The sequence below is a fragment of the Variovorax sp. AC103 genome, from assembly GCF_979254005.1.
Genome location: NZ_CEEDFC010000022.1, coordinates 1 through 54,447, shown reverse-complemented (window position 1 = coordinate 54,447; position 54,447 = coordinate 1). Strand labels below are relative to the sequence as shown.

Below are 54,447 nucleotides of genomic sequence, written 5' to 3'. Positions count from 1 at the left end.
CGCTCGCCCCCACTGAGCTGTGCCACGGGCCGGCACACCGCGGCCGCACCGAGCCCCAGCAGCGCCAGCCGGGTGCGCAGCTCGGCTTCGGGCAAAAGCGAATGCAGGGCCTGCAGCTGCTGCAAGACAGAGCGGCCCGAAGACAGCGCGTCGTCCGCGCCATGGCCCTGGTCGAGCCATGCGGACCGCAGCGGTGCCTCACACCTGCCGGCGCGTGGCTCGTCGCGGCCCGCGAGCATCCGCAGGAGGCTGGTCTTGCCGCAGCCGTTGGCGCCTGTGACGCCGATGCGCACAGGGCCGTGCAGGCACAGGCTCGACGGCTGCGCATCGGCCGGCCACGCAGGCACTGCGTCTTCGAGCCACAGCACGCGGCGTCCCGCGGGAACAGACGAGGCCGGCAGCGCGAGCGCCACGGCGGGCGCGCCCGTCACATGGGCTGCGGCCTCGCGCACCGCGCTGTCGAGCGCGTCGCGGCTCTCGCGCTTGCGCTCGCTCTCTCGGCCTGCATGCGCCTGTGCGTTGTCCTTGAGGCGTCCCAGGTGCAGCCCGCCCAGGTTCGCTTCTCGCGCCCAGTTCGTGCCGCGTGCGGCACGGCGCTGCTGCGCATCGTGCTGCTTGTGCAGTTCGCGCAAGGCGCTCGCGCGCTCGGTGCGCGCATGGTCCAGCCGGGCTTGCGCGGCGGCTGCTTCGCGGTCGCGCCACGCGCTGTACGCGGTCCAGCCGCCGGTGCAACCGCGCAGGCGGCCGTGGGGCGTGATCTCGACGATGCGGTCCATGCCCTCGAGCAGTTCCCGGTCGTGGCTTGCGATGACGGCCACGCCCCTCCACGCGGCGAGCTGCTCGCTCAACCAGCGGCGCGCATCGGCGTCGAGGTGGTTGGTGGGCTCGTCGAGCAGCAAGCCGTCGGCGCCCGACAGGAAGGCCCCGACCAGCGCCACGCGCGTGCGTTCGCCGCCGCTCAGACCGTCGGCCGGCCGCAGCGGTGCGAGCGCGAGTCCGGCGACTTGCAGCGCTGCGGTGAAGCGGGCCGGCAGATCCCATTGCCCCTCGGCGATATCGAAGTCCGACGGCGCACCGACGCCCGCCTCGATGCGCGCCAGCGCCGCCAGCGGCGGCCCGAGCCCGGCCAGGTCGGCCACGCTGGCGTCCGGCGCCGGCGCGAGGTTCTGAGGCACATGCGCGATGCGCGCCGGCCGCAGCACCACGCCCGCACTCGGCATCTCGTGGCCTGCCAGCAGTTCGATGAGCCGCGTCTTGCCGGCGCCGTTGCGGCCCACGAGGCCGATGCGGCCGGACTGGAAAGTCTCGTCGATGTCGTCGAACAGCAGCCGCCCGTCGGGCAGCACAAGGCGCACATGGCGCAGTGCGAAAGAGAAAGCAGAAGAAGCGCCCAGGCCTGCGGCTGGACGCGGAGCGTGTGTGCGATGAGCCATGCGCGGCCCTCCGATGAGTTCGTTGCAAGGCGATGCAAAGGCTTTGCATCGCGGCGAATCAGGGGAGGCTCAAAGGCGCATTTCGGGGGGACGCTCCGGATGGGGAAAAAGGCCCGCGAAGGCGACGGGTCCTGCGCTTGGAAGGCACGCGGCCGGGAAGGTTCCCGGCCTGCCGCTCAGCCGCGCTGCAACAGCGCCGGCACCGCCGACGCCAGCATCGCCGCGCCGGACGCGGTCAGCAGACTCAGCACCAGCTTGCGAAACATGGCCTCGCTGATGCCGATGTACAGCCGCGCGCCCAGCAGCACCGGCACCGCGACCGCCACGGCAACGAGCGCCAGCAGCGGCACGGTGGCGCGCGAGATGCTGCCGCTGGCCAGGTGGATCGCGAACGCCACCGCCAGCATCGACAGGTTGAAGTTCTGGATGACGGCGCGCTGCGTATCGCGCTGGAAGCCGCGCAGCGTGCACCAGAGCGTGGGAATGGTCCCCGAGAACCCGCCGATGCCCGCCATCGCACCGCCGATGGCGCCGGCCACCCCGTCGGCCACGCGCCCGCCGAACGCCACCTTCGGCAGGTGTTGCGACATCAGCATGGCCGGGCACCACAGCACCAGCAGCACGCCGAGGCACAACTTGAAGACCACGAGGTCGAGGTGCGGCAGCAGCCAGACACCGAAGGGCACGCCGACCAGGCCGCCGAGCACGAAGGGCCACAGAATGCTTTTGTCGAAAGCCCGGCGCACGGTGACCGCGGCGATCACCTGCCCGGTCAGTGCCCCGAACAGCGCGAGCAAGGCGGCCAGTTGCGGCTCCAGCGTCCAGGCCCAGACCGACATGGCGACCAACCCGAACGCAAAGCCCGACAGGCCCTGCACGAACCCCGCCAGCACCGCGCCGGCGATCACATGGACATACAAGGCTTGCATGCGGCCGATGATATCGGCGGCACTTCGGCTGACAGCGGCGTCAGGCCGAGGCAGGTACGAACGCCGTGCGGCGCACGCGGCGCACGTTGAAGGCGCTCGCAATCAGCACGCCCTGTACCAGCGCCAGGCCGACGATCACGCTGGTGTACTGGCCGCTGTCCATCAGCCGGCCGAACACCAGTGGCGCCACGGCCTGGCCGATGTCGAGCCCCGCATACACCACGCCGTACACGCGGCCGGTGGCATTGGGCGGTGTCGATTTCTTCACCAGCAGGTCGCGCGAAGGCCCCGCGATGCCCGAGACGAAACCCATGGCGCCGAACAGCACGGGCACCACGACCGGCGGAAAGTCCGCGAAGGCCAACACCAGCGCCAGCGTGGCTGCAATGCCGAAACCCGCGCCCACGATGCGTTCGCAACGCGAAGGGTCCGAGGCCAGGAAGCCGCCGAACACCATGCCGACCGCGCTGGCCACCATGTAGACCGTGAGGCACATCGCCACCAGCGCCACCGGCACCGCATGCAGGTGGCCCGCGGCGACCGGTGCAAAGGTCTGCACCACGCTGATCACCGCGGCATAGAAGAAGAAGAAACCGAAGCACATCCACACGGCCGGAATGCGCAGGAAGTCGAACTCGCCGCCGGCCGGTGCGGCCGCGCCCTGCCCCGTGGCCTTGTGCACGGCGGCCGCGTCGAGCGACAGCACGCTGCGGTACACCCACAGCACCAGCAGCACCACCAGGGCCACGGCGCCTGCGGAGGCCAGCGCCACGCGCCACGAGTAGGCAATGGCGATCGGCACCACGAAGGCCGGGGCCAGCGCCCAGCCCAGGCTGCCGGTGATGCCGTGCACGCTGTAGGCATGGCCCAGCCGCGTGGGTGCGACCTTGCGGTTGAACAGCGTGTAGTCCACCGGGTGGAACACGCCATTGCCGATGCCGCCGACCACCGCGCTCAGCAGCAGCATCCAGTAGCTCTGCGCCGCCGCGTAGCCGAAGGCCGCCAGGCCCAGCGCGCCCAGGCCCACGAACAGCACCGGGCGCGGGCCCAGCTTGTCGACGATGAAACCGGACGCAGCCTGCACGATGCACGAGACCACGAAGAACACCGTGAGCACCGCGCCCAGCTCGACGTAGCTCACGTTGAACGCGTCCTTCAGCCAGGGAAACAGCGGCGCCAGGATGAGCTGGCTGAAGTGGCTGACCGCGTGGGCCAGGCCGACCAGGCCGATCAGCTTGGCGTCGGTGCGCAAGGTGGTGGGCGGGACGGCGGTCGAGGAGGTCGAAGAGGACATGGATTGCTACAAAAAACCGGGGCGGGCACCGATGCTATGCGGAGGTGGCGCGGCAGAATGGCGATACAGCGACAACATTTGTCGAAACCATGCCAAGCGACGCCCCCCCCTCCCTCGCGACCGCCAGAACCGCCCAAACCTCGGACACCGCCGCACCGCCCCCCGCCCGGAGTGCGCGCGGCACGGTGGCCGCGCCCGCGCACAGCGTCGGGCCGCTCACGCCCCACCTCTACGCCCCCGACGCGGTGCGCCCGCTGCGCGCCAAGGAGCACTTCCTCACGGCCGACACGCGGGTCGAGCTGCACGAGCACCCGTGGCCGCAGCTCACCTTCTCCACCCGCGGCGTGATCCGCCTGAGCACGCAGGACGGCAGCTACATCGTGCCTCCCTCCCGCGCGCTGTGGGTGCCGGCCAACATGCCGCACAGCATCACGCTGATCGAAGACGCGGAGCTGCGCACCGTCTACCTGCACGCCTGGATCGCGCCGACCTGGGAGAAATGCGAGGTGCTCGAAATCAGCCCGCTGCTGCGCGCGCTGATGCTGGCGCTGGACACCACGCCCGACGGCCTGCCGCCGGCCGACCCGCATGCGCCGCAGCGCGAACGCATGATCGCGCCGCTGCTGGTCGACGAGCTGGAACGCGCCACGCAGATCCGCATCGACGTGCCGCTGCCCACCGACAAGCGCCTGCGCCAACTGTGCGAGGCGCTGCTGCGCAACCCGGCCGACCGCGCCACGCTGGCCGAGCGCGCGGCCGGCATCGGCGCCAGCGAGCGCACCGTGGCGCGGCTGTTCCGCGACCAGCTCGGCATGAGCTGGCAGCAATGGCGCCAGCAGGCCGTGATGGCGCATGCGTTGCCGCTGCTGGCGCGCGGCATGGCCGTGAGCCAGGTGGCGGCCGCCAGCGGCTATGCCACCGACAGCGCCTTCTGCGCGATGTTCAAGGCAGCCACGGGCCGCTCGCCGACGTCGTTCCAGCATCGCAAGCGCCCTGCCGCCGCCTGAACCGGCGGGGCTTCGGGGGCGAGCCATGGCGGGCCGCCGCGCTCTGGCAAGATCGGCCACCGACACCATGCACTCACAGATCCCCCTGCACATGGCGCCCGACGCCGGACCACACGCGTGGACTGCCGACATCTGGCTGCGAATGCGCCGCCACTTTCTGCTGAAGGCGGTCGGTACCACGGTCTTCACGTGGCTTTTCTTCATCGGCTACTTCCACTTGCTGCGCAACCCGGCCTTTCCGGTCACGGTGATGCCGCTCACGGCGCTGGACCACCTGATTGCGTTCCAGCCCTACACGCTGGGCGCCTACCTGTCGCTCTGGCTGTACGTGGGCGTCGCGCCCGGCTTGCAGCTGACTTTCAGGGAGCTGCTGGTCTACGGGCTGTGGATCAGCGGCCTGTGCCTCACGGGGCTGGGCATCTTCTACCTGTGGCCCACACAGATCCCGCCGCTGCCCATCGATGCGTCGGGCTATCCCGGCTTCGCGATGCTGCAGGGTGTAGACGCGGCCGGCAACGCCTGTCCGTCGATGCACGTCGCGGTGGCGATCTTCACTGCCGTGCGCGTGCACGACGTGCTGCGCCGGGCCCGTACGCCTGCATTCCTGTACTGGATCAACTGGTTCTGGTTTGCCGCCATTGCCTACTCGACGCTGGCGGTCAAGCAGCACGTGGTGCTCGACGTGCTGGCCGGTGCGCTGCTGGGCATGGCGTTCGCCATTCCCTCGCTGCGCTGGCGGCCGGGAAGGCACGCGGACAAGCAGGCGACAAAGCGACAGCAAGGGGGATGTCCCTAGGGTGCGAGCGGATATCATCGGCAATCATTGATCACACTCACCACTGGCCGAACGAGGAAGGGATCGATTCAATGGCACGCCCTCCAGGGGCGGCAATCGATTCGGCGGCACATGACGACAGGCATCGCACGATGAGTTCGCTGAAGGAATTGCAGGACCTGATCCACGAGAAGTACGGCATCGATCCGTCGAAGCTCGACCCGCATGCATCGATGCGGGAAACCGGCGGACTCGATTCGCTGGCGCTCGCAGAATTTCTCTTCGCCATCGAAGACCACTTCGGCATCACCATGCCCGACGAAGACGCGAGCATCGACACCCTGGCCGAACTCGCGCAGCTGGTCGACAAGGTCCGGGCCGCGAAGACAGCGTGAACCACGCCGTCGCGGTCACCGGTCTGGGCGTCGTGGCGCCGCATGGCGACGAGCCCGTCGCGCTGTTCCAGGCGCTGCTGCAGGGCCGCTCGGCCATCCAACCCGTCTTTCCCGAACTGCCCAAGCCGGCCGCGGCCGCCACGGCGGCCTTCGACGAATCCCGCTGGTTCACCAAGCTGCAGCTGGCAGGCGTCGACCGCGTGAGCCAGCTGGCCGTGGCCGCCGCCGACCTGGCCATGCGCGACGCGGGCCTGGCGGCAGGCGATGCCGACCCCGAACGCATCGGCGTCTTCTCCGGCTGCGGCATGGGCGGCGCGGCGGCGCTCGAAGCGGCCTACCGCGGCAACGGCCGTGTGTCGCCGCTGACCATTCCGGCCTTCATGCCCAACGCGCCGGCCGCCCACGTGGCCATGCGCCAGGGCGCGCAAGGGCCGGTGCTCACCTATTCCGTGGCCTGCGCCTCGTCGTCCGCCGCCATCGCCGAAGCGGCCAAGGCCGTGCAGCGCGGCGAGGTCGACATCGCCATTGCCGGCGGCAGCGAAGCGCTGATCGTGCCCGGCGTGGTCGTGGCCTGGCAGGCCATGCAGACGCTGGCCACCTTCCAGCCCGGCGAAGCAGCCGGCGCGGTGCGCCCGTTCGCCACCGACCGCAGCGGCTTCGCCCTGGGCGAAGGCGCGGCCTTCCTGATTCTCGAATCGGCCGAGCGCGCCCGTGCGCGCGGCGCCCGCAGCTACGCCACGCTGGCCGGCTGGGGCCTGAGCAGCGACGCCACCCACCTCACCAAGCCCGACGCCCCGGGCCAGGCACGCGCCCTGCGCGCGGCCCTGCGCCAGGCCGGCCTGCAGCCGCGCGACGTGGGCTACTGCAACGCGCACGGCACGGCCACGCGCATCGGCGACGTGGTCGAGCGAAATGCGCTGGCGGACGTGTGGGGCGACGACCTCGACGCGCTGCGCGTGAGCTCGACCAAGGCCTTGCACGGCCACCTGCTGGGCGCGGCCGGCGCCATCGAGGCGGTCATCACCGTGCTGGCGCTGCACCAGCGGCAATTGCCGCCGAACGCCCACTGCACCGAGATCGATTCGGCGTGCCAGATGAACCTGGTGGCGCCCGGCAACACCGCGGCACCGTCGCTCGAGGCCGCCATCAGCAACTCATTCGCCTTCGGCGGCACGAACTCCGTGCTGCTGTTCCGCCGGCCGGACTAAGCCGGTTGCGCTTGCGGCTCGGCCGCCGTCGCCCGAAGCCACGCCACGAAGGCGCCGATCAACGGATCGTCGGTGCGGCTCGGCGCCACGAACACGCTGTAGCCCCGGCTCGACGGCGCCCGGTGCGGGCAGGCCAGCACCAGTTCGCCGGAGCGCAGTTCGCGCTCGACAAAATACGCGGGCACCAGCCCCACGCCCAGGTCGGCGCGCACCGCGGCAATCAGCGTGGAAAACAGGTCGAAGCGGTGCCCCGCCACCAGGCTGTACGGCGCCTGCGCGTGCGCCGTCTGGGCAAACCACTCTTCCCAGGCGCCCATGCGGGTGCGCAGTTGCAGCAGCGGCGCGGCACGGAAGTCGCCCCGCGCCATGGACGGGCGCCCCTTCGCCTGCGGCGAGCACACCGCCACGCATGACTCGCCCATCAAGGGCAGCGCGTTCGCACCGGGCCACACCGCGTCGTCGTACTGGACGCCCACGTCGAACGGCATGGCTTCCATGTAGAGGTGTGTCGGAAACACCTGCAGGTGCAGGCTGCAGCCCGGGTGCTGCGCGATGAATGCCGGCAGCCGCGGCATGAGCCAGCCCTCGGCCAGCACCGGCACCGCGCCCACCAGCAGTCGCAGGCCGTCGGTGCGCTGTGCCATGGCCTCGAGCGTGTGGTTCTGCAGGCGCAGCAGGTCGCCCGACACCTGCCCGTGGTAGCGCCGCCCCGCCTCGGTGAGCTCGGTGCCGCGCGCTGTGCGCTGCACCAGCCGCACGCCGATCTGGCTCTCCAGCAGCCGCAACTGCTGGCTCACCGCGCTGTGCGTGAGGCACAGCTCCTCCGCGGCCTTGCCCACGCCATGATGACGGGCGACTGCGTCGAAGATCAACAGCGCGCGGGTGCTGGGAATGTGGCGGCGCATGGTGGCCATGAAGATCGGCTCGTTAGAAAAACTGACAACGCCGAAGATTAAACCAGAGCAGGCACGTAGCACAGCCGCAAGAATTGCTGACGACACCGCGTCGTCGGCGCGCTCCTTTCCGTCGCACTCTCAAGGAATCTTGCTCACCATGTCCCGCCCTGCGTCTCTTCGCCTCGCTCCGATCGTCCTCGCCTTGGCATCCGCCGCTGCCGGCCTCGCCCATGCCCAGACAGGCTCCGTCGCGGCCACGCCCACGCAGGTGCGCCCCGACGTCGACAAGGCCTACACGCAGCTGATGGCGTCTCCCGCCATCCTGAAACTGCTGGACGCGGTGAAGGCCGACCACGAGCGCTCGGTCGAAGACCTGAAGATGCTCACCGAGATCGAAGCCCCGCCCTTCAAGGAACAGAAGCGCGCCGAGGCCTTCCTCGCGCGCATGAAGGCGCTCGGCCTCGCCGACGCGAAGATCGACGCCGAAGGCAACGTGGTCGGCCTGCGCAAGGGCACGGGCAACGGGCCCAAGCTGCTCATTTCGGCCCACCTCGACACCGTGTTCCCCGCCGGCACCGACGTGAAGGTGAAGGAGCGCGACGGCAAGCTCTACGCGCCGGGCATCTCCGACGACACGCGCGGCCTGTCGGTGCTGCTGTCGTGGCTCAAAGTGCTGAACGACAACAAGGTGCAGACCGTGGGCGACCTGCTGTTCGTGGGCAACGTGGGCGAGGAAGAGCTGGGCAACCTGCGCGGCATCAAGGCGATTTTTCGCGACAACCTGGACATCGACGGCATGGTCGGCCTGGAGCCCGCGCCCGAAGGCACGGTGCTGATGCTGGGCACGGGCAGCCACCGCTACGAAGTGACCTTCAAGGGCCCGGGCGGCCACAGCTTCGGCGCCTTCGGCCAGGTGCCCAGCGCCATCCACGGCATGGGCCGCGCCATCGCCAAGATCGCCGACGTGCGCACGCCGACGTTTCCCAAGACCACCTTCACCGTGGGCACGGTCGGCGGCGGCACCTCGGTGAACACCATCGCGCCCGATGCCCGCATGGCGGTGGACATCCGCTCCGACGAAATGGCGCCGCTGCTGGAAACCGAGAAGAAGATCCTGGCCGCCATCGACGAAGCGGTGGTGGAAGAAAACAAGCGCTGGAACGTGAACACGCTCAGCGTGAGCACCAAGCTCATCGGCGACCGCCCGGGCGGCCGCACGCAGTCGGACACGGTGATCGTCGAGGCCGCCACGCGCTCGAACGCGGCCTTCGGCCACAAGACGCTGCTGACGGGCGCCAGCACCGACGCCAACGTGCCGATGTCGCTGGGCATCCCGGCCATCATCATCGGCGGCGGCGGCAAGACCGGCGGCTTCCACGCGCTCTCGGAGTGGATCGACGTGACCGACGGCTGGAAGGGTGCGCAGAACTCGCTGGTGACGGTGCTGGGGCTGGTCGGCGTGCAGGGCACGAGCACGCCGCTGCTCGAAAAGCGCCCGCCGCGCACGAAGTAATCGGCGTGCCGCGGGGGCCAGAGTCCCTGGCACTCTCCGTTATGCTGGTGGCCGCTTCCAAAGGAGACCCACCATGCATGCTCGCTCCACCGTCATCGCCCTGGCCCTGCTCGCGGCAGGCGCCTCGGCGCAGGCCAACAACCTGCTCGACCAGCTGAAGGAAAAGGCCGGCGAGGCTGCCAGCGCCAATTCGCAAGGCGGCTCCGCTGGCGGTTCATCGCTCGGCAACCTTGGCTTCAAGATGCCGGCCATCGGCTCCAGCACCATGGGCAATGCGGCCGGCGTGCTGCAGTACTGCGTGAAGAACAACTACCTGGGTGGCGACGCGGCCTCGGTCAAGGACAAGCTGCTGGCCAAGATCACCGGACAGAAGCCGCAGGAGACAGGCTTCGCCAGCGGCGCCAAAGGCCTGTTGAAAGGCGGCGACGGCCAGACGCTGAACTTCAAGATCCTGTCGTCGAAGGTCAAGACCAAGGCCTGCGACTACGTGCTGAAGAACGCAACCTCGCTGATCTGATTTCGCCCCTGCCTTCCGCATCGCTCCCGCGCGGCGCACCGCGCATGTGCCTGTGTGTTGTTTCTTCTTCGTGCGCCCGCAAACGTTCATGACCCCGGCTGCCCCCTCCTCTTCCCTTCGCCAGCGCCTCGCGCGCTGGGTTCCCTGTCTCGCCTGGCCGCGCCCTTCCGCCGCGCTGCTGCGCAACGAGGCCATGGCCGGCATCACCGTGGCGCTGATGGTCATTCCGCAAGGCGTGGCCTACGCCGCGCTGGCCGGCATGCCGCTGGTGACGGGGGTGTACGCGGCGCTGTTCCCGGCGCTCATCGCGGTGATGTTCAGCTCGTCGCAGCGCCTGTCGGTCGGGCCCACGGCGCTCACCAGCCTGCTGGTCGGCGCCTCGCTCGCACCGCTGGCGGTGGCGGGCAGCGCCGAATGGGTGGCGATGGCGGTGTGGCTCACGCTGATGTCCGGCACCATCCAGATCGTGCTGGGCGCGGGGCGCTTCGGCTGGCTGCTGCGGCTGGTCAACTCGCCGGTGCTCATCGGCTTCACGCAGGGTGCGGCGGTGCTCATCGCCGTCTCGCAACTGCCCGCGCTGCTGGGCTTCACGGGGCGCACCATCCCGCAGGTGCTGCAGGGCGGCCCGCTGCCCGACCTGGTGGCCATCGCGTTCGGCCTGGGCAGCGTTGCGGTGCTGTGGCTGGGCAAGCGCCTGCTGCCGCGCTTTCCGACCACCATGGCGCTGGTCGCCGGTGCGGCCGCGATCAGCTGGGCGGTCGACTACGCCCTGCGCGGTGGCGCGGTGGTGGGCAGCCTGCCTTCGGGCCTGCCTTCGCTGTACTGGCCCGGCCTGCTGCCGCTGGGCACCTTCAGCGCGCTGGTGCTGCCGGCATTGATGATCACGCTGGTGAGCTTTCTGGAAACCGCGTCCAGCGCCAAGGTCGACAACGCGCGCGCCGGCACGCTGTGGAACGAAAACCAGGACCTGATCGGCCAGGGCCTGGCCAAGCTGGCCTCGGGCTTCACGGGCGCCTTTCCCACCAGTTCGTCGTTCTCGCGTTCGGCCATCACGCTCTATGCGGGCGCGCAGACCGGCTGGGCCACGCTCTTCAGCGTGGTGGTGGTGGCCGGTGCGCTGCTGTGGCTGATGCCGCTGCTGTACCACGTGCCGCAGGCGGTGCTGGCGGCGGTGGTGGTCACGGCCATCCTGGGGCTGGTGAAGCCAGCGAGCTTCAAGGCGCTGTGGCGCGTGTCGCGCATCGAGGCGGGCATTGCCTTCGGCACTTTCGTGCTGACCATCGCCACCGCGCCGAGCATCTACTGGGGCGTGCTGGGCGGCCTGCTGGCCAGCATGGCGCACTACATGTACCGCCACCTGCACCCGCGCATCATCGAAGTGGGCCTGCACCCCGACGGCAGCCTGCGCGACCGCCACCTGTGGAAACTGCCGCCGCTGGCGCCGCACCTGTATGCGCTGCGCATGGACGCCGAACTCGACTTCGCCTCGGCCTCCACGCTGGAACGCGCGCTCACCGTGGCACTGGCCGAGCGTCCGGAGCTCACCGACGTGTGCCTGTTCGCGCAACCCATCAACCGCATCGACATCACCGGCGCCGAGGTGTTCGGCTCGATCCGCCGGATGATGGAGTCCAAAGGCGTGCGCCTGCACCTGAGCGGCCTGAAGCTGCCCGCCATGCAGGTGCTGGAACGCGCCGGCCTCCTCGCACCGGGGCCCATGCTCTTCAGCTACCGCACCGACGGCGAGGCGCTCGCGGCGCTGATGCCCCGCATCGACGTGCCGGCGGCACAAGCCGCGCCCTGAACCACACCGGACCGCGTGCGCCCATGAAGACCACCATCGAAGAACTGGTTGCCTTCCGCACGGTGGTGGACGCGGGCTCGATCACGGCCGCGGCCGACCAGCTCGCGCAGACTGTCTCGGGCATCAGCCGCGCGCTGAGCCGGCTCGAACAGAAGCTGGACACCACGCTGCTGCGCCGCACCACGCGCCGGCTCGAGCTCACCGAGGAAGGTGCGGCCTTCCTGCAGCGCACGCGCGCCATCCTCGATGCCATCGACGACGCCGAAGAGCAGATGGCCGCGCGCCGCCAGCAACCCGCGGGGCGGCTGCGCGTGAACGCGGCCTCGCCCTTCATGCTGCACGCCATCGTGCCGCTGGTGCCGGAGTTTCGAAGGCTCTACCCGCAGATCAGCCTGGAACTGGACACCGACGACCTGCCCATCGACCTGCTGGAGCGGCGCACCGACATTGCCATTCGCATCGGGCCGCTGCGCGACTCCACGCTGCATGCGCGCCCGCTCGGCACGCACCGTCTGCGCGTGCTCGCGAGCCCCGCCTACCTGGAGGCGCACGGCAAGCCGCGCAAGGTGGCCGAACTGGCCGGGCATGCGTTGCTGGGCTTCACCCAGCCCGAGTCGCTCAACCGCTGGCCGCTGCGCGGCGTGCACGGCGACGAGTGGAACATCACGCCCACGGTGGCCGCGTCGAGCGGCGAAACGCTGCGCCAGCTGGCGCTGGCCGGCGTGGGCATCGCGTGCCTGTCGGACTTCATGACGGGCGCAGACCGTGCGAGCGGCGCGCTGGTGCAGGTGCTGGCCAAGGACACGGCGGACGTGCGCCAGGCCGTCAACGCGGTGTACTACCGCAACACGCAGCTGTCGGCGCGCATCACGTCGTTCCTTGATTTTTTGTCGCAGCGCATGACCTGAGGGGTGCACCCCACGGGCCTGCCCCTTGCACTGCTGCTGCCACTGCGGCTACTGCGGCTGCTTCGGCGTGAAGCGCTCGACCGCGGCCGACGCGATCTCGTAGCCGCTCACGCCCATGTCCGCCGACGCGTAGCGCGCCGCCTTCAGCGTACCGCTTACGTACACCGTGTCCATGGCGTGCAGCCCCTTGACGGGCGCGGGCGCGATCACATGCACGATCTGGTTGGCGGGCGGCGGCGGCGTATGGATGCAGGCGCCGAAGTACGGCACGAGCAGAAATTCGCGAATCCCGTCCTGCGAGGCGTCCAGCGGCACCACGAAGCCCGAGAGCCTGGCGGCCCTGCCGTCGAGCGCCACGTTGACCGGCGCGTTGTCCCAGACGGCACGCATTTCGTCGAGCAGCTGGATCGCGCGCGGGTCGTTGTCGCGCAGCGCCTCGAGGCTGATGTTGCGGTAGCGCTTGGTGGGGTCCCAGCTCTTGGGAACCAGCTCTTCCCACTTGAGCTCGGCGGCGGTGCCGGTGGCAACGTTGCTTGCGCCCTGCGCCGACCCCGGGCCGCAGCCGGCCAGCAGCGCCGCGGCCGGTGAAAGAAGAAGCGCGGACAGCACCACGGGAGGAAAAAACCTTCTCATGACTGCGATTGTGCTTGCGCGGCGTGTCAGTCCCGTAAAGCAGGGTCTTGGCACTCATTTCCTACAAGATCACACAAATTCGTTGCAAACGCCAAAATTCCGCATCACGACACGAGGAGATCCGCATGGCACCCACTGGATGGCTGGGACTCACGTCCCTCGGCACGGTTCACACGGCGATCAGTCTGGTCGCCGTCGTCGCAGGGCTCTGGTCCCTGTTCCGCTACAGGGAGATCACGTTGCGCACCGGCCTGGGACAGGTCTTCGTGTGGACCACCGTGCTCACCTGCCTCACCGGCTTCGGCATCTTCCAGCACGGGGGCTTCGGCAAGCCGCATGCGCTGGGCATCCTGACGCTGGTGGCGCTGGCGGTTGGCGCCATGGCAGGGCGCGGCATGCTCTTCGGGCGCCGTGCGCGCCAGGTCGAGGCCGCGGCCTACTCGGCCAGCTTTCTCTTCCACTGGATCCCGGCGTTCACCGAGACGCTGACGCGCCTGCCGCTGGGCGCGCCGCTGCTCTCGAGCCCCGAGGCCCCCGAGCTGAAGGCCATCACCGGCGTGCTGTTCCTGCTGTATCTGGCCGGCGTCTGGCTGCAGATCCGGCGGCTGCGCGGTGGCGCCGCCGGGCTCAGTCCTGCACCCGCCCGCGCAGGTTCTTGATCTGCGAGCGCTGGCTCTTGCCTTCGAGCCGGCGCTGCTTCGAACCATAGGTCGGCTTGGTGGCGCGCCGCACGCGCGGCGGCGTGGCCACGGTGTCGACCACCGCCTGAAGGCGCGCGAGCGCGTCGGCACGGTTCATTTCCTGGGTGCGATGCTGCTGGGCCTTGAGCACCAGCACGCCCTCCTGCGTGATGCGGCTGTCGCGCAGGGCGAGCAGCCTTTCCTTGACGTCAGGGGGCAGCGAGCTGGCGGGGATGTCGTAGCGCAGGTGCACCGCGCTCGACACCTTGTTCACGTTCTGCCCGCCCGCCCCCTGCGCCCGGATGGCGCTGATCTCGACTTCGTCGGGATCGATCAGCAGAGGTGGGCGCAGCATGCCGGCAAGTGTGCCCTGAACGCGCTCAGACGCGCTCGAAGACGGCGGCAATGCCCTGGCCGCCGCCGATGCACATGGTGACCAGCGCGTAGCGCCCACCGGTGCGGTGCAGCTCCGCAATGGCCTTCGTCGTGATGATCGCGCCCGTCGCGCCCACCGGATGGCCCAGCGAAATGCCCGAGCCGTTGGGGTTCACCTTGGCCGGGTCGAAGCCCAGCTCCTTGATGACCGCGCAGGCCTGCGCCGCGAAGGCCTCGTTCGACTCGATCACGTCGAAGTCGCTCACCTTCAGGCCGGTGCGCTCCAGCACCTTGCGCGTGGCCGGCACCGGCCCGATGCCCATGTAGGCCGGTTCGACGCCGGCGTGTGCGTAGCCCACCAGGCGCGCCAGCGGCTTCAGGCCCAGCGCCTTCACGCGGCCGCCTTCGGCCAGCACCACGGCGGCGGCGCCGTCGTTGATGCCCGAGGCATTGCCGGCCGTCACGAGGCCGTCCTTCTTGAACGCGGGCTTCATCTTGGCGAGCGTGTCGACGGTGGTGTCGGCGCGCACGTGCTCGTCGGTGTCGAACAGCACCACGCCCTTGCGCGTCTTCACTTCGACCGGAACGATCTGTTCCTTGAAGCGGCCCGCCGCAATGGCGGCTGCGGCGCGCTGCTGGCTGGTGGCGGCCAGTTCGTCCATCTGCTCGCGCGAAATGCCGTAGCGCGCGGCCACGTTTTCGGCCGTGATGCCCATGTGGATCTTCTCCCACGGGTCGTGCAGGATGCCCAGCATGTAGTCGACCAGCACCGCGTCGCCCATGCGCGCGCCGTAGCGGGCCGAGGTGTCGAAATACGGGCCGCGGCTCATCGATTCCGAACCACCGCCGATGGCGATGTCGCAGTCGCCCAGCGCAATGGCCTGCGCCGCCGACACGATGGCCTGCAAACCCGAGCCGCACAGGCGGTTCACGTTGAAGGCCGGCGTCTCGATGGGGCAGCCCGCGTCGATGGCAGCCACGCGGCTCAGGTAGGCGTCCTTCACGTCGGTGGGAATCACGTTGCCCATGACCACGTGGCCGATGGCGTCCGCCGCCACGCCGCTGCGCTCGATGGCGGCCTTCACGGCGGTGGTGGCCAGCTGGGTGTTGGGCACGTCCTTCAGCGCGCCGCCGAAGGTGCCGATGGCGGTGCGGGCGGTGCCGACCACGAAGATGTCGCGTGGGGTCATGTCAGGATCTCCTGGGTTTGGGTGAACACGGATTCAGCGGCCGGTGAACACGGCCGGCTTCTTGTCGAAAAAGGCGTTCAGGCCGATGCGGAAGTCGTCGGTGGCGGCGCAGACCTGGAAGGCGGCCGATTCGGCGTCGAGCTGGCCCGCCAGGTCGCGCCCGAGCGAGCCGCGCATCAGGCGGCGCAGGTGGCCCAGCGCCACGGTCGGCCCCTGGGCCAGCCGGTGCGCCAGCGCCAGGGCTTCGGCCTCGAGCTCGGCGGCGGGCACCACGCGGTTGACGAGGCCCATGCGCTCGGCGGCGGCGGCGTCGTAGGTGTCGCCGAGCATCGCGATCTCCAGCGCGCGGCGCATGCCCACCAGCCGCGGCAGCGCCCACGAGGCGCCCACGTCGCAGCTGGTGCCGAGGTTCACGTACGCGAGGTTGAAGCGCGTGCCCTCGGCCGCGAGCACGAAGTCGACCTGCAGCATCAGGCTCAGGCCCGCGCCGGCCGCCACGCCGTGCACCTGCGCGACCAGCGGTGCGTCCATCGCGTCGAGCACGGTCAACGCCTCGTGCAGCGGGCCGATCAGGTCGGCGGCGCCCTGCTGCGGGTCGGCGCTCAGCACGGCCAGGTCGCCGCCTGCCATGAAGCCCTTGCCCGCCCCGCTCATGAGCACGGCGCGCACGCCCTTGTCGGTGGCCAGATCGCGCACGGCGGCGAGAAAGGCGTTGGCCATCGGCACGTCGATCGCATTGAGCGCGCCCGGCCGGTTGAAGCGAATGGTGGCCACCGCGCCGTCGCGGCCCAGCAGCAGAGGTGCATCTGTCGTCATGCGGTGTTTCCTTTTTTCGTGGCGGGCTGGCGCGGCGCGCGAGCGGTGGCGGGGGCAGCGGGAACAGGGCGCTGCAGCACGCCGTTGAGCAGCAGTTCGATGCCCTGGTCCGCGATCTGGTCGGGCGTGAGGTCGCCGTCGGGGCGGTACCAGCGGCCGATCCAGCTCAGCGCGCCGGCCAGCATGAAGGCCGCCATCTTCGGGTCGCACGGCGCGAGCGAGCCTTCTGCCACGCCGTCCTCGATGAGCCGGCGGAACTGGCTGTCGATGCCGGCCTTGAGATGGCGCAGCTCCTTCTTCAGCGGCGCGGGCAACGGGTCTTCGCCGATGCGGATCACGCACATGCCGAAGTCCTGCATGACCACGCCCGAGTAGATGCGCATGCAGGCCTTGAGCTGCTCGATGGCGCTGCCACCCGCGGCGCGCACCTCGCCGATGCCGGCATGCATGAGGTCGAGCGCGGTCTTCACGCACTCCAGCAGGATCTGGTCCTTGCTTTCGACGTAGTAGTAGAGCGTGGGCTTGCTGACGTTCAGCCGCTCGGCAATGTCGTCGAGCGAGGTGGCGTGGAAGCCGCGCTCGTTGAAGAGTTGGGCCGCGGTCTGCAGCACGGCCTGGCGCTTGACCTCGCGCTGGCGCGCGCGCTTGCCCGCGGGCTCCCAGGGAGAAGGAGACGGCGGAACTGGAGCGGACGGAGGGGAAACGGAACGGGCCATCGGTGCGAAACGACATGGCCAGAGATCCGACACCGCACAGCGCGGCGAGAAGGAAATTTACTGGCCAGTAGAAATTCTACGAGCCAGTAGACATCCGGGGGGCGAAAGCTGCAACGACGCTCAGTCGCCGCGCACGGGGCGGGCCCGCACGTCGGTCACGTCATTGGCGGGGCCGATGGCGATGGGGCTGCGCACCGACTCGCCGCGCGCCCGTGCGTTGACCACGTCGGCCGCCTGGGGCTCGGCAGGCTGTGCCGCATGGCGAAACCGGTCGAAGCCGGAACGCGGGTTGAAGCGTCCGCCCATCGAAGCGACCCAGGGGGTCACGGGCTTGCCCGTGAGACGCCCCCAGGCGTAGCGCACACCCCACACGGCCGCCAGCAGCGTGACCGCCACGGCCAGGCTGGCCGCAAAAACCAGCCCCAGGAGCAGAAGAATGACCCGAAAAATGAAGTTCATCATTCCAGCTTAGGCCGAAGCAGCCGCCGTTGGTTCCCCGGCCTTGGAGAACGAGAACTGTCCGGGCGACTGGATCGGGTCGGTGTTGACCTCGATCGTGTCCTTCGGCCCGAAGCTGCCGTCCAGCAGCAGCTTCGAGAGCGGGTTCTCGATGCGCTGCTGAATGGCGCGCTTCAACGGACGCGCACCGAACACCGGGTCGAAGCCGACCTTGGCAATCTCGGCCAGCGCCGCAGGCGAGACCTGCAGGCCCAGGTCCATTTTCGCGAGCCGCGCGGTCAGCACCTTCAGCTGGATCCCGGCGATCGATTCGATGTTCTTCGCGTCCAGCGCATGGAACACCACCGTCTCGTCGATGCGGTTCAGGAACTCGGGGCGGAAGTAGTTCTTCAGCTCGTCCCACACAGCTTCCTTGATCTCCTCCGAAGGCTGGCCCACCATGGCCTGGATGATGGGCGAGCCGATGTTGCTCGTCATCACGATCACCGTGTTCTTGAAGTCCACGGTGCGGCCCTGGCCGTCGGTCAGGCGCCCGTCGTCCAGCACCTGCAGCAGCACGTTGAACACGTCGGGATGGGCCTTCTCGACCTCGTCGAGCAGCACCACGCTGTAGGGCTTGCGGCGCACGGCTTCCGTCAGGTAGCCGCCCTCCTCGTAGCCCACGTAGCCCGGCGGCGCGCCGATCAGGCGGGCGACCGAATGCTTCTCCATGAACTCGCTCATGTCGATGCGGATCAGGTGGTCTTCGCTGTCGAACAGGAAGCCCGCGAGCGCCTTGCACAGCTCGGTCTTGCCCACGCCCGTGGGGCCGAGGAACAGGAACGAGCCGGTCGGGCGGTTCGGGTCACTCAGGCCCGAGCGCGAACGGCGGATCGCGTTGGCGACCGCACCGATGGCCTCGTCCTGGCCGACCACGCGCTCGTGCAGCTTGCCTTCCATCACGAGCAGCTTGTCGCGCTCGCCCTGCATCAGCTTGGCGACCGGAATGCCGGTGGCGCGCGCCACGACCTCGGCGATTTCTTCCGCGCCGACCTGCGTGCGCAGCAGCGTGGGGGCGCTCGACTTGCCCTTGCTGGCTTCGGCGTCCTGCGCTTCCTTCAGGCGCTTTTCGAGCGCCGGCAGCTGGCCGTATTGCAGCTCGGCGACCTTGTTGAAGTCGCCCTTGGCGGTGGACTCCGCAATCTGGAACTTGATCTTGTCGATGTCCTCGCGCACCTTGGCGCTGCCCTGGGCCTGCGCCTTCTCGGCCTGCCAGATCTCGTCGTAGTCGGCAATTTCCTTCTGCAGCCTGGCGATCTCGAGCTCGATCAGGCCGAATCGCTTCTGCGAGGCTTCGTCCTTCTCGCGGCGCACGGCCTCCAGCTCGATCTGCAGCTGGATCAGGCGGCGGTCGAGCCGGTCCATGACCTCGGGCTTGGAGTCCATCTCGATCTTGATCTTGGCCGCGGCCTCGTCGATCAGGTCGATGGCCTTGTCGGGCAGGAAGCGGTCGGTGATGTAGCGGTCGCTCAGCTCGGCCGCGGCCACGATGGCCGGGTCGGTGATGTCCACGCCGTGGTGCACCTCGTACTTTTCCTTCAGGCCGCGCAGGATGGCCACGGTGGCTTCCACGCTGGGCTCGCCCACGATGATCTTCTGGAAGCGGCGCTCCAGCGCGGCGTCCTTCTCGATGTACTTGCGGTATTCATCGAGCGTGGTGGCGCCCACGCAGTGCAGCTCGCCGCGCGCGAGCGCGGGCTTGAGCATGTTGCCCGCGTCCATCGCGCCTTCGGCCTTGCCGGCGCCGACCATGGTGTGCAGCTCGTCGATGAAGACGATGGTCTGGCCCTCGTCCTTCGCAAGCTCGTTCAGCACGGTCTTCAGGCGCTCCTCGAACTCGCCGCGGAACTTGGCACCGGCCAGCAGCGCGGCCATGTCCAGCGACAGCACGCGCTTGCCCTTCAGCGATTCGGGCACCTCGCCCGAGACGATGCGCTGCGCCAGGCCTTCGACGATGGCGGTCTTGCCCACGCCGGGTTCGCCGATGAGCACGGGGTTGTTCTTGGTGCGGCGTTGCAGCACCTGGATGGCGCGGCGGATTTCCTCGTCGCGCCCGATCACCGGGTCGAGCTTGCCGCGGCGCGCGCGCTCGGTGAGGTCGGTGGTGTATTTCTTCAGCGCTTCGCGCTGGCCTTCGGCGTCGGCGCTGTTCACGCCCTGGCCGCCGCGCACGGCGTCGATGGCCGCCTCGAGCGACTTGCGCGTCATGCCGTTCGCACGGCAGAGATTGCCGATGTCGGTCTTGCTGTCGGTCAGCGCCAGCAGAAAGAGCTCGCCGGCAATGAACTGGTCGTTGCGCTTGATGGCCTCCTTCTCGGTGGCCTGCAGCAGCTTGCCCAGTTCGGTGCCCACCTGCACGCTGTCGGCGCCCTGGACCTGCGCCAGCTTCTTGATGGCAGCCTCGGCGGCCTGGGAAAGGCCTGGCACATTGACACCGGCGCGTTCGAGCAATGCGCGCGGCCCTTCGTTCTGGCGCAGCATCGCGACCAGCAGGTGGGCTGGTTCGATGTAGGCGTTGTCGTTGCCCAGCGCGAGCGACTGGGCGTCGCCCAGGGCTTCCTGGAATTTGGTGGTGAGTTTGTCTTGTCGCATGGTGGTATTCCTGCTTCCAAAATAGGGCCGTTCGGGCACGATTCAAGGTTCTGCCCGTGACAGGCGGACCACGGCAGCCTGGGCACGGGTATTGCACAAGACCCGTTTCCTGCCCGTAGGCATTTCTCTCTCTCGAATGGAGTCGATCATGGTTTTTTCAATGCAGCGCGTTCAACCGGTGCGCCGGGCGATCAGCGCCGGCCTCTTTCTAGCCGCCCTGGGCCTGTCGGGCCTTGCGCAGGCGCAAAGCGGCACCCCCGTCCGCCTGCTGGTCGGTTTTCCGGCTGGCGCGGGCACGGACGCCATCGCGCGCACCCTGGGCGAAAAGCTCAAGGACGTGCTGGGCGTGCCGGTGGTGGTGGAAAACCGCGCCGGCGCGGGCGGCCAGATTGCGGCCACCGTGCTGAAGTCGTCGCCTGCCGACGGCCACACCCTGCTGCTGTCGCACGACCACACCATCTCGATCCTGCCGCAGGTCATCAAGAACCCCGGCTTCAACCCCGCCACCGACTTCGTGCCCGTGGCCGGCTTTGCCACCTTCGCCAACGTGCTGGCCGTCTCGGGCGGCACGCCGGCCAAGACCATGGACGAGTACGTGAAGTGGGTCCGCACGCAAAAGGGCGGCAAGGAAACCATCGGCATTCCGGCGCCGGCCTCGATCCCCGAGTTCCTGGTGAAGATGATCTCGGACAAGTACAAGATCGACGTGCAGCCCGCCCCCTACCGCGGCAGCGCGCCCATGACGGCCGACATGCTGGGCAACCAGATCACCGCGGGCATCGCCTCGGTGCCGGACTTCATCGAGAACCACAAGGCGGGCAAGGTGCGCATCGTGGCCTCCATCGGCGCCAAGCGCCAGGCCGTGATTCCGAACGTGCCGACATTCACCGAACTGGGCTTCGCGAACCTGGACGACCTGCCCTACTACGGCATCTTCGCGCCGGTGGGCACGCCGCAGCCGATCATCGACAAGTACGGCGAGGCGCTGCAGAAGGTGCTGGCCATGCCCGACGTGAAGCAGAAACTCACGGCGATGGGCCTGACGGTGGGCTACGAGTCGCAGGGGCAGTTCGCGGGGCGTGTGCGCACGTACACGGCGGCCTGGGAAAAGATCATCCAGGGCAGCGGCTTCAAGCCCCTTTGATGTCTGGCTCCCTCACCCCTCGGGGAGAGGGAACAACGCGGTGTCAGGCGTTCGGGGCGCTGATGCCCCAGCGCGCGAGCGCCGCGTCGTCGGCCACGCGCGCATCGACCCAGCGGGCGCCTTCGGGCGTTTGCTCCTTCTTCCAGAACGGCGCCTGCGTCTTGAGGTAGTCCATCAGGAACTCGCAGGCCTCGAAGCTCTGGCCGCGGTGCGCCGACACCACCGCCACCATCATGATCTGGTCCAGCGGCTGCAGCAGGCCCACGCGGTGGATCACGCGCGCCCCGAGGATGTCGAAGCGCCGCTGCGCTTCGTCGATCATGGCCTCGACGGCCTTCTCGGTCATGCCGGGGTAGTGCTCCAGTTCCATCGACGCGACGCTGCTGCCGTCGTTGCGGTCCCGCACGGTGCCGACGAAGCTGCAGACCGCACCCACGCGCTTGTCGCCGGCACGCAACGCGGCGACCTCCTGCGAAAGGTCGAAATCGGCTGTCTGGATCGAAACACGCGCAATGCTCATTTCCGAATTGTGGCATCGCGCTAGACTGCGACGATGCCTTGCCTCGCCACCCCCTCCTCAGTGCTTTCGCACGCTGGAAGCGGTTGCGCGTGCCAGGGCAGCAAAGCCAAAAAACCAAAGCTCGTCTGACCGGAGCCGAGGTTCCGTCGTCGGATGAGCGACGGAACCTGCCAAGGTTTTTTGGCCCTTTCATGGGTTTCGCGCGCATCCGACGGTGGTTCTTTTTCCATCGGTCGATTCCTGAGAGGAAACCCGCGTGCCGCAACAACCCCATCCCACTGTCCCTGATTTCTCAGGCTTCTGGATCGCCCTCGTCACCCCGTTCCGCAACGGCGCGGTGGACCATGACGCCCTCGCCGCCCTGACCCGGCGCCTCGCCGCCGACGGCGTGACCGGCTTCGTGCCCTGCGGCTCCACCGGCGAGGCCGCCGCGCTCGACGAGGACGAACAGCTGGCCGTGCTCGACACCGTGCTGGCCGCAGCCGGCGGCCTGCCGGTGGTGATGGGCATTTCGGGCTACCACCTGGGCAAGGCCACGGCCTGGGCGCGCAAGCTGTGCGAGCGCCCGCTGGCGGGCCTGCTGGTGGCAGCACCGCACTACATCCGCCCGTCGCAGGGCGGCCTGCTCGAATGGTTCCAAGCCATTGCCGATGCCAGCACGGTGCCTGTGCTGGTCTACGACATCCCCTACCGCACCGGCGTCACCATCGCGCGCGACACGCTGCTGGCGCTGGCCGCGCACCCGCGCATTCGCGGCATCAAGGACTGCGGCGGCGACATGGCCAAGACACGTGCGGTGATCGCCGACGGCCGGCTGCAGGTGCTGTCGGGCGAAGACCACCAGATCTTCAGCACGATGGCCGAAGGCGGCGTGGGTGCCATCGCGGCCAGCGGCAACGTGCAGACCCGCCGCTTCGTGCGGCTGGTGCGGCTGTTGTCGGAGAACCGGTTGGCGCAGGCGCGCGACGAATGGCAGGCCTTGCAGCCGCTGGTGGACAGCCTGTTCGCCGAGCCGAACCCCGGCCCCGTGAAGGCGCTGCTGGCGCACGCCGGCGAAATGCACGACGAGCTGCGTTCGCCGATGACGCGCGCGTCCGACGGCCTGCGCGAGCGCCTCGTGGCGCTGGACGCCCTGCTCAGCCGCCCGTGACGGGCGGGAAGAAGGCGACTTCACAGCCGTCGTGCAGGGCTGCGGCTTCGTCGCTCATGGCCTGGTCGAGCGCCATGCGCACCGCCTTGCCGCGCGCGAGCGCGGTGGCATAGGAGCCGCCCCGGCCGATGAGTTCGTCGCGAAGCGCGGCGAGCGTTTCGGCTTGCGTGTCGACGCTTTCGCCGCTGCGGGCCAGCGCCTCGCGCACCGAGGCGAAATAACGAACCTGGACTTTCATTCGATTCAGCCGAGCAGCGAGGCGAAGGGAATGAAGTTCACGGTGTCGCCCGACCTGATGGTTTGCCCAGCCGGGTTGTCGACAACGCCGTCGCCCCAGACCATCGAGGTCAGCACCCCCGAGCTCTGGTTGCCGAACAGTTCGAGCCCGCCCGCCGCGTTGCGCCGCGCGCGCAGGAACTCGCGGCGCTTGTCGGCGCGCAGCCAGTCGAAGTCGGCGCGCATCTGCACGGCCTCGGGCGTCACGCGCGTGGCACCCTGCAAGCTCAGCAGGAAGGGCCGTACCAGCATCAGGAAGGTCAGGAAACTCGACACAGGGTTGCCGGGCAGCCCGGTCACGTGGCAGGCGCCCTGCCCGTTGCTGCGCGCGATGGAACCATAGGCGAAGGGCTTGCCGGGTTTCATCGACAGCGACCACAGCTGAAGCTCGCCGAGCGACTGCAGCGCGGCGCGGATGTGGTCTTCCTCGCCGACGGAAACACCGCCGGTCGTGATGATCAGGTCGCTGCTCTCGGCCGCCTCGCGCAGCGCCGCGATGGTGGCTTCGCGGTCGTCGGGCACGATGCCCAGGTCGTTCACCTCGCAGCCCAGGCGGTGCAGCAAGGCGCGCATGAAGAAGCGGTTGGAGTTGTAGATGGCGCCGGGCTTCATGGCGTCGGGCGCCACTTCGCCGGGCATCACCAGTTCGTCGCCGGTGGAGAGCATGGCCACGCGCGGCTTGCGGGCCACCTGCAGCTTGTGAAAGCCGACGCTGGCCGCCAGGCCGAGCGCGGCGGGCGTGAGGCGTTCGCCCTGCTTGAGCACCACGTCGCCCGACGCCACGTCTTCGCCCGCGCGTCGCACCCATTGGCCCGCCGCCGGAACGATGGCGATGCGAACCGAGCCCAGGCTGCCTTCCTGCGGCGTGGCGGCGGTGTCTTCCTGCATCACGACGGCGTCGGCGCCCTCGGGGACCTGCGCCCCCGTGAAGATGCGCGCCGCGGTGCCGGCCGCGAGCGGCGTGCCCACGGTGCCCGCGGGAATGCGCTGCGCCACGGCCAGCTCGGCCCCCGGCGCGGCGCAGTCGGCCACGCGCACGGCGTAGCCGTCCATCGCGCTGTTGTCCCGCGGCGGCACGGTCAGGCCGGACACGAGGTCCTGCGCCAGCACGCGGCCGTCGGCCTCGAAGGTGGCGACGCTCTCGGCGGGCAGCGTCGGCTGCGCCCTGGCGAGCAGGACGGCGATGGCCTCGTCGAGCGGCATCAACGGCGGGCGCAAGGAAGAGGCAGCGAAAGGAACGGGAGGAACAGGTGTGTCAGCCATGGTGTTCGGGGTTGTATTCGAAGCGGTCGCCGCTGTCGATCAACCACTTCGCAATGGCCTCGGCGTCGTTGAGGTCGAACAGCGGGCGCTCGGTGGGCACGGGCAGGCCGGCCGGGTCGTCCGTGGCCACGGCGGTGACGAAAGGATCGTCGGTGTAGAGCACCGGGCGCGACGGCTCGTCGCCCTCGGGCCGACGCCAGACTTCGATCTTCAGCACGTCGCTGTGCCGGAAGCCCTCGACCAGCACCCAGTCGGCGGCCGGGTGCACCTCGGCCAGCAACTGGTGCACGCTGAGCTCCACGGGGAATTCGAACTCGCGCATCACGGCCAGCCGCTTGTCGGAGGCGACGACGACCTCGAAGGCACCCGCCTCGCGGTGGCGGTACGTGTCCTTGCCCGGATGGTCGATGTCGAACTTGTGGTGCGCATGCTTGACCACCGACACGCGCTGCCCGCGCCGCTTGAGCGCGGGGATCAGGCGCTCCAGCAGCGTGGTCTTGCCCGCGCCCGAATAGCCCGCGAAGCCGACGACCTTCATGCGAGGGCCCGGACGTGATCAATCACAGTTCTGTGCGATGTAGGCCTTCACGGCCTCGGCGTCGGCCGGCAGCTTGACGACGCGCTTGGGCAGCGCCTCGATGCCCTCGAACCGCTTCGGCCGCTCGGGCTCCTCGCCCAGCGCCTCGACCAGCGTGGCGGCGAACTTGATCGGCAACGCGGTTTCGAGCACCACCATCGGCACGCCGGGTGCGAGCTGCTCGCGTGCGGCCTTCAGGCCGTCGGCGGTGTGCGGATCGACCAGCGTGGCAAAGCGCTTCTCGGTGTCGCGGATGGTCGCCAGGCGGTCGGCGTGCGTGCTGCGGCCGCTCTTGAAGCCGAAGCGTTCGGCGGCCTGCTTGAACGCCGGGTCGGCGCTCAGGTCGAAGCTGCCTTGCAGGCCCAGGTCTTCCACGAACAGCTGGCGCAGCCGGGCGGCGTCGCGGCCCACCAGGTCGAACACGAAGCGCTCGAAGTTGCTGGCCTTGCTGATGTCCATTGACGGACTCGATGTTTCGTGCGTGTCGACCGCGCCGCGCACGCGGTAGATGCCGGTGCGGAAGAACTCGTCGAGCACGTCGTTCTCGTTGGTGGCGACCACCAGCGTCTGGATGGGCAGGCCCATCATGCGCGCCACGTGGCCCGCGCAGACGTTGCCGAAGTTGCCCGAGGGCACGGTGAAGCTCACCGGCTTGTCGTTGCTCGCCGTGGCCTGGAAATAGCCCGCGAAGTAGTAAACGACCTGCGCGAGCAGCCGCGCCCAGTTGATCGAATTGACGGTGCCGATGCGGTACTTGCGCTTGAAGCCCAGGTCGTTGGACACCGCCTTCACGATGTCCTGGCAGTCGTCGAACACGCCGGTGATGGCGATGTTGTGGATGTTCTCGTCCTGCAGGCTGAACATCTGCGCCTGCTGGAACGGGCTCATGCGGCCGTCGGGCGAGGTCATGAAGACGCGCACGCCCTTCTTGCCGCGCATCGCGTACTCGGCCGCGCTGCCGGTGTCGCCGCTGGTCGCGCCCAGGATGTTGAGCTCCGCGCCGCGGCGCGCCAGTTCGTACTCGAACAGGTTGCCCAGCAGCTGCATCGCCATGTCCTTGAAGGCCAGCGTGGGGCCGTTGGACAGTGCTTCGAGGTACACGCCGTCCTCGAGCTCGCGCAGCGGCACGATCTCGTCGGAGCCGAACACCTCGGCGGTGTAGGTCTTCGCGCAGATCGCCTTCAGGTCGGCCGGCGGAATGTCGTCGATGTAGAGCGAGAGGATCTCGAAGGCCAGCTCGGCGTAAGGCAGCGCGCGCCACCTGGCGAGCGTGGCGGTGTCGACCTGCGGATAGTGCGCCGGCAGGTAGAGGCCGCCGTCAGGCGCCAGGCCTTCGAGAAGGATTTCGCAAAAGCGCTTGCGGTCGGGGTGGCCGCGGGTGCTCAGGTAGTTCACGCGATGGTCCTGTTGTACCGGTTCAATGTTCGATGGATGAAGTTCGCAGGCTGCCCCTCAGGACAGCTCTTCCTTGCGGATGCGAACAATGGGCTCCAGCACCGTGGGCAGTGCCTGCAGCTCGGCCAGCACGTCGTTGACAGTGCCTTCGCGCGCATCGTGCGTGAGGATGATGAGGTCGGTCTGCGTGGAGCCTTCGCCGCCCACTTCGTCGGCTTCGCGCTGCAGCACGGCGTCGATGCTGATGCCGGCGGTGGCCAGCAGGCCCGTCACCTTGGCGAGCACGCCGGCCTGGTCGGCCACGCGCAGGCGCAGGTAGTAGCTGGTGACGACCTCGGTCATCGGCAGCACCTTGAGGTCGCTCATGGCGTCGGGATGGAAGGCCAGGTGCGGCACGCGGTGCGCGGTGTCGGCGGTGTGCAGTCGGGTGATGTCGACCAGGTCGGCAATCACGGCGCTGGCCGTCGGCTCGCTGCCGGCGCCCTTGCCGTAGTACAGCGTGGTGCCCACTGCGTCGCCGTGCACCACCACCGCGTTCATCGCGCCTTCGACGTTGGCCAGCAGCCGCTTGGACGGCACCAGCGACGGATGCACGCGCAGCTCGATGCCCTGGGCGGTGCGCTTGGTGATGCCCAGCAGCTTGATGCGGTAGCCGAGCTGTTCGGCGTACTTGATGTCCTGCGCGGCGAGCTTGGTGATGCCCTCGATGTGGGCCTTGTCGAACTGCACCGGAATGCCGAAGGCGATGGCGCTCATCAGCGTGACCTTGTGGCCGGCGTCCACGCCTTCGATGTCGAAGGTCGGGTCGGCTTCGGCGTAGCCCAGGCGCTGGGCTTCCTTCAGCACGGTCGCGAAGTCCAGGCCCTTGTCGCGCATCTCGGACAGGATGAAGTTGGTGGTGCCGTTGATGATGCCGGCCAGCCACTGGATGCTGTTGGCCGTGAGGCCTTCGCGCAGCGCCTTGATGATCGGGATGCCGCCGGCCACCGCGGCCTCGAAGGCCACCATCACGCCCTTGGCGTGCGCGGCCGCGAAGATCTCGGTGCCGTGCACCGCGAGCAGCGCCTTGTTGGCGGTGACCACGTGCTTGCCGGCCGCAATGGCTTCGAGCACGAGCTGCTTAGCAATGCCGTAGCCGCCGATCAGCTCGATGACGATGTCGATGTCGGGGTTGGCGATGACTTCGCGCGCATCGGCCACCACCTTGACGCCTTCGCCGGCCACTTCGCGGGCGCGGGCGGTGTCGAGGTCGGCCACCATGGTGATCTCGATGCCGCGGCCGGCGCGGCGCTTGATTTCTTCCTGGTTGCGCTGGAGCACCTTGAAGGTGCCGCTGCCGACCGTGCCTGCGCCGAGCAGGCCTACTTGGATGGGATTCATTGGGAAAGTCGCGCTCATGGCGTTCATGGTTTGGATGGGGTGGCGGACGGTGCGCTCACGACGCGGCTGACGTAGCGGGGCAGGTTCCAGGCGCCGCCGGGGAAGCCACGGCACATGCGGTCGATCGTTGCGCCGGTGCGCACGAAGTCGCGGCCGTTGTAGTGCCAGGTTTCGGTCGCCACGCAGTCGCCGACGCCGCGGACCTTCATGACCGAGGAGACGCTGGCGTCCTTCTCGTCGAAATCGCCGTTGGCTTCGAGGGCCGATGGCGCATAGGGCGGCTTGTCGTTGGCGATCCAGAGCTGGCTGGTGGAGTTGTAAGCCCCCACGCTGCATTCGAGCGACAAAAGCACCTTGCTGTCGGTCAGGCGGTGGACCTGAAGCGAATTGGCCTGCACCGCATCCATGTTGTTGCAAGGGCCGTCGGCTTCGCTCAACTTGAGAGAGGGAAAGATGCGCGCCGCCAGGGCGTCGTCGCCGGGGCGCGCCTTGGCGGGCTTGACCGCGTTGACGACAGGCACCGGCAGCGCAGGCAGCACCGACTGTTCAGCCCTGCTACCGCGGCGCACCAGCGCGCCCGGCGTGCCGATGCGGCCCTGGGCTTCGTCCATCTTGAGCAGCACGGCGTTGAGGCCGGCCAGCGACAGCGTCCACTTCTTGCTGCCGGCAGCAAGCGTGGCATCGTCGCTCTTCAGGAGCTCGGGGAGCACCGTGCGAACCTGGCTGTCGTCGAGGCTGGCGGAGCCGCCGTCCAGACCAGGTACCGTGGCCTTGCCGACCTTGAGGCGCACCGGGCCCTTGACGTCGTCTTCACCGCCGATCTGCAGTTCGATGCCCACTGCGGTGCCGGGCCCGGCCTTGCGGGTGATGAGCATCGACACCAGTTCCCCTTCCCCGCCGTCCAGCTGGTAACCGGCGGCACGGCAGGTGCGCGTGTTGTCGCAGGCCAGTTCCCAGTCGTCGTGCGAGAAGGAAACAGGCTCCTTGTCGGCCGCCGCGGCAGCCCATGCGGCAAGCGACAGCGCGGCAGCGACGCAAGCGGATCTCATGAGCCCGTCTTGCGGCGCAAGCGGTACTGCTCCAGGAACTTCGCGATGCGGTTGATGGCCTCGCGCAGGTCGTCCTCGTGGGGCAGGAACACGATGCGGAAGTGGTCCGGGGTGGCCCAGTTGAAGCCGGTGCCCTGCACCAGCATCACGCGGGTTTCCTTCAGCAGCTCGAGGAAGAACTGGCGGTCGTCCTCGATCGGGTAGACCTCGGGGTCGAGCTTGGGAAACATGTAGAGCGCAGCGCTGGGCTTGACGCAGCTCACGCCCGGAATGGCGGTGATCAGCTCGTAGGCCAGGTCGCGCTGGCGGCGCAGGCGCCCGCCGTCGCACACCAGGTCGTTGATGCTCTGGTAACCGCCCAGCGCCGTCTGGATGGCCCACTGGCCGGGCACGTTGGCGCACAGGCGCATGTTCGAGAGCATGTTCAGGCCCTCGATGTAGTCCTGCGCGCTGCGCTTGTCGCCCGACACCACGAGCCAGCCGGCGCGGTAGCCGCAGGAACGGTAGCTCTTGGAAAGCGAATTGAAGGTCAGCGTGAGCACGTCGCTCGACAGGCTGGCGATGGCGGTGTGCTTGACGCCGTCGTACAGCACCTTGTCGTACACCTCGTCGGCGAAGATCACCAGGCCGTGCTCGCGCGCGATGGCCACGATGCTCTTGAGCAGCGCGTCGGAATACAGCGCGCCGGTCGGATTGTTCGGATTGATGACCACGATGCCCTTGGTGCGCGGCGTGATCTTGGCGCGGATGTCGTCGAGGTCGGGCATCCAGCCGTTGGCCTCGTCGCAGAGGTAGTGCACCGGAGTGCCGCCCGACAGGCTCGTGGAGGCGGTCCACAGCGGGTAGTCGGGCGCCGGCAGCAGCAGCTCGTCGCCGTCGTCGAGCAGCGCGTTGGTGGACATGGCAATCAGCTCGCTGGCGCCGTTGCCCAGGTAGATGTCGTCGAGGGTGACGCCCGCGATGCCCTGCTTCTGCGTCTCGTGCATCACCGCCTTGCGCGCGGCGAAGACCCCCTTGCTGTCGGAGTAACCGGCCGAGTTCGGCAGGTTGCGGATCATGTCCTGCTGGATTTCCTCGGGGGCATCGAAGCCGAACACGGCGAGGTTGCCGATGTTGAGCTTGATGATCTTCTGGCCGTCCTCTTCCATCTGCTTGGCGGCGTCCATGATGGGCCCGCGGATGTCGTAGAGAACGTTGGCCAGCTTGGCCGATTTCTTGAGCTGCTTCAAAGGGCCCTCCCGGGCGCGGGTTAACGGGTTGCTTGCTCGGAGTTGCCGCCAGCTGGCTGGCTCCGAAAAAAGCCCTTGCGGGCCTCGTGACGCTGGGGAAAACCTATAATTTGACCACAGTTCCCAGTGCACCGATGAAGCTCCAGCCCGACAAATCCGACGCCCAATCCCTCACCGCACATGGCCCCGGATGGGTGGCCATCAACAATGAAAAGGTCGAGGGCAGCGTCGTGGTCGGCTCGCACGGCGAGCGGTTCGAATGGAATTGTTCGAGCTTCGACCAGATCGGCGCCGAACATTTCGCGCAGCTGGCGTCGCTGGGTGCCGAATTGATCATCTTCGGCAGCGGAAACCGCATCCGCTTTCCCCAACCCGCCTGGCTGCAGCCCCTGATGGCGCAACGCACCGGCGTGGAGACCATGGACACCGCGGCGGCCTGCCGAACCTACAACATCCTGGCCGGCGAAGGCAGGCACGTGATCGCCGCTCTGCTCGTCGAGAGTCCGGCGGGCGGCTGAGGCAGGCGTTTTCGGGGTAAAATACTAGGTTGCGAACCGGCCCGCTACCCCAAAGTTAGCAACGACCAATCCTTCATTCTTCGAGCAAGCACCGTCTGAAAACGGTTCGAGAGGGCTCGGAGGACTGAATCTAACGGAGAAAACAAGTTTCATGGCGATCGTTGTCAACAAACCCATTCCTGAATTCGACGCCAACGCCACGGGCGGCCTGAAGGTCTCGAATACTTCGCATCTCGGCCACGTGCTGGTCATGTACTTTTACCCGAAAGATAACACTCCGGGCTGCACGACCGAAGCGATGCAATTCCGCGACCGTTACAAGGACTTCGAAAAGGCAGGCGCCACGGTCTTCGGCGTGTCGCGCGACAACATGAAGTCGCATGACGAGTTCAAGGCGAAGCTCGAACTCCCTTTCGAGCTCATTGCCGACACCGAAGAAAAAATGTGCCACATGTTCGGCGTGGTCAAGAACAAGATCATGTACGGCAAGAAGGTCAAGGGCATCGAGCGCAGCACCTTCCTGATCGGCGCTGACGGCATCCTGAAGGCCGAATGGCGCGGACTCAAGGTGCCGGGCCATGTCGACGACGTGCTCAAGGCCGTCAAGGCCCTCAAGAAGGCCGCCTGAGCATTGCACAAGGCGCTGGCAGCCCTTTTGCGTCGCGACGTGGGGAATGCCCCACGCGGCGCGTAAAGAGCCTTCGACGCGTCATCCGGGGTGTGCATAATGGCTTCATGCCGTTGAGCTCCACGACCGCATCCCCCGAACAAAGCCGCCTTGGTCTACAGGCGGCTTTTTCGTTTTCTGGTTCCCACTTTCTGCGAGCGACCTGACACATGCCATTGCCTCCCGCCCCCACGAAACGCGCTGCATTGCTCTCGCCGGACGCGATCGATGCGCCCGCACGGCCCTCGCACAGGGGTTCGCGCCGCGCTGGCGATTCGCGCGCCGAAGCCTCCGCGCAGAGCGGACCGCAGCCGCTGGAACTGTTCGATAACCTCGGCACGGAAGGCGGCGGCGGCAGCGAAGGCGCACGCCCTCCCCGCCGCGCCAAATCGAAACCGGTCTCCGCGCCTGTCCCCGTCGCCGCGCCGCAGCAGCCCCCCGCCGCCATCCAGGTCGAGACCCGGGTCCCAACGGCGGCTCCCGTGATTCAGGCACCGGCCGCGGCACCGCAAGCCCCGGCACGCCCCAAGCGCAGCAAATCCACAGGCCCTGCCAAGCTGTTCGTGCTCGACACCAACGTGCTGCTGCACGACCCGATGTGCCTGTTCCGCTTCGAGGAGCACGACATCTTTCTGCCGATGATCGTGCTCGAAGAGCTCGACGGCCACAAGAAAGGCACCACCGAGGTCGCGCGCAACGGCCGCCAGACCAGCCGCACGCTCGACGCGCTGGCCGGTGCACAAGATGCAGACATCGACAAGGGCCTGAAGCTCGACACCACAGGCCACCGTGAAGCGGGCGGCCGGCTGTTCTTCCAGACCGCCCCGCTCGACTACTCGCTGCCGATCAGCCTGCCCCAGGGCAAGGCCGACAACCAGATCCTCGGCGTGGTGCACGCGCTGCGCGACGAGTACGCCAAGGACCGCCCAGGCAGGCCGAAGCAGGAAGTGGTGCTGGTGTCGAAGGACATCAACATGCGCGTCAAGGCCCGCGCGCTGGGCCTGGCTGCCGACGACTACCAGAACGACAAGACGCTGGAAGACGGCGACCTGCTCTATGCCGGTTCGCTTGCCCTGCCGCCCGACTTCTGGACGCGCCAGAGCAAGACGGTCGAAAGCTGGCAGAGCGGCAGCAACACGTTCTACCGGATCAGCGGCCCGATCGTGCCCAACCTGTACATCAACCAGTTCGTCTTCTTCGAGGCGCCGGGCGAGCCGAGCATGTACGCACGCGTCACCGAGATCCGCGACAAGACCGCGGTGCTCAAGACGCTCAAGGACTACAGCTCGGGCAAGAACGCGGTGTGGGGCGTGAACACGCGCAACCGCGAGCAGAACTTCGCGATGAACCTGCTGATGGACCCGGATATCGACTTCGTTACGCTGACCGGCACGGCCGGCACCGGCAAGACCCTGATGGCGCTGGCCTCCGGCCTCACGCAGGTGCTCGACGACCGCCGCTACACTGAGATCATCATGACCCGCGCGACGGTGAGCGTGGGCGAGGACATCGGGTTCCTGCCCGGCACCGAAGAAGAAAAGATGGGTCCGTGGATGGGCGCGCTCGACGACAACCTCGAGTTCCTGGCCAAGGGCGACGGCGGCGGTGCCGGCGAATGGGGCCGCGCGGCCACCAACGAGCTGATCCGCAGCCGCATCAAGGTCAAGAGCATGAACTTCATGCGCGGGCGCACCTTCCTGAACAAGTACGTGATCATCGACGAGGCGCAGAACCTGACGCCCAAGCAGATGAAGACGCTGATCACGCGCGCGGGCCCGGGCACCAAGATCATCTGCATGGGCAACCTGGCACAGATCGACACGCCCTACCTGACGGAAGGCTCCTCGGGCCTGACCTTCGCGGTCGACAAGTTCAAGGGGTGGCCGCACGGCGGGCACATCACGCTGGCGCGCGGCGAACGCTCGCGCCTGGCTGACTTCGCGAGCGACGTGCTCTAAGCCGCCGGCCTCGACGCCGACAAGGCCCGCGCACGCTCCCCGGAGCGCCGCGGGCTTTTTTTCGCCTGCGGCGACAGGCTACTGACAAGACGCTGTCAGGAGGCGGATCGCACCATCGAGGCTCCTTCAACAGCAACGAAAGAGAGTCCTCCATGCACAAGAACGCCATCAGCTGGTTCGAGATTCCGGTCGCCGACCTGGACCGCGCACAGGCCTTCTACGAGACCGTGCTCGCCCGCAAGCTGCGCCGCGAAGACTTCGGCGGCGACGCGCTGGCCGTGTTTCCCTACGAAGCACCCGCCACCGGCGGCGCCCTGCAGGCCGGTGCCAGTGCCACCGCGCGCGCCGGCAGCAGCATCCGCATCTACCTGGACTGCATGCCCAGCATCGACGCCGTGCTCGCGCGCATCGAGGCGGCCGGTGGGCACATCGTGGCACCGAAGTCCGCGTTGCCGCCGGGCATGGGCTTCATCGCCCACATGCGCGACACCGAAGGCAACGAAGTCGGCCTGCACGCGCTGGACTGAACGGCCATGGCGCAACGCAACTGGATCGCCGTGGCCAGCGCCGAGCATGCACGGCGCGGCCGCGACCACCGCCCGCTGGGCTTCATGCAGGTCGGCCACGGCAAGCACGCCCCGCTCAAGCGACTTTCAGCGGGCGACCGCGTGGCCTACTATTCGCCGGCCACGGTGTTCAGCGGCACGGACAAGCTGCAGAGCTTCGTGTCGATCGGCATCGTGCAGCCCGGCATGCCGTACGAATTCGACATGGGCAACGGCTTCGTGCCGTGGCGCCGCGACGTGGCCTATGCGGCGTCGCACGAGGCGCCCATCGCACCGCTGATCGAGCGCCTCGCGTTCATCGAGAGCCCGAAGCAATGGGGCTACAAGTTTCGCTTCGGCATGTTCGACATCACGGATGCCGACATGCAACTGATCGCCCAGGCCATGAAAGCCGACCTGAAGATGCTCGCATTCTGAGGAAGAAAGAAACAAAGAAAAGATGGAACCGACCCGCCAACACCAAGACGCCTTCCAGGTTGCAGGCCTCACGGTCCGCACCACCAACCGCGAGGAGAACGCCCCGGACACGGCCCGTCTAGGGGCGCTGTGGCGGCGCTTCTTCGGCGAGGAGACGTATGCATCCACACCGCACCGCACCCGTGACACCCGGATCTACAGCGTCTACTCGGCCTACGAATCGGACGCGCAGGGCGCGTTCGACGTGACGGCGGGCGTGGCCGTTTCCGATGGTGCAAACAGCGTGGCCGTCGAGGCCGGCGACTACCTCGTGTTCACCGGCCAGGGCGAAATGCCGCAGATGGTGATCGCCACCTGGCAGCGCATCTGGCACTATTTCCAGACGCACCCGGACATCGCGCGCAGCTACCGCAGCGATTTCGAAGCCTATGAAGGACCGGACAAGGTCGCGATCCACATCGGAGTTTCATGAGCACCACGAAGACCGGCAGCGAATTCGAATTCACAGGCACACGCTGATGCGCCGCGCCGACCGCCTCTTCCAGCTCGTGCAACTCATCCGCGGGCGCCGGCTCACCACGGCCGCCTTCCTGGCGCAGCGCCTGGAGGTGTCCGAGCGCACGGTGTACCGCGACGTGGCCGACCTGCAGCACCAGGGCGTGCCCATCGAGGGCGAAGCCGGCGTGGGTTACCGGCTCGGCGCGGGCTTCGAGCTGCCGCCGCTGATGTTCACGCAGGACGAGGCCTCGGCGCTCGTGGCCGCGGCGCGGCTTGCGCAGAGCTGGGTCGATCCGGCGCTGGCGCGCGACATCGAGAGCGGGCTGGGAAAGATCCTCTCGGTGCTGCCGCCGGCCGCGCGCGTCTCCGCGGAGGCGCTGGCGCTCTACGCGCCGGCCATGGGCCTGGACGACGCCCTGCGTGCGCGGCTGCAGGCGCTGCGCGAAGCCGTGCAGTCGCACAACAAGCTGCGGCTGCACTACCGCGATGTGTCGGGCGATGCCAGCGAGCGCACCGTGCGTCCGCTCGGCTGCTTCTACTGGGGCAAGGTGTGGACGCTGTCGACCTGGTGCGAGCTGCGCAACGACTTTCGCGGCTTTCGCGTGGACCGCATGGATGCGATCGACGTGCTGCCCGAGCGCTTTCGAGACGAGCCTGGCAAGACGCTGGCCGACATGCTGCGGCAGTTGAAGGCAGAGACCTCGCAGGGAAAGATCGTGCCGCTCAAGCCGCCGAGCGCCCCGCCATGGTCGGGCAGCAGCGTCGGCTGAGCCCGCTCAATACTGGTCGCTGTTGCTGTAGCCGACCAGGTTCTCGAACTTGGTGATCGGCTTCAGGAAGGCCAGCTTGATGGTGCCGGTCGGGCCGTTGCGGTGCTTGCTGATGATCACCTCGGCCACGCCCGGCTCCTTCGACTCCTTGTTGTAGTAGTCGTCGCGGTAGATGAACATGATGATGTCCGCGTCCTGCTCGATGGCGCCGGACTCGCGCAAGTCGCTCATCATGGGGCGCTTGTCGGTGCGGCTTTCCACACCCCGGCTGAGCTGCGACAGCGCGATCACCGGGCACTTCAGTTCCTTGGCCAGCATCTTCAGGCCGCGCGAGATTTCGCCCACGGCCGTGGCGCGGTTCTCGTCGCCCGAACTGCTGGTCGACATGAGCTGCAGGTAGTCGACCACGATCAGGCCGAGGCGCCCGTACTGGCGCGCGAGCCTGCGCGCGTTGGCGCGCAACTCGCTGGTCGACAGGCCCGGCGTCTCGTCGATGTGCAGCGACACGGTGCGCAGCTTCTCGATGGCTTCTGTCAGGCGCGGCCACTCTTCGTCGCTGAGCTTGCCGGTGCGCAGGTGACCCTGGTCGATGCGGCCGATCGAGCCCACGATACGCACCGCCAGCTGCGAGGCGCCCATTTCCATCGAGAACACCGCCACCGGCAGCCCTTCTTCGAGGGCCACGTGCTCGGCGATGTTGATCGCGAGCGAGGTCTTCCCCATCGACGGACGCGCGGCCAGCACGATCATGTCGCCCGGCTGCAGGCCCGAGGTCATCTTGTCGAAGTCGTGGAAGCCGGTGCGCACGCCGGTGACGTCATTCGGGTTCTCGGCCATCTCCGTCACGCGGTCGAGCAGTTCGACCACCAGGGCATCCATGCTCTGGAAGCCCTGCTTCATCCGCGTGCCTTCTTCGCCGATGTTGAAGATCTTCTGCTCGGCTTCGTCCAGGATCTTGTCGACCGCCTTGCCCTGCGGATTGAACGCGTTGGTCGCGATCTCGTCGGCGGCCGACACCAGCTTGCGCAGGATCGAACGCTCGCGCACGATCTCCGCATAGCGCCGGATGTTGCTCGCACTGGGCACGTACTGCGCCAGCGAGTTCAGGTAGACCAGCCCGCCGATCTCGTCGGCCTTGCCAATGTTCTGCAACTGCTCGTAGACAGTGATCACGTCGGCCGGCTTGCTGGCATTGATCAACCCGCCGACGGCGGCGTAGATCAGCTTGTGCTCGTGCCGGTAGAAGTCGCCGTCGACCAGCAGGTCGCCCATGCGGTCCCAGGCGCCGTTGTCGAGCAGCAGGCCGCCGAGCACGCTCGATTCGGCCTCGATGGAATGAGGCGGAATGCGCAGCTTGGCAACTTGGCGGTCGGCCGACGGGTCATTGTCGGCATAGGAGAAAACGGCAGACATGGACTTCCCTTGCAACCCTGCATGCTAAGCCGCGCACGCACCCGCGTGTGTGGACAAGGTTGTGAATAAACGGTGATCTTCCGGTGCAATCGGCTGAACAACTCCGACGCACAAAAAGAAAAGCCGCCCGAAGGCGGCTTTTGCTGCAGCGCTCACGCGCTATGAACGATCAGGCGGTTTCGCCGTAGACCGTCACGTTGATGTCGACCACCACGTCGGTGTGCAGCGAAACGCTCACCGTGCTGTCGCCAACAACCTTGATCGGCCCGTTGGGCAGGCGCACTTGCGCCTTGACGACCTTGTAGCCTTGCTTGTTCAGCTCTTCGGCGATGTCGCCGTTGGTGACCGAACCGAACAGGCGACCGTCGACGCCGGCCTTTTGCGTCAGCTTGATGGTCGTGCCACCGAGCTTTTCGCCTTGAGCTTGCGACTCGGCCAGCTTGGCAGCCGCAGCCTTTTCGAGTTCGGCGCGCTTGGCTTCGAATTCGGCCTTGTTGGAGGCCGTCGCACGGCGGGCCAGGCCCGTCGGGATCAGGAAGTTGCGTGCGTAGCCGTCCTTGACCTTGACGATATCGCCCAGGGCACCGACGTTGACAACCTTGTCCAGAAGAATGATTTGCATGGTCTGGGCTCCTTAGACGCGGTGCTGGTCGCTGTACGGCACCATGGCCAGGAAGCGCGCGCGCTTGATGGCGGTGTTCAGCTGGCGTTGGTAGATCGCGCGCGTGCCGGTCAGGCGTGCGGGAATGATCTTGCCGTTTTCGCTGATGAAGTCACGCAGCGTGTCGATGTCCTTGTAGTCGATTTCTTCGACGCCAGCGACGGTGAAGCGGCAGAAGCGCTTGCGCTTGAACAGCAGCGACTGGGTGTTGCGCTTGGGGCGCTTGTCTTTGTTGAATTTCTTGAACGTGGCCATGATGGACCTCTCGAAAAATTAATCTTGCTGGAAGTCCTGCACATGCAGGACCGGATGCTTGCCGTTGCCCGGTGTCGCGAGAAACCCCTGGAAACGCCAGAGACTCCCCATGGACTGCCTTGCGAGCCGTTCGGCGATGGCGCCGAAGGCAACGGCCTTGAGGGCCGCCTTCACCTGCCTGGGCTTTCCCGCCTCCTGGAGCGTCGACTCGTGTTCGAGCTTCAGGTCGATGGCGGGCAAGCCGGCTGGGGTGTATCGCAGAGCTCCGAGTTCGGCAACCGAGGCAGTCAGCAACAGCTGATTGACCCCTGTTGCCGCAGCGGCGGCACTCACACCATCAGTTGTTGTTGGCGGCGTATTCGGCCTGCTGAGCCTTGCGGGCTTCTTCGCGCTCGACCGTCTTCATCATCGACGAAGGACCGGTGTCGGCCTTCTTCTTCTGAACGGTCAGGTGGCGCAGCACGGCGTCGTTGAACTTGAACGCGTGCTCGAGTTCGCCCATCACGGTTTGCTCAGCTTCGATGTTGACGCACAGGTAGTGCGCCTTGTTGAGCTTGTTGATCTGGTAAGCCAACTGACGGCGGCCCCAGTCTTCGACGCGGTGGATCTTGCCGCCGCCGGCCGTGATCAGGCCCTTGTAGCGCTCCAGCATGGCCGGAACTTGTTCGCTCTGATCCGGGTGGATCAGCAAAATGATTTCGTAGTGACGCATGGCACTCCTTGTGGATTCTTCCGAAGAAGAGAAAAAAGCCACCTGCAGCGTCCGGCGCAGTGTGGCAAGGGAAAGCCCACGATTATAGCCCTGGAATGCGCATGCCGGCAAGGCGCTCAGTCGTTGAGCGCCTTGTCCAGCGGCGCAGCCTTCTCGGCGCCGACCGCCGCGCGGATCTTCGGCACCAGCGCGACCAGGTCCTCGTAGCTCGCGGTGCCCTCGACCTGCAGGTTCAGCCGGAAACCCATCAGGCCCAGGCTGCCGGTGAGTTGCGTGGCGATGGGATAGGCGTCCTTGTAGCGCTGCTGGTTGCTGCGCCCGGAGACGGCCGGTGCCACCACGGGACCCGACTGGGAAACCGCGCCAGCGGGCACCCCGGAGGCGCCGGCAACAGGCGCCAACATGCCGAGTTCGACCAGGTGGTCGATGTCCTCGCGCGCAATGCCCATGCCGGCCGCCAGCACGTCGTCGAGCGAGCGCTTGCCGTCGAAAAGAATGAACGCCGAGCGCTGGCGCGGCGACAGCGTGACCGAGCGGTCTTTCAAGGCCTGATGGCCGGTTTGCGTCTTCACAAGAATCATGGTGGTCTTCCCTTCCGGGATGCGCCCGTGAATCTCGCAAGTCTGGCATCAATTACGCAATTTGTTTCAAAAACGCCCACCGACAGCGGGAATCCCCCGATGGGGATTTCCGCCATTCGTGGCCTCAGCGCTTGGCGAGCTGCTGCCAGGTGTCGATCACGCTGTCGGGGTTCAGCGAGATCGACTCGATGCCTTCATCGGCCAGCCACAGCGCAAAGTCCGGGTGGTCGCTGGGGCCCTGTCCGCAGATGCCGACGTACTTGCCCTGCGCCTTGCAGGACTTGATGACACGGCTCAGCAGGGCTTTCACCGCCGGGTCGCGCTCGTCGAAGTCGGCCGCCAGCAGTTCCAGGCCGGAGTCGCGGTCCAGGCCCAGCGTGAGCTGGGTCAGGTCGTTCGAACCGATCGAGAAGCCGTCGAAGAACTGCAGGAACTCGTCGGCCAGGATGGCGTTGCTCGGCACCTCGCACATCATGATCAGCTTGAGCTCGTTCTCGCCGCGCTTCAGGCCGTGCTCGCCGAGCAGGCCGGTCACGCGCTCTGCCTGGCCCAGGGTGCGCACGAAGGGCACCATGATCTGCACGTTGACCAGGCCCATGTCGTTGCGCACGCGCTTCAGAGCTTCGCACTCCATGGCGAAGGCCTCGCCAAAGTCGGCGCTCAGGTAGCGCGCGGCACCGCGGAAGCCCAGCATCGGGTTTTCTTCCTCCGGCTCGTAGCGGCTGCCGCCAATGAGCTTGCGGTACTCGTTCGACTTGAAGTCCGACAGACGCACGATGACCGGCTTGGGCCAGAACGCGGCGGCAATGGTCGCGATGCCCTCGGCCACCTTGTCGACGTAGAACGCGCGCGGCGAGGCATGGCCGCGGGCCACCGACTCCACGGCCTTCTTCAGGTCGTTGTCGACGTTCGGATAGTCCAGGATGGCCTTCGGGTGCACGCCGATGTTGTTGTTGATGATGAACTCGAGCCGGGCCAGGCCCACGCCGTGGTTCGGCAGTTGCGCGAAGTCGAAGGCCAGCTGCGGGTTGCCCACGTTCATCATCAGCTTGATGTCGATCTCGGGCATCACGCCGCGCTGCACTTCGGTGACTTCAGTTTCGAGAAGGCCGTCGTAGATGAAGCCGGTGTCGCCTTCGGCGCAGCTCACGGTGACCAGCGTGCCGTCCTTCAGCAGGTCGGTCGCGTCGCCGCAGCCGACCACGGCCGGAATGCCGAGCTCGCGCGCGATGATGGCCGCGTGGCAGGTGCGCCCGCCGCGGTTGGTGACGATGGCGGCCGCGCGCTTCATCACCGGTTCCCAGTTGGGGTCGGTCATGTCGGTGACGAGCACGTCGCCGGCCTGGACCTTGTCCATTTCGCTGATGCTGTGCACCAGGCGCACGGGGCCGGTGCCGATCTTCTGGCCGATGGCACGGCCTTCGGCGAGCACTGCGCCCTTGCCCAGCAGCTTGTAGCGCTGCTCGGCCTTGCCCTGCTGCTGGCTCTTCACGGTTTCGGGGCGCGCCTGCAGGATGTAGAGCAGGCCGTCGGTGCCGTCCTTGCCCCACTCGATGTCCATTGGACGGCCGTAATGTTCTTCGATGACCAGCGCGTACTTGGCCAGTTGCTCGACGTCGGCGTCGCTCAGCGAGTAGCGGTTGCGCTGCTCGGCCTTGACGTCGGTGGTCTTCACCAGCTTGCCGCTCGCCTTCTTCTCTTCAGGGGTGGCGAACTCCATCTGGATGAGCTTGGAGCCCAGGTTGCGGCGGATGACGGCGCGCTTTCCGGCGCGCAGCGTCGGCTTGTGCACGTAGAACTCGTCGGGGTTCACGGCGCCCTGCACCACCGTCTCGCCCAGGCCGTAGCTCGAGGTGATGAACACCACCTGGTCGAAGCCCGACTCGGTGTCGATGGTGAACATGACGCCGGCGGCGCCGAGGTCGGAGCGCACCATGCGCTGCACGCCGGCCGACAGCGCGACCACGTCGTGCTCGAAGCCCTTGTGCACGCGGTAGCTGATGGCGCGGTCGTTGTAGAGGGAGGCGAACACCTCCTTCATCTTGTGCAGCACGTCCTCGATGCCGACCACGTTCAGGAAGGTTTCCTGCTGGCCCGCGAACGACGCGTCGGGCAAATCTTCGGCGGTGGCTGAAGAACGCACGGCAAACGACGCCTCGGGGTTACCGGCACTCAGCGTGGCAAAGGCTTCGCCGATGGCTTTCTGCAGGTCGGCCGGAAACGGCTGGTTTTCGACCATGGCGCGGATCTCCGCGCCCGCGGTGGCCAGGGCGCGCACGTCCTCGGTGTCGAGTGCGGCCAGGCGCTTGCTGATCTTGTCGGCCAGGCCGTCGTGGGCCAGGAACTGGCGGAATGCGTGCGCCGTGGTCGCGAAACCGGTGGGCACACGCACGCCCTGCGGCAGCTGCGAGATCATTTCGCCGAGGCTGGCGTTCTTGCCGCCAACCGCCTCGACGTCGGTCATTCTCAGGTTTTCAAACGGTACGACCAGGGCGGTCGCGTCGAAAAGTGCAGACATGGGGAAGCTCCAGAAGTTGAAACCGGTGCCGCATGCAGACGGCGCGGCACGATCGTTGTCGTTGCTTTGGGTGCGGGCGCGGCGTGCATGGAAAAAATGGGGGGCTGGGAAAGCGGATTCCCGATAATGGCCCGAATTGTAGGCGTGGCAAGGTCGCGCGCGCCGCAGGACAAGGCCGCAAGAGCAACACCATGCATACACGCACTGTTTTCTTCATTTCCGACGGCACCGGCATCACCGCTGAGACTTTCGGCAACGCCGTTCTCGCCCAGTTCGAGATGAAGCCGCGCCATGTGCGCCTGCCTTTCACCGACACGGTCGACAAGGCCCACCAGGCGGTGCGCCACATCAACCACACGGCCGAACTCGAGGGCGTGCGCCCCATCGTCTTCACCACGCTGGCCAACATGGACGTGCTGGAAGTGATCGAGACCGGCTGCAAGGGCATGCTGCTGGACATGTTCGGCACCTTCGTGCGGCCGCTGGAAATCGAGCTGGCCATGAAGTCGAACCACCGCATCGGCCGCTTCAGCGACGTCAGCAAGAGCAAGGAATACAACGACCGCATCGCCGCGATCGACTTCAGCCTGCAGCACGACGACGGCCAGAGCAACCGCGACCTGGAAGGCGCCGACGTCATCCTTGTGGGCGTGAGCCGCAGCGGCAAGACGCCGACCTCGCTCTACCTGGCCATGCAGCACGGCCTGAAGGCGGCCAACTACCCGCTGATTCCGGAAGACTTCGACCGCCGCCAGCTGCCTCCCGCCCTCACCCCGCACCGCAAGAAGATGTTCGGCCTGACCATCCAGCCCGAGCGGCTCAGCGAGATCCGCAACGAGCGCCGGCCCAACTCGCGCTACGCCAGCCTGGAAAACTGCCGCCACGAAGTGAGCGAGGCCGAGGCGATGATGCGGCGTGGCGGCATCCGCTGGCTGTCGACCACCACCAAGTCGATCGAGGAAATCGCAACGACGATCCTGCAGGAGCTGCGGCCCGAGCGGCTCAACTACTGAAACTGATATCTTTTAAATAGCAAGAGCGCCCGGCAAGCGGGCGCTCTTGCGTGGCGCATGCGCCGATGCGTCTTCAGGCAGGGGCCGAAGTGCGGATCAGATGGTCGAACGCGCCGAGCGCCGCCTTTGCGCCGTCGCCGGCCGCGATGATGATCTGCTTGAACGGCACCGTGGTCGCATCGCCGGCCGCGAACACGCCCGGCACGGAGGTCTGGCCGCGTGCATCCACGATGATTTCGCCATGCTTCGACAGCTCGACCACGCCCTTGAGCCAGTCGGTGTTGGGCACCAGGCCGATCTGGATGAACACGCCTTCCAGCGCGACCGTCTTGAGCTCACCCGACGCACGGTCCTTGTAGACCAGGCCGTTGACCTTCTGGTCGCCGGTGATCTCGGTGGTCTGCGCGTTGGTGAAGATGTCGACGTTCTTCAGGCTCTTGAGCTTGCGCTGCAGCACGGCGTCTGCGCGCAGTTGGGTGTCGAACTCGATCAGCGTGACATGGCCCACGATGCCGGCCAGGTCGATCGCCGCTTCGACGCCCGAGTTGCCGCCGCCGACCACCGCCACGCGCTTGCCCTTGAACAGCGGGCCGTCGCAATGCGGGCAGTAGGCCACGCCCTTGTTCTTGAACTCGTGCTCGCCGGGCACGTTGATGTTGCGCCAGCGCGCGCCCGTCGAGATGATGACCGTCTTGCTCTTGAGCGAAGCGCCGCTTTCGAGCTGCACTTCGATCAGGTCCTTGCCCTGCACCAGCGCCTTGGCACGCTGCAGATTCATGATGTCGACGTCGTAATCACGCACATGCTCTTCGAGCGCGTGTGCGAACTTGGGGCCTTCGGTTTCCTTGATCGAAATGAAGTTCTCGATGCCCAGGGTGTCCAGCACCTGGCCGCCGAAGCGCTCCGAGGCCACGCCGGTGCGGATGCCCTTGCGGGCTGCGTACACCGCGGCCGCTGCGCCTGCGGGACCGCCGCCGACGATCAGCACGTCGAACGGGTCCTTGGCGGCGATCTTCTTGGCTTCGCGCTCCACACCGCTGGTGTCGATCTTGGCGAGGATTTCTTCCAGGCTCATGCGCCCCTGGCCGAACTCGGTGCCGTTGAGGAACACGGTCGGCACGGCCATGATCTGGCGTTCCTTCACTTCGTCCTGGAAGGTGCCGCCCTCGATCATGGTGGCGCGGATGCGCGGGTTCTGCACCGCCATCAGGTTCAGCGCCTGAACCACGTCGGGGCAGTTGTGGCAGGTGAGCGAAACGTAGATCTCGAACTCGAAGTCGCCGTCGAGCGCCTTGATCTGGTCGAGCACGGCCTGCTCGACCTTCGGGGGGTAGCCGCCGATCTGCAACAACGCAAGGATCAGCGAGGTGAATTCATGGCCCATCGGCAGGCCGGCGAAACGCGGGCCGTGGTTTTCGCTCGGGCGGTTGACCGAGAACGAGGGCTTGCGGTGGTTGTCGTCGCGGCTTTCGGTCAGCTTGACGAGCGGGGACGAATCGGCCACGTCCTTCAGCAGCGACAACACTTCGCCCGAGGCCTTGCTGTCGTCGAGGGAGGCGACGATCTCGATCGGCTGCGTGGCACGTTCGAGGTAACTCTTCAATTGGGCTTTGGTGTTTGCGTCGAGCATGAGGGACTCTCTTTCGATAACTGAAAACTATCAACTGGGGACAAAAAAGCCCGGGGCCTCGTGAGCGCCCGGGCTTTCGCGCGGGGCGCTTAGATCTTGCCGACGAGGTCGAACGACGGTGCGATGGTCTTGTCACCGTCATTCCACTTGGCCGGGCAGACTTCGTTCGGGTGGGCGGCGGTGTAGACAGCTGCCTTGAGCTTGCGCAGGGTTTCCTTGACGTCGCGGGCGATTTCGTTGGAGTGCACTTCGGCGGTCTTGATGATGCCGTCGGGGTTGATCACGAAGGTGCCGCGCAGTGCCAGGCCTTCTTCGGGGATGTGCACGCCGAAAGCGTTGGTCAGCGTGTGGGTCGGGTCGCCGACCAGGGGGAACTTGGCCTTGCCGACGGCCGGCGACGTGTCGTGCCACACCTTGTGCGAGAAGTGCGTATCGGTGGTCACGATATAGACCTCGGCACCCAGCTTCTGGAACTCGGGGTAGTTGTCGGCCGCGTCTTCGACTTCGGTCGGGCAGTTGAAGGTGAAGGCCGCCGGCATGAAGATCAGCACGGACCACTTGCCCTTGAGCGTCTCGTCGGAAACGTCGATGAACTTGCCGTTGAGGTAGGCCTGGGTCTTGAAGGGCTGGACTTGGGTGTTGATCAGGGACATGGTGATTCCTTGGATGCTGCGGGTGGACAAAAATAAGTGCGAGCCATGAGTATAGCTACCGAATAATACATTTTGATAGTAATGAACTATCGATTGCATCGGTGCGGCCTATGAAAAGCAAAGGTCCAGCCGCTTTCGCCACCGCCCGGATACGAACGCATATCACCCTCGTACGCATGCAGACCGACTGCGCAGGGGAATGGTTGCACGGCCCCTGCGAGGACCCGGACAATCCACGTTTTCAGAACAAGGAAAACGATCATGAAGGGCGACCCCAAGGTCATCGAACATCTGCAGGCGCAGCTCAAAAACGAGCTGACCGCAATCAACCAGTACTTCCTCCACTACCGCATGCTCAAGCACTGGGGCCTGGACAAGCTGGCGAAGAAGGAATACGAAGAGTCGATCGGCGAAATGAAGCATGCCGACAAGCTGATGGACCGCATCTTCATGCTCGACGGCCTGCCGAACCTGCAGGACCTAGGCAAGCTGAACATCGGCGAAGACGTGCCCGAACTGCTGCGTTGCGACCTCGGCGCCGAAACCGGCGCGCAAGCCACCATCAAGGACGGCATCCAGCACTGCGAACTGGTGCGCGACTATGTCTCGCGCGACCTGCTGCAAGAAATTCTGGACGACACCGAAGAACACATCGACTTCCTCGAAACCCAGATCGACCTGGTCGACCGCGTCGGCCTGCAGAACTACCTGCAATCGCAGATGGGCGAGCTCGAATAAACAAGGCTTCGCACCAGCCAGCGCAACGGGACTTCGGTCCCGTTTTTTATTGCTTTACGTAACTTAACGCTCCGCGAATAACAGTCATTCTCATTCGCGCGGATAGAATCCGCGCCTTCGATGACTGCCGCCCGCACCGACAACCGCCGCCGTTCCTACTGGCTCAAGACCCTGCACGAATGGCATTGGGTCAGCTCGGCGATCTGCCTGATCGGCATGATCCTGTTCAGCGTGACGGGCTTCACCCTCAACCACGCGGGACAGATCGAGGCCAAGCCCGCCATCACGAAGCTGAGCGGCACGATCGACGAACCGCTTCGCGCGGTGCTCGAAAAGCAACTGCCCGCCGCCAAGGCCCAGAAGGGCAAGGCCCCGCTGCCCTCCGAGCTCCAGGCATGGGTTCAAAAGCACTGGGACATCGGCACCGCCGGGCGCGAGGCCGAATGGTCGGACGACGAAATCTATCTCTCGCTCCCCCGCCCTGGTGGCGATGCATGGCTGCGGCTGAGCCTGGCCGACGGCGAGATCGAATACGAGCGCACCGACCGCGGCTGGCTCTCCTACTTCAACGACCTGCACAAGGGCCGCAACACCGGCACCGCGTGGAGCTGGTTCATCGACATCTTCGCGGGCGCCGCGCTGGTCTTCTCGATCACCGGGCTGTTCATTCTCAAGATGCACGCGGGCAACCGCCCGTTCACCTGGCCGATGGTGGGCATGGGCCTGGTCATCCCGGTGCTGCTCGCGCTGCTGTTCATTCATTGATTCATCGATCCAGGAAAGAGGTTTCCCGTGCACGTTCGCTATTCCCTCGCGCCACTGGCCATGTCGGCGCTGTTCGCAGCACCGGCCTTCGCGGCCGGCCTGGCCGTCAACATCGAGATTCCGCGGCTGAACGCATCCGAGTACCACCGCCCCTACGTGGCGACCTGGATCGAGCGCGCCGACAACACGGTCGCCGGCACGCTGGCCGTCTGGTACGACGTGCGCACCAAGACCAACAACCCCGAGGGCGAAGGCACGAAGTGGTTGAAGGACATGCGCCAGTGGTGGCGCCGCGGCGGGCGTGAACTCGCGGTACCGGTGGATGGCGTCACGGGTGCCACCAAGCCCGCGGGCAAGCACCAGCTGAGCTTCACCGAAGGCACGGCGCCGATGCCCAGGCTCGCGCCCGGCGCCTACAAGCTGGTGGTGGAAGCCGCGCGCGAAGTCGGCGGCCGCGAAGTCGTGAGCATTCCCTTCCAGTGGCCACCGACCGCCGCTGCGCAACCGACCGCGACCGGCAAGGAAGAGCTCGGCGAGATCAAGCTCGAACTCAAGCCCTGATCGCCCTTTCGCCGAACGCCCTCTACCGCCCGCCACAGCCCGCCACACCAAGGACCCCTGCCATGAACCACTTCCCCCTGCGCGCCGCCGCCCTCGCCATCGCCGTGTCCGCCGCCTCGTTGGCGCAGGCGCACAACGCCTGGCTGCTGCCCTCGTCCACGGTCTTCTCCAAGGCCGACACCGTGAGCGTCGATGCCGCGATCTCCAACGACCTGTTCGTCGCCAACCACGCGGCCATGCGGCTCGACGGCCTGCAGATCACCGCGCCCGACGGCAGCACCGTCAAGCCCGAGACCGAAGCCAAACTCAAGCAGCGCAGCGTGTTCGACGTGAGCGTCGCGCAACCGGGCACCTACCGCATCGCGGTGATCAACGCCGGCGCGTTCGCGAGCTGGAAGGACAAGGCCACCGGCCAGACCAAGCGCGCGCGCGGCACGGCCGAGACCATCGCCCGGGAAGTTCCGCCCGACGCGCAGGACGTGACGATCAGCCAGTCGTCCGGCCGCGTGGAGACCTTCGTCACGGTGGGCAAGCCGTCGGTGCTCAAGCCCATCGGCCAGGGCCTGGAACTGATCGCCGCAGGCAGCCCTACCGACCTGGTCAAGGGCGAAAAGGCGACCTTCACGCTGAACCTCGACGGCCAGCCCGCCAAGGACCTCGAAGTGACCGTGACTGCAGGCAACACGCAATATCGCGACAAGCTCGAAGAGGTCAAGATCAAGACCGACGACAAGGGCCAGTTCAGCGTGACGTGGCCGGCCGCCGGCATGTACTGGCTCGACGCCAGCACCAAGGACACCAAGACCACGGTGCCGCAGGCCAAGGAGCGCCGCCTGAGCTACGCGGCCACCCTCGAAGTGATGCCCTGAGGCAGCCAGGCACCTTGGGCCTTTCGTTCAGCACCTGGCGCGCGGGCGGCTACGCCAACGCGGCCGTTCCGCGCCCCGCCGATCCCGCCACCCTGCAGCAATTGGGCGGCCCGACCATGGGCACCACGTGGTCGCTGCGCTTCGACAACCCGCGCATGTTGCCGCTGGCGGACGTGCGCGGCAGCGTCGAAACAGCGCTGGCGCGCGTGGTGGCGCAGATGAGCCACTGGGAGCCGGACTCGGACATCGGCCGCTTCAACCGTGCGCCGGGCGGCTCGCGCCACGTGCTGCCGGCGGAATTCGCCGAAGTGATGCGCTGCGCCGCCCGCTGGGCAGAAGCGAGCGACGGCGCGATCGACCCCACCGTCGGTCCGCTGGTCGCTTGCTGGGGCTTCGGCCCCGAGGCGCGACATGACTGCCTGCCCGATGCACAGGCCCTGGCCGCCGCCCGCGCGCGCACCGGCTGGCCGCACCTGGCTTTCGATGCGGCAGGCGGCTCGCTGCTGCAACCGGGCGGCTTCACGCTCGACCTGTCAGGCATCGCCAAGGGCTTCGCGGTCGACCATGGCGTCGAGGCGTTGCGCGCGCTCGGCCTCACCGACCTGCTCTTCGAGATCGGCGGGGAACTGCGGGGCGTCGGGCGCCGCCCCGGTGGCCAGGCATGGCAAGTGCTGGTCGACGGCGATGCGGCTTCGGCACAGCGCATCGCCCTGGCCGACATGGCGATCGCGACCTCGGGCGACCGGTGGCACCAGCGTTCGCATGAGGGACGCCGCTGGTCGCACACCATCGATCCGCGCACGGGCGAGCCCGCCGCGCATGCGCTGGCCAGCGTGACGGTGCTGCACGCGGAGTGCATGCAGGCCGATGCACTGGCGACCGTGCTGACGGTGTTGGGCCCGCAGGCCGGATTCGACTTTGCGCAGCGCCACGAGATCGCCGCGCTGTTCGTGAGCCGTGACGACGCATCGCCCCCGGCGCGCGCCACGCGCGCGTGGCCCGCGCCCGCCGAGGCATGAACGACACCGCGTGGCGCGCACTGGGCGCGAGCTCGACCGTGGTGGCCTACGCGGCGCTTTGCGCGTCGGTCTATGCACGTGCGCGCAGGCAGCGCGTGGTCGCGGCGCGCGACGCCGCCGAACTCTCGGCAGGCGGCGACGAACCTGCGGCGCTGGTGCTGTTTGCCAGCCAGACTGGCCAGGCCGAAGCCATCGCCTGGCAGACCGCCCGGCAACTGAGCGCCGCCGGCACGCCCGCGCGCGTCATGGAACTGAACGCGCTCGACACCGCCACGCTGGCAGGTGCGAGGCGCGCGCTGTTCGTCGCCAGCACTTACGGCGAAGGCGACGCGCCGGACGGCGCCAGCGTGTTCGCCGAGCAGGTGATGGGGGCGTCACCCGCACTGCCCTCGCTTCGCTATGCCGTGCTGGCACTGGGCGACCGCCAGTACGCCCACTTCTGCGGCTTCGGTCGAGCGCTCGACGAGTGGCTGCAGGCAACCGGGGCGGTGCCCGAGTTCGACCGCATCGAAGTCGACAACAGCGACCCGGCTGCGTTGGCGGCCTGGCAGGCCCGATGGGGCAGCACGTCGGGGGAAGGCACGCAGGAAGCGGTGGCCGCCGCATTCACGCAGTGGCGCCTCGTTGCGCGCGAACAGCTCAATCCCGGCAGCACGGGCGCACCGGCCTTTCACCTGGGGCTGGTGCCACAGGGCGGAGCCATGCCGTACTGGGCCTCCGGCGACCTGGTGCAGGTCAGCGTGGCCAGCGACCCCACGCATCCGCGCGACTACTCGATCGCGTCGCTGCACGCCGACGGCGAGTTGCAGTTGCTCGTTCGGCAGGAGCAACGTCCGGACGGCACCCTGGGTGCGGCCTCGGGCCTGCTCACGTCCACGCTCGCCATGGGCGACACCGTCTCCCTGCGCCTGCGGCCGCATCGCGGCTTCCGCCTGGACGGCAACGAGACGCGGCCGCTGATCCTCATCGGCAACGGCACCGGGCTGGCCGGCCTGCGAGCGCATCTGCGCGCACGTGCCGCTGCGGCCAGGCACGACAACTGGCTCGTGTTCGGCGAACGCCAGGCGGCCCATGACTTCCTGTACCGCGAAGAAATAGAGGCCTGGCAGGCCAGCGGCGTGCTGCAGCGGCTGGACATGGTGTTCTCGCGCGACCAGCCGGAGCGTCTGTACGTGCAGCACCGGCTGCTGCAGTCGGCCGACGCCTTGCTGCAGTGGCTGCGCGATGGCGCGGCCATCTACGTCTGCGGCAGTCTGCAGGGCATGGCTTCCGGCGTGGATGCGGCCCTTCGGCAGGTTGCAGGGGAAGCCTTCGTGAGAGACCTGACGGCCAGCGGCCGCTATCGCCGAGACGTCTACTGAGACTCGAAGTACCTGGTCAGTTGCGTGTCAGCAACAAACCGGGCTTAACTTTAGGATTAATGCAACGTTGCCGTGCGCTTTCGTATTGAGAAACAATATCATTCGCACCGATTTACAAAAGCTTTGTAGATCGACTCACCCAGCCAGTCCGCCCGCTTCTCCCGCGAGAACGCCGCCGTCGAGACGTCGCCAGTCGAGTCCTAGCCGCCGCCCTTTCCGGAGAAAACTTCATGGCCTACATCAAGAGCCGCAAACACGCCGTTGCGCGCGCAGTTCCACACCTTTCCGGCGCTGCTGCCGCCACGCTGATGGCCCTTGCGGCTCCAGGCGCCTTCGCCCAGTCGTCCAACGCGTTGCCGGAAGTCCAGGTGCAGGACTCCGCCGTCACCAACGACTACAAGACCGACACGTCGGCCAACCCCAAGTTCACGGCCCCGCTGGTGAACACGCCGCAAACCATCCAGGTCATCAAGGACCAGATCATTCGCGACCAGGGCGCGACCACGCTGACCGAAGCGCTGCGCAACACCCCCGGCGTGGGCACGTTCTTCCTCGGGGAAAACGGCAACACCAACACAGGCGACGCCGTCTACATGCGCGGCTTCGACAGCTCCAGCGCGATTTTTGTCGACGGCATCCGCGACCTGGGCTCGGTGTCGCGCGACGTGTTCAACATCGAACAGATCGAGGTCGTGAAGGGCCCGTCGGGCACCGACGTGGGCCGCACCTCGCCCACCGGCTACATCAACCTCGTGACCAAGAAGCCCAAGCTCGAGGACAGCTTCCTGGGTTCGCTGAGCTTCGGCAGCGCGGACTTCAAGCGCGGCAGCGTCGACTGGAACAAGTCGCTCAGCAGCGCCAACGGCATCGGTGCGGCATTCCGCTTGAACGCCGTGACCGAAGACGGCGGCGTGGCCGGCCGCGACATGGTGAAGAACAAGCGCACGGCCATCGCCCCGTCGCTGGCGCTCGGCCTGAACAGCCCGACGCGCATCTTCCTGGACTACCTGCACGTCAAGCAGAACAACGTGCCCGACGGCGGCGTGCCCACCATCGGCCTGCCCGGCTACTCGACGCCGGACGCAACGGCGATCACTAGGGGTTTGGCTCGCCGCACCTACCTGAACTCCGCGGCACGCGTGGACTCGAGCAACTTCTACGGCACGAGCTCGGACTTCGACAACGTGACCGCGGACATGTTCACCGCGCGCATCGAACACGACCTGACTCCCGACGTCACGCTGCGCAACACCACGCGCTACGGCAAGACCTCGCAGGACTACATGCTCACGGCCTTCATGGGCGGCGGCCTGACGTCCACGAACGGCGTCGGCACCTTGCCGGCGGCCAACGCGGGCTTCCTGAACACGGTCATCCCGGCGCTCCCGGCAAGCTGGACCGTCACGCGCAACCTGCCGACCAACAAGGACCAGGAAAACACGATCTTCACCAACCAGACGAGCGTGTCGGCCAAGTTCGACACGGGCGGCATCAGCCACTCGTTCAACGGTGGCGTCGAGTTCATCCGCGAAACGCAGCGCGCCAACAACTTCTATGCCCCGGGCTTCGCGAGCGTGGGCACCACGCTGGCGGCCGCCGGTTCCTGGCCGGCCGCCAACCTGTACAACCCGAACCCGTACGTGAGCGGCTACAACCGCATCGCCAACGGCACCGGCTCGGACGGCAGCACCGACACCATCGGCCTGTACGCCTTCGACACGCTGAAGTTCAATGAGCAGTGGCAACTGACCGCCGGCCTGCGCTACGACCACTACTCGACCACCTACAACGCCACCGCGCTGACGCTGGCACGCACCGGCAACGGCCCGCAGACCACGACGATCACGCCGACCAACCTGAAACTGTCGGACAACCTGCTGTCCGGCAAGATCGGCCTGGTCTACAAGCCGACCGAGAACAGCAGCGTCTACGCCGCCTACGGCACCGCCGCGCAGCCCCCGGGCGGTGCGAACTTCGCGCTCGCAGCGGGCGGCACCGGCAACAGCGCCGCGCGCACCGACTTCCTGCCGCAGAAGGCCAAGACCTACGAACTCGGCACCAAGTGGGACGTGCTGAACAAGCGCGTGGCCCTGACCGCCGCGCTGTACCGCACCGACGTCAGCAATGAGGTCGTGCAGGACAGCGTGACCACCAACTACTACCAGACCGGCAAGAAGCGCGTGCAGGGCGTCGAGCTCGGCGCGTCGGGTGCGCTGACCGAAAACTGGGGCGTCAGCACCGGGTTCACGACCATGAACACCCGCGTGCTGAGCGGCCCCTCGGTGCTGGCCGACGGCTCGACCGCCCTCGCCTACACGCCGAAGAAAGCCTTCACGCTCTGGACCACATACCAGCTTCCGTTCGGCCTGACGCTCGGCGGCGGTGCCCGCTACAACGGCAAGCTGCAGCGCGGCAGCGACGGCGCGGTCGGCACGCCGGCGTATGTCGACTCTTACTGGGTGTTCGATGCAATGGCCTCCTACCGCATCAACAAGAACGTCGACATCCAGTTCAACGTCTACAACCTGTTCGACAAGGACTACGTGGCAGCCATCAACAAGAGCGGCTACCGTTACACGCCGGGCACGCCCCGCTCGTACAAGGTCACCGCGAACTTCGCGTTCTGACCGTTGCGCGCACCGTTCCCGCGCGGGGCGGTGCCACACTCGAGCCCCGGCCCGCGCCGGGGCTTTTCTGTTTTCGGAGTGCCTGAAAAATGATGCTGCATGTGCCCGATGTGCTCAGTCCCGCCGAGGTGCGCGAGATGCGCGCCGCGCTCGACGCGACGAACTGGATCGATGGCCGGGAGACGGTTGGCGACCAGGGCGCGCAGGTCAAGCGCAACCGGCAGTTGTCCGAGCAATCGCACGTGGGCCGCGAACTCGGCGCCACGGTGCTCGCCGCGCTCGCGCGCAACGCGCTTTTCTTTTCGGCGGCATTGCCGCTGCGCTTCGTGCCGCCTTTGTTCAACCGCTACGAAGGCGGCGAGCACTACGGCTTGCATGTCGACGGCGCGGTGCGCACGCTGCCCGGCAGCGGCCAGCAATTGCGCACCGACCTGTCGTGCACCCTCTTCCTGTGCGACCCCGACGACTACGAAGGCGGCGAGCTGGAAGTGATCGACACCTACGGCTCCCACGAGGTGAAGCTGCCGGCCGGCGACCTGGTCCTGTATCCGGCGAGCAGCCTGCACCGCGTGCACCCCGTGACACGCGGCGCACGGGTGTGCTCGTTTTTCTGGCTGCAGAGCATGGTGCGCAACGACCAGCAGCGCAGCATGCTTTTCGAGCTCGACCAGAACATCCAGAAACTGCGCGGCCGCCTGTTGGAATGCGACGAAACGGTGGCGCTGACCGGCCACTATCACAACCTGCTGCGCCTCTGGTCGGAGGTCTGAACGGGCGGCTGGGACGCCGCCGAAGCCACTGCAGGATCCGGTAACAGCATAGTTATTGCAAATGCGATGGATTCTTATTTATAATCGGTCACTTCCAACAGCCAGCCAACTGCCGCTTTCACCGCCATGATCGTTTGCGTCTGCCGCCGAGTCTCCGACCGCGAAATCGCACGTCACGTGCGCGCGGGCATGACATTCGACGAAGTCCAGTTCGAACTCGGCGTGGCCACCCAGTGTGGTCAGTGTGAAGGTTGTGCGCGCGACATCGTCGCGCAATGCAGCGCCTCTCACCCGGTTGCCGCCTTGAATTGCGAAACGGGCCCAAGGGCGATCCAGCTTGCCAACTCCATCAAGGAAAGCAAGGCATGGAACTCGTCTCGGCACTCGGCGGTAGCCTGATCCTGGTCGCCGGTTCGGTCTGGTGGATTTTTCACAAGTGATGAAGCCGACGCACGCCGCGTCTTCGTAGCGGTTTTGCTGCAATCGGGGCACCTTTCACGGTGCCCGCACTCGAATGGTTGATCGTGTCTGACCGCTTTGCCCCTCCCCCCTCGTTCCTCGGCCTGTCCCGCAATGTGGTCATTGCGGGCGGCGTCATCCTTTTTCACGGGGCCGCGCTCTGGGCGCTGCAAAGCGGATTGCTGCGCCGCGCCGCCGAAGTGGTGATCCCCTGTCTCTTATACACATCTGACGCTGCCGACGAAGCGCCACACGTGTAGATCTCGGTGGTCGCCGTATCATTAAA

Annotated in this window: 56 protein-coding genes and 1 pseudogene (1 of these 57 only partly in view); 29 read left to right on the top strand and 28 right to left on the bottom strand. The window is 67.2% G+C overall.

Annotated elements, in window-relative coordinates; genetic code table 11:
• The 3 genes from AC0IYU_RS26615 to AC0IYU_RS26605 form a co-directional block, all read right to left on the bottom strand.
• On the bottom strand, positions 1-1,433 hold the 5' portion of the coding sequence (locus AC0IYU_RS26615; protein ID WP_472123178.1) for an ABC-F family ATP-binding cassette domain-containing protein. It extends 238 nt beyond the left edge of the window; 1,433 of the gene's 1,671 nt are visible here — the first part of the coding sequence; its start codon is at positions 1,431-1,433; its stop codon lies beyond the left edge, outside the window.
• Between the two features lie 176 nt (positions 1,434-1,609).
• A complete protein-coding gene (locus tag AC0IYU_RS26610) occupies positions 1,610-2,362 on the bottom strand; it encodes a sulfite exporter TauE/SafE family protein (protein ID WP_472123175.1) in 753 nt (250 codons plus the stop codon).
• A gap of 40 nt (positions 2,363-2,402) precedes the next feature.
• Positions 2,403-3,656 (bottom strand): MFS transporter, encoded by a 1,254-nt coding sequence (locus AC0IYU_RS26605; RefSeq protein ID WP_435435665.1) that lies wholly within the window; start codon positions 3,654-3,656, stop codon positions 2,403-2,405.
• 89 nt (positions 3,657-3,745) lie between these two features.
• On the opposite strand from AC0IYU_RS26605, the gene AC0IYU_RS26600 reads away from it, so the two are divergent.
• From AC0IYU_RS26600 to AC0IYU_RS26585, 4 genes are all read left to right on the top strand, one after another.
• Positions 3,746-4,663: an AraC family transcriptional regulator gene (locus AC0IYU_RS26600; protein ID WP_472123172.1), complete on the top strand. Its 918-nt coding sequence runs from the start codon at positions 3,746-3,748 to the stop codon at positions 4,661-4,663.
• Positions 4,664-4,730: 67 nt separating this feature from the next.
• Positions 4,731-5,459, top strand: coding sequence for a phosphatase PAP2 family protein (locus tag AC0IYU_RS26595; RefSeq protein ID WP_472123169.1), 729 nt, complete (start codon positions 4,731-4,733; stop codon positions 5,457-5,459).
• Between the two features lie 131 nt (positions 5,460-5,590).
• A complete protein-coding gene (locus AC0IYU_RS26590; RefSeq protein ID WP_116908594.1) occupies positions 5,591-5,833 on the top strand; it encodes an acyl carrier protein in 243 nt (80 codons plus the stop codon).
• Positions 5,830-7,041, top strand: a complete 1,212-nt coding sequence (locus AC0IYU_RS26585) for a beta-ketoacyl-[acyl-carrier-protein] synthase family protein (protein ID WP_472123167.1) — start codon at positions 5,830-5,832, stop codon at positions 7,039-7,041. The genes AC0IYU_RS26590 and AC0IYU_RS26585 overlap by 4 nt, the downstream gene beginning before the upstream one ends.
• Here AC0IYU_RS26585 and AC0IYU_RS26580 read toward each other — a convergent pair.
• Positions 7,038-7,946: a LysR substrate-binding domain-containing protein gene (locus tag AC0IYU_RS26580; RefSeq protein ID WP_472123374.1), complete on the bottom strand. Its 909-nt coding sequence runs from the start codon at positions 7,944-7,946 to the stop codon at positions 7,038-7,040. The genes AC0IYU_RS26585 and AC0IYU_RS26580 overlap by 4 nt on opposite strands.
• Before the next feature lie 148 nt (positions 7,947-8,094).
• On the opposite strand from AC0IYU_RS26580, the gene AC0IYU_RS26575 reads away from it, so the two are divergent.
• The 4 genes from AC0IYU_RS26575 to AC0IYU_RS26560 all read left to right on the top strand — a co-directional run bounded on the left by AC0IYU_RS26575 (position 8,095) and on the right by AC0IYU_RS26560 (position 12,679).
• Positions 8,095-9,450 (top strand): M20/M25/M40 family metallo-hydrolase, encoded by a 1,356-nt coding sequence (locus AC0IYU_RS26575; RefSeq protein WP_472123164.1) that lies wholly within the window; start codon positions 8,095-8,097, stop codon positions 9,448-9,450.
• A gap of 73 nt (positions 9,451-9,523) precedes the next feature.
• Positions 9,524-9,967 carry a DUF2501 domain-containing protein gene (locus AC0IYU_RS26570; protein WP_435483409.1) on the top strand — a complete coding sequence of 148 codons (444 nt, stop codon included), beginning with the start codon at positions 9,524-9,526 and terminating at the stop codon, positions 9,965-9,967.
• An 88-nt stretch (positions 9,968-10,055) separates the two neighbouring features.
• Positions 10,056-11,771, top strand: coding sequence for a SulP family inorganic anion transporter (locus tag AC0IYU_RS26565; protein WP_435483408.1), 1,716 nt, complete (start codon positions 10,056-10,058; stop codon positions 11,769-11,771).
• A 23-nt stretch (positions 11,772-11,794) separates the two neighbouring features.
• On the top strand, positions 11,795-12,679 hold the full coding sequence (locus tag AC0IYU_RS26560; RefSeq protein WP_435483407.1) for a LysR substrate-binding domain-containing protein: 885 nt from the start codon (positions 11,795-11,797) through the stop codon (positions 12,677-12,679).
• A gap of 48 nt (positions 12,680-12,727) precedes the next feature.
• On the opposite strand, the gene AC0IYU_RS26555 is transcribed toward AC0IYU_RS26560, so the two are convergent.
• Positions 12,728-13,312: a DUF3299 domain-containing protein gene (locus AC0IYU_RS26555; protein WP_472123162.1), complete on the bottom strand. Its 585-nt coding sequence runs from the start codon at positions 13,310-13,312 to the stop codon at positions 12,728-12,730.
• A gap of 125 nt (positions 13,313-13,437) precedes the next feature.
• Between AC0IYU_RS26555 and AC0IYU_RS26550 the strand changes: the two genes are divergently transcribed.
• Positions 13,438-13,971 carry a DUF2306 domain-containing protein gene (locus AC0IYU_RS26550; protein WP_472123159.1) on the top strand — a complete coding sequence of 178 codons (534 nt, stop codon included), beginning with the start codon at positions 13,438-13,440 and terminating at the stop codon, positions 13,969-13,971.
• Here the strand turns inward: AC0IYU_RS26550 and arfB are convergent.
• The 6 genes from arfB to clpB form a co-directional block, all read right to left on the bottom strand.
• Positions 13,940-14,347: an alternative ribosome rescue aminoacyl-tRNA hydrolase ArfB gene (gene arfB, locus AC0IYU_RS26545; RefSeq protein WP_435435654.1), complete on the bottom strand. Its 408-nt coding sequence runs from the start codon at positions 14,345-14,347 to the stop codon at positions 13,940-13,942. The two genes, AC0IYU_RS26550 and arfB, sit on opposite strands and share 32 nt — an antisense overlap.
• 25 nt (positions 14,348-14,372) lie before the next feature.
• Complete coding sequence (locus tag AC0IYU_RS26540; RefSeq protein ID WP_472123157.1) at positions 14,373-15,557, bottom strand: acetyl-CoA C-acyltransferase family protein; 1,185 nt, start codon at positions 15,555-15,557, stop codon at positions 14,373-14,375.
• Positions 15,558-15,590: 33 nt separating this feature from the next.
• Positions 15,591-16,373, bottom strand: coding sequence for an enoyl-CoA hydratase/isomerase family protein (locus tag AC0IYU_RS26535; protein WP_472123154.1), 783 nt, complete (start codon positions 16,371-16,373; stop codon positions 15,591-15,593).
• Positions 16,370-17,089: a TetR/AcrR family transcriptional regulator gene (locus AC0IYU_RS26530; protein ID WP_472123151.1), complete on the bottom strand. Its 720-nt coding sequence runs from the start codon at positions 17,087-17,089 to the stop codon at positions 16,370-16,372. Before AC0IYU_RS26530 ends, AC0IYU_RS26535 begins: the two co-directional genes overlap by 4 nt.
• Before the next feature lie 120 nt (positions 17,090-17,209).
• Positions 17,210-17,548 (bottom strand): hypothetical protein, encoded by a 339-nt coding sequence (locus tag AC0IYU_RS26525; protein WP_472123147.1) that lies wholly within the window; start codon positions 17,546-17,548, stop codon positions 17,210-17,212.
• Positions 17,549-17,557: 9 nt separating this feature from the next.
• On the bottom strand, positions 17,558-20,179 hold the full coding sequence (gene clpB, locus AC0IYU_RS26520; RefSeq protein ID WP_472123144.1) for an ATP-dependent chaperone ClpB: 2,622 nt from the start codon (positions 20,177-20,179) through the stop codon (positions 17,558-17,560).
• Between the two features lie 148 nt (positions 20,180-20,327).
• Between clpB and AC0IYU_RS26515 the strand changes: the two genes are divergently transcribed.
• Positions 20,328-21,323 (top strand): Bug family tripartite tricarboxylate transporter substrate binding protein, encoded by a 996-nt coding sequence (locus AC0IYU_RS26515; RefSeq protein WP_472123141.1) that lies wholly within the window; start codon positions 20,328-20,330, stop codon positions 21,321-21,323.
• A 43-nt stretch (positions 21,324-21,366) separates the two neighbouring features.
• Here AC0IYU_RS26515 and AC0IYU_RS26510 read toward each other — a convergent pair whose 3' ends face one another.
• Positions 21,367-21,843: a molybdenum cofactor biosynthesis protein MoaE gene (locus AC0IYU_RS26510; RefSeq protein ID WP_435493336.1), complete on the bottom strand. Its 477-nt coding sequence runs from the start codon at positions 21,841-21,843 to the stop codon at positions 21,367-21,369.
• 256 nt (positions 21,844-22,099) lie between these two features.
• Between AC0IYU_RS26510 and dapA the strand changes: the two genes are divergently transcribed.
• The gene (gene dapA / locus AC0IYU_RS26505; protein WP_472123138.1) at positions 22,100-22,993 is read left to right on the top strand and encodes a 4-hydroxy-tetrahydrodipicolinate synthase; all 894 of its coding nucleotides are present in this window, start codon (positions 22,100-22,102) and stop codon (positions 22,991-22,993) included.
• On the opposite strand, the gene AC0IYU_RS26500 is transcribed toward dapA, so the two are convergent.
• From AC0IYU_RS26500 to AC0IYU_RS26470, 7 genes are read right to left on the bottom strand one after another with little or no spacing between them, the layout of a single operon-like run.
• Positions 22,980-23,231 carry a MoaD/ThiS family protein gene (locus tag AC0IYU_RS26500; RefSeq protein ID WP_472123135.1) on the bottom strand — a complete coding sequence of 84 codons (252 nt, stop codon included), beginning with the start codon at positions 23,229-23,231 and terminating at the stop codon, positions 22,980-22,982. The two genes, dapA and AC0IYU_RS26500, sit on opposite strands and share 14 nt — an antisense overlap.
• Positions 23,232-23,236: 5 nt before the next feature.
• Positions 23,237-24,532, bottom strand: a complete 1,296-nt coding sequence (locus AC0IYU_RS26495; RefSeq protein ID WP_472123132.1) for a molybdopterin molybdotransferase MoeA — start codon at positions 24,530-24,532, stop codon at positions 23,237-23,239.
• Positions 24,525-25,070: a molybdopterin-guanine dinucleotide biosynthesis protein B gene (gene mobB, locus AC0IYU_RS26490; RefSeq protein WP_472123129.1), complete on the bottom strand. Its 546-nt coding sequence runs from the start codon at positions 25,068-25,070 to the stop codon at positions 24,525-24,527. The genes AC0IYU_RS26495 and mobB overlap by 8 nt, the downstream gene beginning before the upstream one ends.
• Before the next feature lie 18 nt (positions 25,071-25,088).
• Positions 25,089-26,504 carry a threonine synthase gene (gene thrC, locus AC0IYU_RS26485; RefSeq protein WP_435483394.1) on the bottom strand — a complete coding sequence of 472 codons (1,416 nt, stop codon included), beginning with the start codon at positions 26,502-26,504 and terminating at the stop codon, positions 25,089-25,091.
• A 57-nt stretch (positions 26,505-26,561) separates the two neighbouring features.
• Positions 26,562-27,884: a homoserine dehydrogenase gene (locus AC0IYU_RS26480; RefSeq protein WP_472123126.1), complete on the bottom strand. Its 1,323-nt coding sequence runs from the start codon at positions 27,882-27,884 to the stop codon at positions 26,562-26,564.
• Positions 27,885-27,907: 23 nt separating this feature from the next.
• Positions 27,908-28,933: a DUF1176 domain-containing protein gene (locus tag AC0IYU_RS26475; RefSeq protein WP_472123123.1), complete on the bottom strand. Its 1,026-nt coding sequence runs from the start codon at positions 28,931-28,933 to the stop codon at positions 27,908-27,910.
• Positions 28,930-30,162 (bottom strand): pyridoxal phosphate-dependent aminotransferase, encoded by a 1,233-nt coding sequence (locus AC0IYU_RS26470; protein ID WP_472123120.1) that lies wholly within the window; start codon positions 30,160-30,162, stop codon positions 28,930-28,932. Before AC0IYU_RS26470 ends, AC0IYU_RS26475 begins: the two co-directional genes overlap by 4 nt.
• Positions 30,163-30,296: 134 nt before the next feature.
• On the opposite strand from AC0IYU_RS26470, the gene AC0IYU_RS26465 reads away from it, so the two are divergent.
• From AC0IYU_RS26465 to AC0IYU_RS26435, 7 genes are all read left to right on the top strand, one after another.
• Positions 30,297-30,680 (top strand): Mth938-like domain-containing protein, encoded by a 384-nt coding sequence (locus tag AC0IYU_RS26465; RefSeq protein ID WP_435483727.1) that lies wholly within the window; start codon positions 30,297-30,299, stop codon positions 30,678-30,680.
• A gap of 151 nt (positions 30,681-30,831) precedes the next feature.
• Positions 30,832-31,308 carry a peroxiredoxin gene (locus AC0IYU_RS26460; RefSeq protein WP_007830801.1) on the top strand — a complete coding sequence of 159 codons (477 nt, stop codon included), beginning with the start codon at positions 30,832-30,834 and terminating at the stop codon, positions 31,306-31,308.
• 209 nt (positions 31,309-31,517) lie between these two features.
• Entirely contained in the window at positions 31,518-33,305 is a 1,788-nt protein-coding gene (locus AC0IYU_RS26455) for a PhoH family protein (RefSeq protein ID WP_472123117.1), read from the top strand.
• Between the two features lie 152 nt (positions 33,306-33,457).
• Positions 33,458-33,832 carry a VOC family protein gene (locus tag AC0IYU_RS26450; protein ID WP_472123115.1) on the top strand — a complete coding sequence of 125 codons (375 nt, stop codon included), beginning with the start codon at positions 33,458-33,460 and terminating at the stop codon, positions 33,830-33,832.
• Between the two features lie 6 nt (positions 33,833-33,838).
• Positions 33,839-34,288 (top strand): EVE domain-containing protein, encoded by a 450-nt coding sequence (locus AC0IYU_RS26445; protein WP_472123112.1) that lies wholly within the window; start codon positions 33,839-33,841, stop codon positions 34,286-34,288.
• A gap of 22 nt (positions 34,289-34,310) precedes the next feature.
• Positions 34,311-34,760: a GyrI-like domain-containing protein gene (locus tag AC0IYU_RS26440; RefSeq protein WP_472123109.1), complete on the top strand. Its 450-nt coding sequence runs from the start codon at positions 34,311-34,313 to the stop codon at positions 34,758-34,760.
• A gap of 46 nt (positions 34,761-34,806) precedes the next feature.
• On the top strand, positions 34,807-35,556 hold the full coding sequence (locus AC0IYU_RS26435; protein ID WP_472123106.1) for a helix-turn-helix transcriptional regulator: 750 nt from the start codon (positions 34,807-34,809) through the stop codon (positions 35,554-35,556).
• A gap of 6 nt (positions 35,557-35,562) precedes the next feature.
• On the opposite strand, the gene dnaB is transcribed toward AC0IYU_RS26435, so the two are convergent.
• From dnaB to ppsA, 7 genes are all read right to left on the bottom strand, one after another.
• Complete coding sequence (dnaB, locus tag AC0IYU_RS26430) at positions 35,563-36,969, bottom strand: replicative DNA helicase (RefSeq protein WP_435483385.1); 1,407 nt, start codon at positions 36,967-36,969, stop codon at positions 35,563-35,565.
• A gap of 169 nt (positions 36,970-37,138) precedes the next feature.
• Positions 37,139-37,591 (bottom strand): 50S ribosomal protein L9, encoded by a 453-nt coding sequence (gene rplI / locus AC0IYU_RS26425; RefSeq protein ID WP_472123102.1) that lies wholly within the window; start codon positions 37,589-37,591, stop codon positions 37,139-37,141.
• A gap of 12 nt (positions 37,592-37,603) precedes the next feature.
• Entirely contained in the window at positions 37,604-37,885 is a 282-nt protein-coding gene (gene rpsR, locus AC0IYU_RS26420; RefSeq protein ID WP_007830781.1) for a 30S ribosomal protein S18, read from the bottom strand.
• An 18-nt stretch (positions 37,886-37,903) separates the two neighbouring features.
• Positions 37,904-38,218, bottom strand: coding sequence for a primosomal replication protein N (gene priB / locus AC0IYU_RS26415; RefSeq protein ID WP_435435631.1), 315 nt, complete (start codon positions 38,216-38,218; stop codon positions 37,904-37,906).
• Positions 38,219-38,222: 4 nt separating this feature from the next.
• Positions 38,223-38,597 carry a 30S ribosomal protein S6 gene (rpsF, locus tag AC0IYU_RS26410; RefSeq protein WP_124458694.1) on the bottom strand — a complete coding sequence of 125 codons (375 nt, stop codon included), beginning with the start codon at positions 38,595-38,597 and terminating at the stop codon, positions 38,223-38,225.
• A 116-nt stretch (positions 38,598-38,713) separates the two neighbouring features.
• On the bottom strand, positions 38,714-39,178 hold the full coding sequence (locus AC0IYU_RS26405; RefSeq protein ID WP_472123099.1) for a hypothetical protein: 465 nt from the start codon (positions 39,176-39,178) through the stop codon (positions 38,714-38,716).
• Between the two features lie 124 nt (positions 39,179-39,302).
• Positions 39,303-41,696 (bottom strand): phosphoenolpyruvate synthase, encoded by a 2,394-nt coding sequence (gene ppsA / locus AC0IYU_RS26400; protein WP_472123096.1) that lies wholly within the window; start codon positions 41,694-41,696, stop codon positions 39,303-39,305.
• 191 nt (positions 41,697-41,887) lie between these two features.
• Between ppsA and ppsR the strand changes: the two genes are divergently transcribed.
• Positions 41,888-42,709: a posphoenolpyruvate synthetase regulatory kinase/phosphorylase PpsR gene (gene ppsR / locus AC0IYU_RS26395; protein ID WP_435435628.1), complete on the top strand. Its 822-nt coding sequence runs from the start codon at positions 41,888-41,890 to the stop codon at positions 42,707-42,709.
• 73 nt (positions 42,710-42,782) lie between these two features.
• Here ppsR and ahpF read toward each other — a convergent pair whose 3' ends face one another.
• Together ahpF and ahpC are read right to left on the bottom strand one after the other, a co-directional pair.
• Positions 42,783-44,339, bottom strand: a complete 1,557-nt coding sequence (gene ahpF, locus AC0IYU_RS26390; protein WP_472123093.1) for an alkyl hydroperoxide reductase subunit F — start codon at positions 44,337-44,339, stop codon at positions 42,783-42,785.
• 89 nt (positions 44,340-44,428) lie between these two features.
• Positions 44,429-44,992 carry an alkyl hydroperoxide reductase subunit C gene (gene ahpC / locus AC0IYU_RS26385; protein WP_056520682.1) on the bottom strand — a complete coding sequence of 188 codons (564 nt, stop codon included), beginning with the start codon at positions 44,990-44,992 and terminating at the stop codon, positions 44,429-44,431.
• Positions 44,993-45,253: 261 nt separating this feature from the next.
• On the opposite strand from ahpC, the gene bfr reads away from it, so the two are divergent.
• The 10 genes and pseudogenes from bfr to AC0IYU_RS26335 all read left to right on the top strand — a co-directional run.
• On the top strand, positions 45,254-45,730 hold the full coding sequence (bfr, locus tag AC0IYU_RS26380; protein ID WP_435435626.1) for a bacterioferritin: 477 nt from the start codon (positions 45,254-45,256) through the stop codon (positions 45,728-45,730).
• Positions 45,731-45,850: 120 nt separating this feature from the next.
• Complete coding sequence (locus AC0IYU_RS26375; protein ID WP_472123090.1) at positions 45,851-46,495, top strand: PepSY-associated TM helix domain-containing protein; 645 nt, start codon at positions 45,851-45,853, stop codon at positions 46,493-46,495.
• A gap of 60 nt (positions 46,496-46,555) precedes the next feature.
• Entirely contained in the window at positions 46,556-47,056 is a 501-nt protein-coding gene (locus AC0IYU_RS26370) for a DUF2271 domain-containing protein (RefSeq protein ID WP_435444082.1), read from the top strand.
• A gap of 62 nt (positions 47,057-47,118) precedes the next feature.
• Entirely contained in the window at positions 47,119-47,925 is an 807-nt protein-coding gene (locus AC0IYU_RS26365) for a DUF4198 domain-containing protein (protein WP_472123087.1), read from the top strand.
• 14 nt (positions 47,926-47,939) lie between these two features.
• Positions 47,940-48,944, top strand: a complete 1,005-nt coding sequence (locus AC0IYU_RS26360; protein ID WP_472123084.1) for an FAD:protein FMN transferase — start codon at positions 47,940-47,942, stop codon at positions 48,942-48,944.
• Positions 48,941-50,305, top strand: coding sequence for a sulfite reductase subunit alpha (locus tag AC0IYU_RS26355; RefSeq protein ID WP_472123081.1), 1,365 nt, complete (start codon positions 48,941-48,943; stop codon positions 50,303-50,305). Before AC0IYU_RS26360 ends, AC0IYU_RS26355 begins: the two co-directional genes overlap by 4 nt.
• A gap of 230 nt (positions 50,306-50,535) precedes the next feature.
• Positions 50,536-52,932 (top strand): catecholate siderophore receptor Fiu, encoded by a 2,397-nt coding sequence (locus AC0IYU_RS26350; protein ID WP_472123078.1) that lies wholly within the window; start codon positions 50,536-50,538, stop codon positions 52,930-52,932.
• A gap of 89 nt (positions 52,933-53,021) precedes the next feature.
• Complete coding sequence (locus AC0IYU_RS26345) at positions 53,022-53,702, top strand: Fe2+-dependent dioxygenase (RefSeq protein WP_472123075.1); 681 nt, start codon at positions 53,022-53,024, stop codon at positions 53,700-53,702.
• 126 nt (positions 53,703-53,828) lie between these two features.
• On the top strand, positions 53,829-54,101 hold the full coding sequence (locus tag AC0IYU_RS26340; protein WP_472123072.1) for a (2Fe-2S)-binding protein: 273 nt from the start codon (positions 53,829-53,831) through the stop codon (positions 54,099-54,101).
• Positions 54,102-54,220: 119 nt separating this feature from the next.
• Positions 54,221-54,373, top strand: a pseudogene (locus tag AC0IYU_RS26335) (energy transducer TonB); the annotation flags it as partial.
• Between the last annotated feature and the right edge of the window lie 74 nt (positions 54,374-54,447).

Excerpts from the sequence above, each read along its gene's own strand:
- AC0IYU_RS26370 (WP_435444082.1), top strand. The coding sequence starts at position 46,556 with ATGTCGGCGCTGTTCGCAGCACCGGCCTTCGCGGCCGGCCTGGCCGTC.
- AC0IYU_RS26340 (WP_472123072.1), top strand. The coding sequence starts at position 53,829 with ATGATCGTTTGCGTCTGCCGCCGAGTCTCCGACCGCGAAATCGCACGT.
- AC0IYU_RS26510 (WP_435493336.1), bottom strand. The coding sequence starts at position 21,843 with ATGAGCATTGCGCGTGTTTCGATCCAGACAGCCGATTTCGACCTTTCG.
- rpsF (WP_124458694.1), bottom strand. The coding sequence starts at position 38,597 with ATGCGTCACTACGAAATCATTTTGCTGATCCACCCGGATCAGAGCGAA.
- AC0IYU_RS26465 (WP_435483727.1), top strand. The coding sequence starts at position 30,297 with ATGAAGCTCCAGCCCGACAAATCCGACGCCCAATCCCTCACCGCACAT.
- ahpC (WP_056520682.1), bottom strand. The coding sequence starts at position 44,992 with ATGTCCCTGATCAACACCCAAGTCCAGCCCTTCAAGACCCAGGCCTAC.
- AC0IYU_RS26600 (WP_472123172.1), top strand. The coding sequence starts at position 3,746 with ATGCCAAGCGACGCCCCCCCCTCCCTCGCGACCGCCAGAACCGCCCAA.
- AC0IYU_RS26605 (WP_435435665.1), bottom strand. The coding sequence starts at position 3,656 with ATGTCCTCTTCGACCTCCTCGACCGCCGTCCCGCCCACCACCTTGCGC.
- ppsA (WP_472123096.1), bottom strand. The coding sequence starts at position 41,696 with ATGTCTGCACTTTTCGACGCGACCGCCCTGGTCGTACCGTTTGAAAAC.
- AC0IYU_RS26350 (WP_472123078.1), top strand. The coding sequence starts at position 50,536 with ATGGCCTACATCAAGAGCCGCAAACACGCCGTTGCGCGCGCAGTTCCA.
- AC0IYU_RS26530 (WP_472123151.1), bottom strand. The coding sequence starts at position 17,089 with ATGGCCCGTTCCGTTTCCCCTCCGTCCGCTCCAGTTCCGCCGTCTCCT.
- AC0IYU_RS26525 (WP_472123147.1), bottom strand. The coding sequence starts at position 17,548 with ATGAACTTCATTTTTCGGGTCATTCTTCTGCTCCTGGGGCTGGTTTTT.
- AC0IYU_RS26515 (WP_472123141.1), top strand. The coding sequence starts at position 20,328 with ATGGTTTTTTCAATGCAGCGCGTTCAACCGGTGCGCCGGGCGATCAGC.
- arfB (WP_435435654.1), bottom strand. The coding sequence starts at position 14,347 with ATGCTGCGCCCACCTCTGCTGATCGATCCCGACGAAGTCGAGATCAGC.
- AC0IYU_RS26580 (WP_472123374.1), bottom strand. The coding sequence starts at position 7,946 with ATGCGCCGCCACATTCCCAGCACCCGCGCGCTGTTGATCTTCGACGCA.
- AC0IYU_RS26540 (WP_472123157.1), bottom strand. The coding sequence starts at position 15,557 with ATGACCCCACGCGACATCTTCGTGGTCGGCACCGCCCGCACCGCCATC.
- AC0IYU_RS26500 (WP_472123135.1), bottom strand. The coding sequence starts at position 23,231 with ATGAAAGTCCAGGTTCGTTATTTCGCCTCGGTGCGCGAGGCGCTGGCC.
- bfr (WP_435435626.1), top strand. The coding sequence starts at position 45,254 with ATGAAGGGCGACCCCAAGGTCATCGAACATCTGCAGGCGCAGCTCAAA.
- AC0IYU_RS26355 (WP_472123081.1), top strand. The coding sequence starts at position 48,941 with ATGAACGACACCGCGTGGCGCGCACTGGGCGCGAGCTCGACCGTGGTG.
- AC0IYU_RS26565 (WP_435483408.1), top strand. The coding sequence starts at position 10,056 with ATGACCCCGGCTGCCCCCTCCTCTTCCCTTCGCCAGCGCCTCGCGCGC.
- AC0IYU_RS26445 (WP_472123112.1), top strand. The coding sequence starts at position 33,839 with ATGGCGCAACGCAACTGGATCGCCGTGGCCAGCGCCGAGCATGCACGG.
- AC0IYU_RS26570 (WP_435483409.1), top strand. The coding sequence starts at position 9,524 with ATGCATGCTCGCTCCACCGTCATCGCCCTGGCCCTGCTCGCGGCAGGC.
- AC0IYU_RS26590 (WP_116908594.1), top strand. The coding sequence starts at position 5,591 with ATGAGTTCGCTGAAGGAATTGCAGGACCTGATCCACGAGAAGTACGGC.
- AC0IYU_RS26450 (WP_472123115.1), top strand. The coding sequence starts at position 33,458 with ATGCACAAGAACGCCATCAGCTGGTTCGAGATTCCGGTCGCCGACCTG.
- AC0IYU_RS26345 (WP_472123075.1), top strand. The coding sequence starts at position 53,022 with ATGATGCTGCATGTGCCCGATGTGCTCAGTCCCGCCGAGGTGCGCGAG.
- clpB (WP_472123144.1), bottom strand. The coding sequence starts at position 20,179 with ATGCGACAAGACAAACTCACCACCAAATTCCAGGAAGCCCTGGGCGAC.
- ahpF (WP_472123093.1), bottom strand. The coding sequence starts at position 44,339 with ATGCTCGACGCAAACACCAAAGCCCAATTGAAGAGTTACCTCGAACGT.
- AC0IYU_RS26575 (WP_472123164.1), top strand. The coding sequence starts at position 8,095 with ATGTCCCGCCCTGCGTCTCTTCGCCTCGCTCCGATCGTCCTCGCCTTG.
- ppsR (WP_435435628.1), top strand. The coding sequence starts at position 41,888 with ATGCATACACGCACTGTTTTCTTCATTTCCGACGGCACCGGCATCACC.
- AC0IYU_RS26535 (WP_472123154.1), bottom strand. The coding sequence starts at position 16,373 with ATGACGACAGATGCACCTCTGCTGCTGGGCCGCGACGGCGCGGTGGCC.
- AC0IYU_RS26560 (WP_435483407.1), top strand. The coding sequence starts at position 11,795 with ATGAAGACCACCATCGAAGAACTGGTTGCCTTCCGCACGGTGGTGGAC.
- rpsR (WP_007830781.1), bottom strand. The coding sequence starts at position 37,885 with ATGGCCACGTTCAAGAAATTCAACAAAGACAAGCGCCCCAAGCGCAAC.
- AC0IYU_RS26495 (WP_472123132.1), bottom strand. The coding sequence starts at position 24,532 with ATGGCTGACACACCTGTTCCTCCCGTTCCTTTCGCTGCCTCTTCCTTG.
- AC0IYU_RS26435 (WP_472123106.1), top strand. The coding sequence starts at position 34,807 with ATGCGCCGCGCCGACCGCCTCTTCCAGCTCGTGCAACTCATCCGCGGG.
- AC0IYU_RS26475 (WP_472123123.1), bottom strand. The coding sequence starts at position 28,933 with ATGAGATCCGCTTGCGTCGCTGCCGCGCTGTCGCTTGCCGCATGGGCT.
- AC0IYU_RS26550 (WP_472123159.1), top strand. The coding sequence starts at position 13,438 with ATGGCACCCACTGGATGGCTGGGACTCACGTCCCTCGGCACGGTTCAC.
- AC0IYU_RS26460 (WP_007830801.1), top strand. The coding sequence starts at position 30,832 with ATGGCGATCGTTGTCAACAAACCCATTCCTGAATTCGACGCCAACGCC.
- AC0IYU_RS26405 (WP_472123099.1), bottom strand. The coding sequence starts at position 39,178 with ATGATTCTTGTGAAGACGCAAACCGGCCATCAGGCCTTGAAAGACCGC.
- AC0IYU_RS26555 (WP_472123162.1), bottom strand. The coding sequence starts at position 13,312 with ATGAGAAGGTTTTTTCCTCCCGTGGTGCTGTCCGCGCTTCTTCTTTCA.
- AC0IYU_RS26375 (WP_472123090.1), top strand. The coding sequence starts at position 45,851 with ATGACTGCCGCCCGCACCGACAACCGCCGCCGTTCCTACTGGCTCAAG.
- dnaB (WP_435483385.1), bottom strand. The coding sequence starts at position 36,969 with ATGTCTGCCGTTTTCTCCTATGCCGACAATGACCCGTCGGCCGACCGC.
- AC0IYU_RS26610 (WP_472123175.1), bottom strand. The coding sequence starts at position 2,362 with ATGCAAGCCTTGTATGTCCATGTGATCGCCGGCGCGGTGCTGGCGGGG.
- AC0IYU_RS26440 (WP_472123109.1), top strand. The coding sequence starts at position 34,311 with ATGGAACCGACCCGCCAACACCAAGACGCCTTCCAGGTTGCAGGCCTC.
- rplI (WP_472123102.1), bottom strand. The coding sequence starts at position 37,591 with ATGCAAATCATTCTTCTGGACAAGGTTGTCAACGTCGGTGCCCTGGGC.
- AC0IYU_RS26480 (WP_472123126.1), bottom strand. The coding sequence starts at position 27,884 with ATGAATCCCATCCAAGTAGGCCTGCTCGGCGCAGGCACGGTCGGCAGC.
- AC0IYU_RS26595 (WP_472123169.1), top strand. The coding sequence starts at position 4,731 with ATGCACTCACAGATCCCCCTGCACATGGCGCCCGACGCCGGACCACAC.
- AC0IYU_RS26365 (WP_472123087.1), top strand. The coding sequence starts at position 47,119 with ATGAACCACTTCCCCCTGCGCGCCGCCGCCCTCGCCATCGCCGTGTCC.
- mobB (WP_472123129.1), bottom strand. The coding sequence starts at position 25,070 with ATGAAGGTCGTCGGCTTCGCGGGCTATTCGGGCGCGGGCAAGACCACG.
- AC0IYU_RS26455 (WP_472123117.1), top strand. The coding sequence starts at position 31,518 with ATGCCATTGCCTCCCGCCCCCACGAAACGCGCTGCATTGCTCTCGCCG.